Here is a 56,020-nt window from a genome sequence, read left to right on the forward strand (position 1 = left end):
CGCCCCCGCCGCGCCCCCGCCCCCCCCCGGCCCCCCCCCCGCGCCCCCGCCCCCCCCCCCCCCCCCCCCCCCCCCCCCCCCCCCCCCCCCCCCCCCCCCCCCCCCCCCCCACCACTTCGCCGCCTCCTCCTGTGCTGCTCCAAGACCAGTGATGAAGCGGAACGGGTTCGCCTGCGTCGCGTCCCGTGAGCAGAGCCGGGCACCGTTGTCGTCGGACCTGTTGTCAGTGGCCTGCGGCATGAGGTGAGCGGAGCCGGAGCGGTACGGGCCCTGTCGGACGCCCGGTTCCTCGAACCAGGGACGGCGGGCATCGCGCATGGGAGACTCGGCGGTCGACTCACCGAGCCAGAAGGGTCATGCGCCGTGTCGGACGCCGTACCGCCGCCGGTCCACCTAGACAAGGTGCTGGAAGGACTCGCGGAGAACCCCGCGTTGCCGCCCGAGTTCGTCCGCCGCCTCTTCGTCCACCACAAGAGCCATCGCAGCGTCGCCGGGCGCCCGGATCTGACCGACGGCATGATCGCCGAGATCATCGCCCTGGACGAGCACTGGCTCACGCACTCGCTCGCGCTCAACCGCAGCCTGCCGGACGCCTTCCGGATGACGCTCGCCGAGCACCCGGATCCGGAGGTACGGGAGGCCGTGGTGGTCGGCGCGGACGGCGGCGCACCGCGCGAGTTGTTCGAGCGGCTGCTCGGCGACAGCGAGCCGCGGGTGCGGGAGTGGCTGGCGCAGAGCGATCGGATGCCGGAGGACCTGCGCGCCCGGCTGGCGGCCGACCCGGATCCGGAGGTACGGGCGACGCTCGCCCGGTGGTGGACGCAGGCGCCGGAGGCGGTGCGCCGGATTCTGCTGACGGATCCCGAGGACGTGGTGCGGGCACGAGCCTGCGCGACCTACTACGCACGGCTTCCTCATCCCGTACCGCCCGCCGACCTGCTCCCGGCGCTGCTGGCCGACCCGGTCACGCGCGCCGGGGCGGTGCGCCACTGCACCCTCGACACCGACACGGCCCGCCGGCTGGCCGACGACCCGATTCCTGAGGTGCGGGAGGAACTCGCCGGGCACCCCGACCTCCCACCGCTGCTGCGTGACGTCCTTGCCGAAGACCTCAACCCGCAGGTCGGACTCCGCGTCTTCGCACGCCGGGACACCCCCGAACCGACCCGCGCCGCGATCCACGCACGGCTCCTGTCCGACGTGCCCCCACAGGACTGGCTCACCGATCTCCACGCCGACCTGGACGACGACGCGCTCGAACGGCAGATCATGAGCGAGATGGCGCACCTGCAGCTACGGACACTGCGCCTGCCGTGGGTGACCGCCGATCCCCTGCCGCACGTGGACTCCCCCTACGCCTGCTTCCGCGCTTCGGCAGCGATGTCCGACGACCTCCCCGCGCCGGTCGTGGCCCGGCTGCTCGACGACGAGGACAGCGGCGTCCGTACGGCCATGGCCCTGCACGCCCGGGACCGGATCGACGCGGCCACCGCCGAACGCATCGACCGCGCCTACCGCCCGGTGAAGAAGACCCGGTGGCGTCCGGCGGACGACTTCCCCCTCCCGACGGACGTCCTCCGGCGTCTGGCCACCGACCCCGATCCGAGGATGCGGCAACTGGCCCCACGCGACCCCGACCTGCCGGTGGAACTCGTCCGCCGCCTGGTCGCCGATCCCGACCCCACCGTGCGCCACACGATCGCGACCCACCCCCGGCTTCCGGTCCGCGAGCTGACGCGGTTGCTGGCCGACCCGTCGGAACGGGTCGCGACCGCCGCAGCCGGCAACCCCGACCTGCCGCCCGAACACATGCAACAGCTCCTCGCCCTGGCGGGCCTGTGAGACCGACGTGTGCGCTGCGAGCAGTCGGCCGAAGATCTTTTCTTTCGGATCCGGGTCCGGCCTTTCACCGTTGACTCCTTCCGTGAGGCGGGCCAGTGCGAGGTCGAGGAGGCGGCCGGCGCGGTCGTCTTCGGCGAGACGGTCTCGGAAGCCGGCCAGCACGCTGTGGTGGAAGCCGGGGCCGTCCAGTTCCATGGCCGTGGCGTACTTGAAGTCAATGCGGCAGCGGACCGACTCGGCGGCCTGCCGGTCGGACAGGCCGAGCAGGAACTGCTGCACACAGACGGTGGCCGGTTGAGCAGGTGAGAGACCCGGACGCCCGTCTCGCGGGTACCGGTCGGCGGAACCACCCGAGCATGCCCGTCGATCTTGCTGCCGCACCGGGACACTCCAAGATCCCCGACAGAGTCAAGCCAGGGCCTGTTGCGAAAGCGGAGTTGTCGGATTCGACGTGCCCTGCGGCAGGTACCGTTTCACGTCAGGCTCTGGGGGGCCGCTGCCTCTGGGGACTGTCAGCCGCGATCGGGAGGCTGTGCAGTGTCAGCGCGGTCGGCGGGGGCAGCGGTTCGTTGGCCGTGTCGGCACGGAACGACTGGAGCAGGTAGGCCACCAGGCGCCGGGACGCCGCACCGTCATCCGGTAGGGCGGTCACCAGAGCGCAGTGTGCCAACAGGACCACGACGAGGTCGGAAGGGTGGAAGTCGGCGCGCAGCGCGCCGGACGCCTGGGCCCTGCGTACCAGGGTGGTGAGGTCCCGCTCGGCTCGTTGCCGGTACTGCGCGTGTGGCGACGTGCTTTCCGGGAAGGCCGCGAGGAACGCGGCCGGGAACCCGCGTTCCTCCCGTTGCAGAGCGCAGACCGTCTCGACCAACCGCTGGAAGCCCTGCCATGGGTCGGGGACGGCCAGAGCCTCGGTGAGCGCTCTCGCGCAGGTCTCCATCTGCTGCGCGAACGCGCCCCTCACCAGGGCGTCCCGGGTCGGGAAATGCCGGTACAACGTCGCCACGCCGACCCCGGCCCGACGGGCCACGGTCGCCATCGGGGCGTCGATCCCGTGCTCCGCGAAGACCGCGCGGGCGGCGACGAGGACACGCTCCCGGTTGCGCCGGGCGTCCGCCCGCACCCCGTCCCGGGCTGTGATCCGAGAGGATTCCGCCATCACTGTCTCTCGCTTCCGGTCCAAGCGGACGATTGCGTCCGCTTAAGAGCTTACGGTCGACGCCAGACCCCTGTACGGCCCTCGGCGGCAAAGGCGGAACGATGGACGACCGCATGATGAAAGCAGTGCTCTACGACCGCTACGGCGGCCCCGATGTGCTCTACGCGGGCCGCGTGCCACGTCCCGAGCCGGCCGCCGGCGAGATCCTTGTGCGGGTGCGCGCGTTCAGCGTCAACGGCGGCGAACTGGCAGCCCGTGCCGGCCGTCTCCGGCTCCTGAGCGGCCGGAAATTCCCCAAGCGCGTCGGCTTGGACTTCACCGGTGAGGTCGCCGCACCGGGTGCCGGAGTCACACGGTTCGCGGCCGGCGATCGTGTATGGGGTGTCCTGGGCCGCACCTCCGGGTTCGGCAGCGCCGCCGAGTACGTGACCGTGCCCGCCGAGCGGGTCGGCCGGCTCCCTGACGGCCTTGACCTGGTGGACGCCGCCGCGCTGCCGGTGGCCACCACGGCCGTCACCGCCCTGCGGGACAAAGCCGGGCTGCGCCCCGGCGAACGACTCCTCGTGCGGGGTGCGGCGGGCGGTGTCGGCAATGCGGCCGTCCAGCTCGGACGGGCGTACGGCGCCGAGGTCACGGCCCTCGCCCGCGCCGCCAACCTCGACTTCGTGCGTGGGATCGGCGCCCACGAGGCCGTCGACCACCGGACCGTGCGGCTGGCGGAACTGGGCCGCTTCGACGTGGTCCTGGACACCGTGGGCACCGACCTGCGGGCTTTCAGGCGCCTATTGAATCCCGGCGGGCGCATGGTCACCATCGCCTTCGACCTGAAACGGCCCGTGGCGTCGCTCGGCTACCTCGCGGCCAGCGCGGTCCACGGGCACAGGCGGGTGCGCTTCTTCAGCGGCAACCCCACGCGGGCGGACTTCGACGACCTCGCCCGCCATGTGGTCGAGGGCAAGCTGAGCCCCGTGGTGGACACGGTCTTCCCCCTGGAGGAGACAGCGGCGGCACACCGGGCGCTGGAGGCGGGCGGCGTCCAGGGCAAGTACGTGGTCAGGGTCGCGTAGGACGTCTGTGGAGGTGCTGATCACAGCCACTCGTTGAGGGCGGCGATGAGGACGGCCGCCTCGAAGCGGACCGCCGGCTACCGCCATGCCATCGACGACAGACCGCGCGGCATCCCCCGAGGCGCCGCGGACACCGCGGACACCGCGTTCGCCGGCGGCTCGCCGGGGCCGGTGAGCCGTCGAAGCCGGGCCGCCCCCGTCCGGGACCGGAAGCGTCGGTCGGCTCCCGGGTGAAGCGGGTCGCTTTCGGGCAGCGTGTTCGACGAGTGTTGAATAAACGACATGTGTTGAATAACTTGGGGGCATGAGGCACATCGAAGTGTGGGCGGACGTGGTCTGCGCCTGGGCGTACATCGGCAAGCGGCGGCTGGCGCGGGCGCTCGAGGGATGGGGCGGCGAGCCCGTCGAGGTGGTGTGGCGGCCGTTCCGGATCGACCCGATGGCGCCGGCGCGGGCGCAGCCGCTGGAGGAGGTGCTGCGGGACCCCGTGGTGGACGCGGCGTTGCAGGGGTGCGCGCCCGGGATGAGCGCGGCCGAGAACCGGGTCAGGGTCTCGGAGATCGCGGCCGCCGAGGGGCTGGGCCCGCGTTGGGGAGCGGCGTGGCGGGCCTCGAGCCATGACGCGCACCGGCTTGTCGCCCTCGCGTACGAGCAGGGTGGGGCCGCCCTCCAGGACACCGTGCTGGAGGGGGTGTTGCGGGCCCACTTCGTGGAGCGGCGGGACATCAGCCGGACGGAGACGCTCCAGGAGGTCGCCGCCGCCGCCGGGTTCTCCGAGGGTGCCCGGCTGCTGGGCGGGGGCGGGGCCGAGGAGTACGTACGGGAGGCCCTGCTGCGGGGCAAGGCGATCGGGGTGACGACCTCGCCGACCCTGGTGATCGGCGGGGAGGCGCTGGCCGGGGCGCACGCGCCCGAGGTGATCGCGCGGTTCGTGGCGCGGGCCGTGGCCGAGCCGCGGCGCGAGCTGCCGGCCGAGGTCGAGCGGCTGCGGCTGGCCGAGGCGCTGCTCGACAAGGGCGATCCGCTGGGCTGTCTGACGCTGCTGGGCCCGCTGCTGGCGGAGCACCCCGAGGAGCGGAGCGTACGGATGCTCGCCGCGCGTGCCCACTACCACTCGGCGCAGCTGTCGCGGGCGCGGAGCGGACTGGAGAGGCTGGTGGCGGAGAACCCGGACGACGCGTACGCCCGGTTGCTGCTGGGCCGGACCCTGGAGCGGCGGGGGGAGGGGGAGGAGGCGGCGTCGCATCTGCGGATCGCCGCCGCGATGAACCCCGAGTACGGGAGGGCCGGGTGAGCGGCGCACGTCCTCGGCGGCGTGGAACCGGCTGACAGTTGTGCAACACATGTCGCTTAATGGACATGTGTTGCACTCATGTCGTGTGTTGTGGAACCGTGATCCCATGCCGAACACCTCCCACACCCGGGGAGCCTCACGCGACCCCCGCGCCCGCCGGACCAGGGCGCTGCTGCGCTCCGCGGTCCTGGACCTCTCGATGGAGAAGGACCTGGACGGCATCACCATGAGCGACATCGCCGAGCGCGCGGAGGTGAACCGGGCCACGGTCTACCTGCACTACAAGGACCGTGAGGACCTGCTCCTCGACGCCACCGAGTCGACGATGGACGGTGTGGTCGAGGCGGTCCGCGCCTGCCGGCTGAGCGTGGACGCGCATGCGCTGCCCGACACCACTCCGGTGCACCTGGTCAGCCTGTTCACCCAGGTCGACAAGCACCGCGCCGTCTACCGCCGGATGCTCGGCGAGGACGGCAGCCCGCGTTTCGCCGCCCGCCTCGAACGGCTCCTGGCGCAGGCCTGGTTCGAGCAGCTGCTGACCGGGACCCCGCCGGACGCGGTCGACGAGAGGGCACTGCTGGTGCGCGCGCACTTCCTCGGTGGGGCACTGCTGGCGGTCATCGGCCGCTGGGTCCGCGACGAGTTCGACGGCGAGGGTGAGAGAGGCATGAGCGTGACCGAGGTCGCCGATCTGACCTGGGCGCTGGTACGAGGCGGGGGATGACCGTGACACGGACGCGGGTGGCGGCCACGGCGACCGGCCCGGCGCGGACGCCGGTGCTCGCGGTGCTCGGGAACGAGCTGGTGCGCTGAGGTGTCACCACCCTGCGCGCTGTCCCCCCGGCCGCGGCCCGCCCCAGGCGCTCGGCCGCCCGGGGCAGGAGGGGGAGCGGCACAGGCGTCGGCTCACTCGTCGATCGACGCACCGAAGCGCGCGTCGGTTCCGGGAGCGTCGAGCGAGCCTCCGCCGTACGACCATGATCCGGTGCTCACCGTCCCGGTGGTGGAGGCGGCGAGCCACCAGACCACTCCGTCGCCGGTGTTCTCGCCGGGTGCCGCGGCCAGCAGCTCGGAGCGGCCGTCGGCGTCCGTGTCGGCGAGCCGGACCTGTCCGCCCCAGCGGTCCCCCTTCTCCGCCGTCCCGGGCACGCCCGCCGAACTCTGGTCGAAGGACTTCGCGCCCACCGCCGTCAGCCCGGCGGCCGAACCGCGCAGGATCCGCACCCCGCCCGCGTCCGCCACGGTGCCGATGTCCTCGCCGGGCACGCCCACGGTCAGGTCGGCGTGACCGTCGCCGTCGATGTCGGCGAGGGAGACGTCGGCGCCGAAGCCGTCGCCCAGTTCGGCGGTGCCCGGCACACCGGCGGTGTACTGGGCCCACACCTGCGCGGGAGTGCCGAGTTCGTCCACGTTCTCCATGCCGTCCTCGGAGCCCAGGTAGACGCCGACGGTTCCACCCGTGAGGGGTTCGTGCTCGTCCTCGGGCTTGTCGGGCCTGCCGTAGACCAGGTCGTCGTATCCGTCGTCGTTGATGTCGCCGGACGCCGTGGCGGAACCGCCGGCCAGGTCGCGGGTGTAGGCCGGCCCGTCCGCGGCGCCCATGTACAGGGAGGAACGTGGCCTGGGGTCCTCCTCCAGGCTGTCGCCGGACACCAGCAGGTCCGCGTATCCGTCGCCGTCGTAGTTCCCGGTGGTCAGGGAGACGGGCCGGATCGATTCGCGGCCGGGGACACCGGCGGTGTCGAGCCGGCCCGCTCCTTCCAGGGAGCCGGCGCCGTGGACGAACAGGGAGGCGCCCGTGCGGTCGGCCACGGCGAGCACGTCGCCCGGTGTGGTCCCGGAGAGCCGGGCGGCGGCGAGGGCCAGGCCGAACCGGGCGTTCGCCGCGGGCGCCTGCGACCTCAGGCTGACGCTGCGGGCGGGGGTCAGCCCGGTCCGGGATCCGTAGAGGACCGTCACCCGGCCCGCGTCGCTCACGGAACCCTCGTCCTCACCCGGCGCGGCGACGATCGCGTCGTCGTAGCCGTCGGCGTCGAGGTCCCCCGTGGCCACGGCGGCGCCGAAGCCGTCACCGGACTCGGCGGAGCCCGGGACCCCCGCGGTCGCCTGACCGAAGACGGCGGTGCGGACCCGGGGGACGCTGGTGGCGGTGCCGATGCCGCTCGCGGCGCCGTACTGGACGGTGACGTAGCCCGCCCCCTTCCTGCCGCCGTCGGTGCCGCCCGGAGCGCCGGTCAGGACGTCGTCGTAGCCGTCGCCGTCGAAGTCGCTGTTGCGGTCGTCGGCGTAGGTGCCTCCGGGCGTGCCCGCGAAGGCCGCGGGCGCGGCGGTGAGGGCCGCACCGCTCAGCAGCAGGAACGATGCGGCGGCGACGGCCGTGGAACGTCTGTGGGTCATGATCTGCTCCGATGTGCGGGGCGACGGTGGGTCGCGGTCACAGGTTGGATCCATGACGCGGAGGGAAAGTTGTGGCCCGCCGGTCTTCCGCGACAGAGGGGTGAACCGTTCCGGGTTCGGTGGGGACTCCGGAGTGCTCCGAGTTCGGTGGAGCCGCGTCACCTGTCCGTTCGCGGCCCCGGACAGAGGCAAGGGGACGCCGACACACCGCCCTCGTCGGCCCCGTGACTCCCGGCACGCCGCCGGGTAACCTCTCCGCGCACCTCCGGGACGCCTAACTCGTTTGAACAGAGGTGCAGTTCACGATCCGGAGACGTCATGCCGCTGTCGGAAGGTCAAACCGTGTACATGGTCGACGTGCCGCTGGGGAGCGGCGGCGAGGTCGTACGAGTGCGGGTGAACGACGTCGGGGAGGAGGTCGTGCGCGTCGGACGCGGCAGCCGTGCCGTCGCCCGGGCCGAGCAGTCCCTGGAACAGATGCTGGACGTCGTACGGCCGGTCGCGGACGCCTTCGTCGGCCGCTGCCGCGGCATGCTCCGGCCGCCGGACGAGGCGACCCTCGCATTCGGCATGTCGCTCTCCGCCGACGCGAAGGTCCTCATCGCGGGCTCCTCCGCGGAGGCCAACTTCTCGGTCAGCCTCACCTGGCACAACGGCCCCGCCGGCACGGACGCGGTACCGGAAACCGCACCCGGACCGGAGTCCGCGGACCGGGGCCCGGCGGACGGCCCCGCCTCCGGGGGCTGAATCCCGTAGGGCAGGCCGGCATCCGCCGTCGCACTGCCGGCACCCTCCCGCTCCCCCACCGCACCGAGGAGGTCCCCGTGCACGACCAGGACGATCCGGGCCGTACCGCGGCCGGATCCGGATACGCCGGGCACGGCGGGCACGGCGGGCACGGCGGGCACGGCGGGCACGGTGGGCACGGCGAGCACGGCGAGCACGGCGGGCACGAGGACGCCGACACCGTCCTCGCCGCCGGGACGGTCCGTCTCCGGAACGGGCACGGCGATTCCGCCGGTACCGGATTCCTCGTCGGCGACGGGCTCGTCCTCACCTGCGCCCACGTGGTGTGCGACGCGCTAGGGAAACCCCGCGACACCGAGGTGCCCCCCGGGGCCCGGGTCACCGTCGACCTGCCGCTCCTCACCGGGCCCGGGGCCCCGGGACACGACGTCGAAGCGGAGGTGACGCACTGGGTGCCGATCCGGGAGGACCGCAGCGGCGACGTGGCCGTGCTGCGACTGCTCGGTCCGGTGCCGGGGGCGCGGCCACTGCCGACCAGCCTGTCCCGGCGGCTGTGGGAACACGGGTCCCGCATCGTCGGTTTCACCGACAGCTCCGACCGGCCCGTGTGGCAGCGGGGCAGTCTCCTCGGCCCCGCGGGGAAGGGCTGGGTACAGCTGTCCCGGGCCGACGGACAGACGGTCCGGGTCACCGGCGGGTTCAGCGGCGGCCCGGTCTGGGACAACGCCCTCGGCGCCGTCGTCGGCATGATCGTGGCCGCGGGGCCGGCCCGGGACGACCAGCAGGCGTACATGCTGCACCTCGGGGCGCTCGCCGACGAGATCCCCGTCCTCGCCGGGGCGTTCCTGGCCCCGACGCCCTTCCGTGGCCTGGAGCCCTTCCGCGAGGAGGACGCCGACGTCTTCTTCGGCCGCGAGGAGGACACGGAGGCCGTGGTCACCGCACTGCGCGGTGACCGCGCGGCGGTGACGCTGTGCGGACCCTCGGGGTGCGGCAAGTCCTCCCTCGCCCTCGCGGGGGTGGCGCCCGTCATGCGCCGCGCCGGCCACGAGGTGGTGGTCGTCCACTGCGGCCGCACCTCCCACCCGGTGGATGCCCTGGCGGTCGCACTCCTCGAACTGGCACGCCAGGAACGGTTCGGGCCACCACGCGCCCCCGGCGTCGAGCGGGTCGCCACCTGGCTGACCGGGGCGGGCCTCGCGGACACCGTCCACCGGCTCACCGGCAGCGCCACCACCGACCTCCTCGTCGTACTGGACCAGGCCGAGGCACTGCTCGACCTGCCCGAAGGGGAGCTCACAGCCCTCCTGTCGGTGCTGTTCCCCGCCCGGCGCACCGCCGGGATGCGGGTGCTGCTCACGCTGCGCGCCGACTTCGTCGACGCCGCCCTCAGCCACGAACACCTCGGCCCGGCGTTGAAGCGGGGGGTTGTCCTGCCGCTGACCCCGATGACCCGGGAGCAGCTCCACACCGTCATCACCCGCCCCGTGGACCGTGTCCCCGGTGTCTCCTACGAACCCGGGCTGGCCCACCGCATCCTCGAGGACGCCGGCGGTGAACCCGGCGCCCTCCCCCTCCTCTCCTTCGTCCTGCGGCACCTGTGGCAGGAACAGTCGGGCGGTCGCCTGAGGGTCGAAACGTACGAGAGGGCCGGCGGCGTCTCCGGCGCGCTGCGCAGGCACGCGGAGGAGGCATGGCGGAAGTACGTCCCGTCCGTGACCGGGATCGGCTCCTCTGACCCCGCGGACGCCCCGGAGACCCCGGACCCCGCGGACGCCCCGGACCCTGCGGACGCCCCGGAGACCCCTGACCCCATGGAAGCCGTCACGGACGCGCGGCGGCTCCTCGCCGGACTGGTACGCGTGGTGCCGGGCAGCGGCGCCCCCGCACTGCGGCGGGTGCTGACCCGGGCGGAGGCCGGCGAGCGGCGCTGGCGCCTGGCCGTGCTGTTCGCCGGGAAGGACGAGCGTCTGCTGGTGCTCCACGGCGGGGCCGGTGTGCCGGAGAGCGTGGAACTCGCCCACGAAGCCCTCATCACGGTCTGGCCGGCGCTGTCCGAAGTGGTGCGCGAGGACCGGGACTTCCTCGCCGCACGCGCGGAGTTGCAGCACGACCGGGAACGCTGGGAGAGCGCGGGACGTGCCGACGAGCTCCTGCCGCGGGGCGCGCAACTCGTCTCTCTCGAAAGCCGACTCGCCGGACGCACCGACGAACTGACGGCGGCCGAGACCGAACTCCTCGACCTCGCGGACAGCCAACGACGCGCGATACAACACGCGACACAACAGCAGCACCGTGCCCGGCAGCGGCGCATCCGGCAGGCTTGGACGGCCGGCGGCCTCGCTTTCGCGCTCATCGCCGCCCTGATCGTGTTCTTCGTCCAGGAGTCCCGGGTGAGCGAGAAGCGGGCGGCGGACGGCCGGTCCAGGTCGCTGGCCGTGCAGGCGGACGAGCTGGCCGACACCAATCCCGCCCAGGCCGCCCTGGCCGCGATCGCGGGTTACGACATCTCCCCGACTCAGGAAGCCCGCAACGCGTTGCTGCGCCGGTACGCCTCGGTCAAGGAAAAGGCCTGGGTCCTGTCGGGCGTCGAGGGGAAGATCGACAGCGTCGCCATGAGCGCGGACGGCGCGGTGACTCTGGCGATCTCCGACACCCGGCGCGCGACCCTGTTCCTGCGTACGAAGCAGGGCAAGGTGCGCCAGGTCAACCTCCGCCTCCGTCCCAACGTCCAGCAGCCCACGGTCAGTCTGGACGGGCGGCGCATCGCCTATGTGCGCGACGAGGACCGAGCCGTTGTCTGGCGCGATGTCACCCCCACGGCGAAGTACCCGGTGGGGCCTGCACATCTGCTCAAAGGTCCGCCGGTGAAGGCCAAGCCGGATGACTGGGGCAACCAGCGTAAGCTGATCGACTTCTCGCGCACCTCCCGATACCTCGTCGAAACAGCGGCCGATTCCACGACGTTCCCGGTACGTGTCTGGGATCTGAAGACGGGACGCCAACGCGACCTGCCCAAGATCATTCCCGGGATCAAGTCCATTTGGTTCGGCCCTGACGACGCCACGCTGATGGCAATGGGGACCACCTCGTCCTACACCGAGATGATGGACGCGGTCGACATCCGGACCGGTACGAGGCGACGCCTGGTCACGGATGGCAAACAGAGCGGTGTGTCGAGTGACGGAACCGTGGTCATCACCTGCCATGAAGGGGACAGCGAGTCCTCGACCAACGCCCTGTACCAGACGATACGAGTGACGGACCGGCGAGTTCTGCGCAGTTACCGAGCCGATTACACCGGGTGCGGACCTACGATCCTTGACGCCAAGGGCGACCGGTTTGCCCTGACCGGCCTCAGGGACACCTGGGAAATCGTCAACGCCAACGGCGACGATCGACCACGAAAAGTCATACCTCCTTCTGGCGTATCCGAATTCGACATCACTCCGGAACTACCCTTGCTCGGCTCCGAACGGGAGCCTGTCCTGGCCTTCAAGGACGACAGTTCGATCTCCGGCCAAACCCTGGTGAGCGCCGATGGAGAAACCGCCTACGGCGTACCGAGACTGCTCGGGGACGGACGCACGGTACTCGTCCGCCTCGGAGAGAAAGGCGACTCCCTGCGCGTCACGGAGACCGAGGGCGACAACGACCTCGCCGAAGTGTCCGTCAAGGCCAAGACACCGCCGGCCAAGGAACAGGTCATCGCGATCAACAAGGCCGAGACGCTGATGGCGGACGTGTCGGACAAGAATCGGGTGACGGTCCGCCGACTGCCGTCCCTGCGCCGCGTATCGGAGTTCAGGACAGCCGTCGTACCACCCGTCGTCGACTGGGACCCCCACGACCTCTTCACCGAGCCCGGTGACGAAGGCGAACTGGAACCCGTCGACCTCGCCTTCCTGCCCGGTGACCGGCTCGTGACGGTCGTCGGGTCCCGCGTCGAACAGTGGGACGCACGCGAGGGACGTCGTCTTTCCTCGATCGATCTGAAGGACCTCCGGCTCACATCAGGGAGCCGGCCGGACTACTACGTGACTGCCCACCGCGACCCGGACCTCTTGGCGGTCAGCGTGGACGGCGAACCGGACCTGCACGCCGTCGACCTGCGAACAGGCCGGGAGAGGAAAGACCTCCGCATCCGATTCGCCGACGACTTCCTCACCGCGTACTTCCTCAAGGACACGCGCTACATGGCCGTACTGACCTCGGGACGCATCCTGGAGCTGTGGTCCGTCGAGCTGGGACAACGACCACGTCGGGTGGCAGCCTTCCCCAAGCCGCTGCGGCCCGGCGAGTGGGCGACGGGCAACCCCAGTGGCGCCCACTACTTCCTGGCCGCCGACAGTTCTGTGACCTTCCTGAAGGCAGACGATCCGTCGTACCGGGAGACCTACGAGTTCGCCGAGAGCCAGCGCGTCGTCTCCGCCACCAGGGACGGCAAGGCACTGTTCGGCTCTCCCGCCCCGGAGTCCTCACTCGACGCGCTCGGGAAGTCTCCCCTCTCGCTGACCCGGCTGGACCCCACCCTGTGGAAACGGCATCTGTGCAAGGTGATCGGCCGTGGCCTCACCGACGACGAACGCCGCGGCCTGCCCGGCCGGCTGCCAGACAAGGTCTGCCCCGACCCCGCGCAGGACTGAGGCCGGAACCCGCCCCTGTGCCGGAGCTCGGGGCAAGCTCCGCGACTCCGGCCGTCACCGGTCCTCTGCTCGGCCGGGGACGTCCGGCACGCGGGATGCCCCGGTACCGGCACTCGCCTCTCCGGCTTCCCGTTCGGTGGTGGCCATGCGGTCGAGGGCGGCTCGGAAGACGGGTACGTCCTCGGCGCTCATCCGGTAGGCGACGGCTTTCTGCCACGAGGGGTTCTCCGGGTCGTACAGCACGGTGATGGGCGCCCGGGTGCCCTCCGGCCACCAGCCTTCGCGCACCCCGCGCGGGATGGCGCGGGACAGGGCGACGGTGGGCCCGTTGAGCTTGCCGAGCTGTTCGCGCAGCAGGACGGCGCTGGCGATGCCGTGGCGGTCGATGACGAGTCGGGCGAACCGGCGGGCGCCGGCGGGCAGCGAGCGGAGGTAGCGTTCGGCCCGGTCGACGGTCCACTCGGTGTCCGCGGTGACCGTCAGTTCGTGGCGGTGCTCGGCGAGGAGTTCGAGCAGTTTCCGCTCGAACTCCTCCGATGCGCCTTCGATGGTGATTCTCATGGAGCCTTCCGGCGGATACTTGCCCGCTTCTCCGGGGTCTGCATGGGAGTATGACCCGCCGAACCCCTCGCCGTACAGGTCCCGGAGAAACCGGCCGGAATTCTGCATGTGTTCGGGTGGCGCGGCGGCACGGCGCGAACAGCCTCGTATAATTTCCCTTATACGAGGCTGTCCTGAGGGAGGGGCACATGGCCGACTCCGTCGCCGTGGAAGTGGTCGACGCCGAGCTGGTCGACGAGGACGAGGACCGGGCGCTCCCCGCCCTCGCGGACACGCCGGCACACCGCCCCCTCGTCGGCCGGCACACGCTGCTCCGGCCGGACGCCCCGATCCCGACGACGGCCGGTCAGCCGACGTACACCGAAGCCGACTTCCGGATCTCGCAGGAGACGGCCGACCTGATCGACGGGGCGCCGCCCGCCAACACCTCCCGCACCTACGGCTCGGCCCTCGGGCAGTTCCACGCCTGGTGCGCCGAGAACGGCCGGGTGCCGATGCCGTGCACCACGGCGACGTTCGTGGAGTACGTCGGACACCTGGTGCAACGGGACCTGGCGCCCTCGTCCGTCCAGGTCCACATGTCGGCGATCCGCTCCGCCCACCCCGACGGACAGCAGCCCGGAATGAAGGAGGCCCGGCAGGTCCTCCGCAGGCACGCCCGGGAGCGGGCCCGGCGCCGCGCGCCCAGGAAGGCACCGCCGATCCGTACCGCGGCCCTGTCCGCCATGGTGGCCACCTGCGCCGCGGCCGACGGGCGCGAGCAGCCGAAGGCCCTGAGGGACGCCGCGCTGCTCACCCTCGGATGGGGGATGCTGTCCCGCCGCAGCGAGCTCGCCAACCTCCTGGTCGAGCACCTGGTCGTGGAGGACGACGGCGTGACCGTGCGCGTGGCGTTCTCCAAGACCGACCAGGCCGCCCACGGCGAGGACACGTTCGTACCGGCCGACCCGGAGGTCCCGTCCCTCTGCCCCGTCGTCCGAGTACGCGCGTGGCTGGAGGAGTTGCGCCGTCACGGCATCACGTCCGGCCCGCTGTTCCGGCACATCACCCGCGGCGGCACCATCCGCCCGCGCTCCGGGCCGCGCGGCGACTTCCTCAGCCCCGACGCGATCGGGAACATCGTCAAGACCCGTGCCCGGCTCGCCGGCGTCAAGGCCCCCGGCGGCCGCGCGGTGACCGCGCACGGCCTGCGCCGGGGCCCGGCACAGGAGATCTCCGAAGCAGGCGGAGACCCGACCGCCCAGGGCCGGTGGAAGCCGGGTTCCCCCACGGTCCTCAAGCACTACATCGAGCCCGCCCGGGGCAAGACGAACAACCCACTGCACGCGGCCCGCGCCAAAGCCCGTGCACAGTAAGGAACTTGACTGAAGCTCAGTTCAATCGTCGCGTGACGGGCGACCGAGAGGGGGTATATCAGGTGGCCGAGGTGCTCAGAAATCGCAAGCGCCCGTAGGGGAGCCGATGTCAGGCTGCCTGGGATGTCCGACTAGTACTCCAGTGCGGTTTCGTGATCTATCCAGCGGGTTCATTGCCGGCCCGTCGTCGGTAGTGGCTGCGTCGGGCTGTCGCCTGGTGGCGTCGGCGCCAGTTGGACCAGTGCAGCAGCCTGGTCGCGGTCACGGCTGGTGGGTTGAGGGCAGCGGTAAGCAGGTGGCGGATCTCCGGGACGGTCAGTTTGATCGGATCGCGGCTGCGGGCGAGGTGGTGCGGATCGGCGGACGGGTTGAGGGCCGAGGCGGCGGCGAGGGCGGTCAGGAAGGCCAGGGCGAGCATGACGAGGGTGATGTGCCGGTGCCATGAGGTCCAGTGCCTGACTTGGTAGTGGTCGAGTCCGACCTGGCCCTTGGCGGCCTGGAAGCACTCTTCGACGCTCCAGCGGACGCTGGCGACGCGGACCAGCTCCGCGAGGGTGACCATGGCGGGTGACCAGCACAGGTTGACAACGGGGTGCTGGCCACCGGGTCGGTGACATACCGAGATGTCCCCGCAGTCGATAAGGTCGACTTCACGACCACCAAGTACCACCTGTACATCACACACACCGGATCCACACCCACGAAGCCCAACGTGAACTGGGACCATCCGAAGCAGGTCCGCTGCAACACCCATCTCACGAAACTCGGAAATGAGAGCACCGGGTGCGTGGACAACACCGCCCCGGAACAGCCGGCCCTCGAACTTCCGATCAGCGAGTGGGGCGCCGCGGCCGCCACATACGGGTGGGCACAGCACAACCTCCCGGACCAAAAGGGCCTCGTTGGCGGCAACCCGCTGCACCAGACCAAGGACGGCGATGACAGGCGCGAGATAACGTGCGCGAAATTCGAGAAAAAGCCGGAGATTCTTGACGACTCCTGTGACGAGTACCCGTTCGCCTCGACCAAGGAAGGCGGACAAGAGGCAGCCTTGTGCGCCGAGATCCAGCCTGTGCGCCAGGAGGACGGCAAGTACAAATTTTTCGAGGCGTGGAATGACAGGCCGGTAACTTATACCGAACCCTGCGTGCGCAGCCACGTCAATCTTATCGAGAACACGAATGCTGGTGGCGAGTGCGGCCGGTATGTGGCAAAATGGCGCCTGATCGAGGGAGACGCATTCCACCTCGACATACCGGACTACTTCGACATGGTGGTAGACGCCACATAACACCGCGTCCACACCAGACCGCTTCAACAGGGTTGAGAACCATGCCGGTCTCGCCTTTCATGAAAGGCGAGACCGGCAATCGCGATGGCAGGAAGAATAATGCCCAGTTCTTGGCGCCTTTCAGATTCTGAAAACTTCTGCCTGAGCCTGACCTTACACAAGAGCCCCGAAGAAGTGATGGAAATCTATGGGGCCGACTTGAACAGCGCTCGCTTGATGCACGCAAAAGACATTCCTGATGCCCCGCCGCTGGGTACCGTAATTTGCGCCGGACAGTTGGGTGAATGGTCCTTCTGTATCGAGTTCGAGGACTTCATTGGCTCCACAAGCAAAGTCATGCGCGACCTGTCACATAAGACCGAATCGATAATCTTGTTTCGGACCGCGAAGGCCCTGAAATCCTTCCAGTATGTGACGGACGGAAGAATCGTCGAGCAGTTCGAGCCGGGATTCCCGTCCAGCGTTCACGGCGAGAGTTCTCATGCATTCGCGGAACAAGTGCACGTACTTACCGCCGCAAGTACGCGCCCGATAGCGGCCTCTCTAGAGGTCATTGCCCGGTATACTGGACACGAACTCACTACGGAGCAGCTTCACGGACCGCTGCTCACCACGGTCATTGACGAGCCTGACCGAGTCGCCCTCCGCTACCCGGATCCGCCCTTGCAATATCCGGAGGTTCCCCAAAGGAGTTCCCGACGGACCGGCCGACCGTTGGGCCGCCTGCCGTAGCCGTGGCGGTCCCGGCCCGCCGCTCGCCTACGCCCTCAGCCTCGGACCGTATGACTATCTGTGCGCCTTGGGGAAGATCGAGCGGGTTACCGAGCGAGACATCGTGGGCGGCATCAGGCAGGGCCGCACTCCACGCAGCCAATCTATCTGTGGTACCGGATCCCCACCGGAAATCCGGCCGTCTCGGTCCACTGCTATCCCTTTCCTGCGCTACACCGTGGTCAGCGGTGGCGTCCACTCCACCACCAGGCAACAGCCCGACACAACCACTACCGACGACGATCCGACCACGAACCTGCTGGATAGATCACGAAGTGACACTGGAGTACTAGGCCTTGATCGGTGCGGCCCACCTGGCGGCCTGCTCGATCTTCGCCCAGTGGGCCGCACGGGCTTCCTCGTCGATCTGCTTCTCGTGTTCGGCGCGCACCCCGGTCCGGCCGTCGAGGCCCTCGCGCAGGATGTCGGCGTGCCCGGCATGCCGGATGGACTCACCGAGGACATGGACCATGACGGCGAACAGGTTCGTGTTGGGACGAGGCTCCGGCCACCACGGCACGTGGCCGGGGTCGTCGAGGGGAAGCTCGTTGATCGTCGCGTCCGAGTGTTCCCACGTGCGCCGGTAGAACCCGGTGATCTGATCGCGGGTCTCGTCCTCGGTCGCCCACAGATCGCTGCCGTCGGAGTGGTCCTGCCACCGGGGCAGCGGTTCCGGGGAAGGGCGGTCGAAGACCTCGCCGAAGTACCTGGCCTCGACGGTGGCCACATGTTTGACCAGGCCGAGGAGGTTGGTCCCGGTCGCTGTCAAAGGCCTGCGGGCGTCGTATTCGGACAGGCCGTCGAGTTTCCAGAGCAGCGCCTTGCGGTCCCGCCGCAGTCTCCCGTGCAGGTTGTCTTTCGCGAATTCATCGATCACGCGGCATGAGCCTGCCACGGGCTGCTCGTGGCCTCAAGATCCCGTACGTGGTCCGCGACGACCGGCGGAGCCGAGGCCTGGCCATGGCCGGGGTTGCTGACAGCCAGAGGTCATCTCCCCGGAAGAGGGGAAACAGAGCCCTGCTACCACCCGGCGACGGCCCTTCGGGATCAAGAACACTCGCTGGGAACGCAGCAGCCGGTCGTCGGAATCGAGCATCGTCGGCCTGGCTCGGCGCGCCGCAGCCGCCATCGTTGCTCTCCGCGATGGCGGCTGCGGCGTGGTTCAGCTCAGCCGGGTGGTGGCGTAGGCCACCATGGCGTCGCGCTGGTACTCGGCGAGCCCCGGGGCGATGGCCTCGTAGGCGGCGCGCCAGGTCTCGTTGTCGACGACGGAGCGGGCGATGGCCCGGTAGTCCTCGGCGGAAACGGCGCGCAGTTGGCTCAGTGCCTGGTATTGGGCGTGGATCTCGGCCTGGACGGGGGCGGCGTCGGCCGGGTGACCGGCGGCCATGAGCTCGGCCAGCCGGATCATCTGCGCCGTGCGCTCACGGTGCGCGGCGTCGGCGTCGGCCTGGCTCATCGTGGCGGCGCGCTGTCCGACCTCTTCGGCGAGTTCGGGGTAGTCGCGCATGTTGTTCTCGTAGTGGGCGGGCGTCACACCCTCGAAGAGGTTCTCCGGACGGTTGATGGTCATGGGACGGTCCTCCTTCCTGGACTGCTCCAGTTCGGCGATCGTGCGGGAGACGGTGCCGGCCAGGACGTCGATCCGGTCCCGCTCCGCCAGGAGGCGCCGGTGGTGGCTGCGCAGGGCGTCCACCTCGTCGACCTGCTCGGACAGAATCCGGCCGATCTCCGGCAGCCCGACACCCAGCGCCCGCAGCACGAGGATCTGCTGCAACCGCAGGAGCTGGCGTTCCCCGTAGTAGCGGTGGCCGTTGGTGCCGATTCTGGCCGGCGGCAGCAGGCCGGTCTCGTCGTAGTGGCGCAGTGTCCGGGCGGTCACGCCCGACATCCGTGCCACCTCCGCGATCGGCCAGTCCATCTCCACTCCCGCACGTATGTGTCGCCGGGCCGGTCGTTCCGGCCCTGGTCACGACGGTAGAAGCTGCCGCAACGGCAACTGCAACCCCGAAACCCGAGATCCGCGATCGAACGGACGCGGTGCACACCAGGACGACACGGCCTCCGTCCGCTGCCGGAACCCGTGAACATTCCGGGCCCAGAACCTGGGCGCCCGCCGAGCCCCTGTGGAATCGCTGTCGTCACTCATCGCGTCGTCGAGGCGTCCGCGGAGGTTCTTGTCGCCCCGCGCGGAGCGAGGGCTGCCTTCGGGGCGCCCTCGCTCCGCGCGGGGCAGGGGGCGGTTCGCCCGGCGATTGGGCCGCCTGCCCGTGCCTGATCACTCGACGGGTGCCTGCCGGCTGTGGTCCCTGACCGACTTCTCGATGGTGCGCGCACACGTGGTGAACATCTCGACCTGGTCAGGGGTCAGGTCGCGTACGGAGATCTGCTCCAGGGCGCGCCACTTGTCGGCGATGGGCTCCCGCAGGGCGCGGCCGGCGTCGGTGAGGCTGACCACCATGACCCGCCGGTCGTGGGGAGCGGGCTCCCGGGTGAGCAGTCCGGCCTCCTGCATACGGCGCAGTGACTTGGAGACGGTGGAGTGGTCGAGGCCGACACGCTCCAGAAGTTCCGCCTGTGTCCGGCCGTCGCGGTCGAAGAGCTGCGTCAGCAGCAGCTCCTGTCCCGGGTGCAGGTTCAAGGCGCAGCATGGCGGTGGCGTGGCCGCGGTGTGCGCGGGCGAGCTGGAAGATGGCGTAGCTCAATCGCCCGTCGCGCGCCGCGTCCGGCAGCTCAGGTGAGGTGGTGTCGGACATTGCTGCTCCCTGGTGACACGGGTGGGGTGATCGGTCAGTCGACGGTGAGGACGATCTTGCCGCGGTTGTGGCCGCCGTCGCTGGCCTGCTGCGCCTCGATGGCCTCTGCCAGCGGGTGGGTGGCGCTGATCGTGGTCACCAGTGTGCTGTCGGCGGCCTGCCGGGCCAGTTCGGCCAGCCGTGCGGCGGAGCGGCGCTGCGGGCCCTCGGCGAAGACGACACCGAGTTCACGGGCGCGGAAGTCGGCGGTGGTGACGATCCGGTCGGTGCCGCCGCGCAGGACGATGGAGTCCTCCAGTGCGCCCTTGCCCGCGGCGTCGAAGACGGCGTCCACCCCGCCGGGGGCGAGCTCGCGGACCCGCTGGACCAGGTTGTCCCCGTAGACCAGCGCGGTCGCGCCGAGCGAGGTGACGTACTCCTGGTTGGCCGGTCCGGCGGTGCCGATGACGCGGGCGCCGCGTGCGACGGCGAGCTGGACGGCGATGGTGCCGAGCGCGCCGGACGCTCCGTGGATCAGCAGCGTCTCACCCGAGGTGACGCCGAGCAGGTCCAGCACGCGTTCGGCACCGTCGCTCGCCACGGGCAGGGCGGCGGCGTGTGTCCAGTCCAGGCCGGCCGGCCTGGGCGCGAGGACGGCCGCGGACGCCAGGGCGTACTGGGCGTAGGAGCCGGTGTCGGACCAGCCCAGGACCTCGTCCCCCACCTTCAGGTGGTCGACGTCCTCGCCGACGGCGTCGACCACACCGGCGATCTCCCCGCCGGGCACGGCGGGCAGCGTGGTGGGGAAGACGGCCTCCTTGAACGGGGGACCCGTCGGTCCTCTCGCCCGGCCGTGTGGGGCCGAGGCGCACGGACAGTGGGCCGTGCGGCCCCCTCTTCCTTCTTCAGCACAGGGGGCCGCACGTGGTGCGGCGTCGAGTGGCGCCTTGCGAACATCCATGATGAGGGATCGCGTGCAATTGCAGAGCAGAAGTGCTGTTTTTCTCCTCAAAGGGATGAACCCCCGCGCTATGAGGCCCGCGAGGCGGGTGGCGGGGCGTAGCGGGAGGTGGCGGATCTTCTTATTGTTCCGTAATCCCATGATCACATAGCGTCGGACGGCTGTGTGCGGCCATTCTGGCGGTCCCTCCTGATGGCGCTTCAGCACCGCCCGACGGAGGGCTCATTGGTGCCGTTCGATCACAGGAACAGAGTGCGATGTCGAGTAAGAAGGTGGTGGCCGCTGTCGTCCTGGCGGCGGCCCTCACATGGAGCACGGTGATGACCGTGCTCGGGCACGCGGCCGCCGCGGCGGTCCTGCTGCCCTCCCTGGGCCTGCTCGTGCAGCAGGTCGTCCAGGCGTTCACGGCGTCAGACGGACGTTCCCGTCCCGCGGACGCCGTACCGTCCTCCGTGGACGCCGTACCGTCCTCCGTGGACGCCGTACCGTCCTCCGCCGGCGACCCGGCCGGGCTGCGGCGGGGCGGTCAGGAGGCGCCGCGGTGATGCCGTCGTCCGATGCCGCCCAGCCCCCACCACACAGCGTCAGACGGGGCCGCCCGCCGGCCCCCATCTCCCCGGAGGCGGGCCCGCTGCACCGCGCCTGGCTCGAACCCGTCCGCAACGTGCACCGCACCAGCGGCCTGACCCTGGACGATCTCGTCGACCGGTCCGGCTACTCCAAGACCCGGATCAGCGAACTCCTGCGCGGAAACGGCTACTACCCCGCCTGGGAGATCACCTTCAGCGTGATCCGCGCCCTGGACATCCCCACGGAACCCATGCGCCGGCTGTGGACGGCCGCCGCCCGCGAAGCCCACAAGGGGCCCGAGTGGATCCGCCAGTGCATCGAACAGGTCGCCCACGAGGCCGAAGGACCCCCGCTGCCCTACCAGGCGTTCACCGACACCATGTACCACCCCTACCTGGAGTACGCCCGCGCCTTCCTCCTGACCGACCGGCGGGCCCGGGGTGTCGTCGCGGAGACCAACGACATCCTGTGGCTCTCCTGGAGCGAAGCCACCGCCAGCGCCAACCTCAACCGCTACGCCTGGCTCCTGCTGCGCTCCCGGGTCATGCTCCGCACCCCCCGCCACGAAGGCCACCCCGATCTGCGCGCCGCCGTCTTCTCCACCCGCGAGATCCGCACCCGCCAGGACCCCGGACACATGATCGCCCTGTCCGAACTGGTCGATCTCTTCGACGCCATCAGCCGCCTGCCCGACGACCAGATGGACGTCGCCGTCCTGCACTACCTGTGCGGCATCCCCGACCAGCGCATCCCCCACGTCCTCGGCCTGAGCCCCGCCATCGCCCACGCCGTCGACCACCACGCCCGCGCCACCGTCGAGGCACTCCTCGACGCCCCCGACACCCGGGAGTGACCCCGCCCGCCATGTCTGCCATCGACCAGCTCCTCGCCCGAGCCCGCCTGCACCACCACCCCGACGTCCCCGACGACACCGTCCCCCACGACGACGGCACCTGCCCCGCCCCCCTGCCGGCCGCAGCCCCGCCCGCCGGCCCCGACCGCCCCGACCCGGCCGCGGCCCGGCAACTGCACACGCTGTGCGAAACCGCCGTCACCGCCCTCACCCCCGACGTCCTGGCCTTCCTCACCGACCAGGTCCCCGACCACCACAGCGCCTGGCTCCTGGGCTGCGCCCTCCACCTCGCGGGCATCGAGGACGGCGCCCGCTTCTGGTGGCAGTACGCCGCCGGCGACGGCCACCCCCCGGCCTGCTACACCCTCTCCCTGCACCACCGCGTCCGCGGCGAGCAGCACGCCGCCGCCTTCTACGCCCAGCAGACCGGCCTCGACCTCACCCCCGAGGACGGGGCGTCGGAACCCCTCACCGTCGCCGGCACATGCCCGCCCACGGACATCCGCTTCGACGCCGGACTCCCCACCGTGCTCCGCATCCTCAGCGAACTCGCGGCCCCGGGCCGCCGCCGCCGGCCCCACCGCATCGACGCCCTGACCAACTACGTCGCCGACGCCGTCACCCTCCACTACGACCGCCACCCGAACATCGAACTGCCCGTCCCCGAACCCCGGTTCGCCGACAGGATCGACTTCCTCCTCACCACCGCCCCACCGTGGAAGGCCCGCACCCGCGCCCCCCGCGCCACCGCGCCCGCCCTGCCCGTCCGCACGGACCACGACCGGAACGAGAACTCCCGGGCACGGCCGTCCTGCGCACATCGGGGCGCAGCCACGTCCTGACCCGGACACCGGCTCCACGTGCGGACGCACACCGGTCCTCTACCGTCAGTAGAGGACTGCGGTACGGTAGGGGGCATGGCAGCAGACGAGACGAGCATCAAGGTGAGCGTGGCGGCGCGTGACCGGCTGGCCGTGCTGGCGGCCGAGCACGGTACGACCATCCGCTCCCTGGTCGAGGACCTCGCGCAGGGCACCCCGACCCAGGCCGAGTACGCCGAGCGCGCCGAGCTGGCCCGTGCCGAGCTCGCCTCCGCCCTCGGTACCGCACCGGGCCCCGAGGCCGAGGCGAAGGCACGGGCGCTGCTGGAGCGCCTGGGCGGGACGCGGCACGCCCCTCGGGCAGCCGCGTAGTGGGGGCGATCCCGGTCGTCCTGGACCACACGACCGCCGCGGCACTGTACGACCCGAAGGACCCGTTCAACGAGGCGGTCGCGGCGTTCTACGTCCAGGCCTCCGGCGGGCTGGGAACCCTGTACGCACCGGTGCTGTCGTTGACGGCCGGCGACGCCGAGCGGCCCGGACTCCTCGGCTACATCAAGGGACTGCGGTTCATCCGCATCGAGGCCTTCGACACCGACGCCGCGGTCACGGCCACCGAGCTGCTGCGCTTCGGACACTCCTGGGCCGCCGTCCACGCCATCCACGCCGCCCGCCCCTCCCCCGCCCACCCCACCGGCCGCTTCCTGCTCACCCTGACGCCCAAGGCGTACGCGGGGACCGGCGTCCAGGCCGTCCACCCCGATCGGTAGACGCCCGGTCCGCACCCCCCGGGAGGGTCTCTTCGACCGGCCTCGGGACCGGTGTGGAGGTGACCGGGACACCCGTCAACCGGGACGCCCGTCAAAGGGGCAAAGGGATGATCTCGAAGCCCCGAGGGGCCCGCCCGTCATTCGTTCGGCTCGGTAGCGTCGGTGGTGCCCTTTCCACGTATCGAGGGCGGAAGGCGTCGGCGTGTGCGGCGGCCCACGGGATGAAAGGTCCGCGGCGGACGTCCGACAGCTCCCTCGACCGCTGGAGTCACCCCGGCCGCCGGGTGGAAGCAGCCCGCGGACCGGCTCGCGGAGGCGGGACCGGCCGCGAAGGCCGGCGTCGAGACGCAGGACAACGACCGGGCGCGCCGAACACCGCGGGGCTCGGCACGCCCGGAGAGCCGAAGCCCCTTGCCCAGGACGCCGGGGCGACGTCGGCGGGGAAACCGGGCTGTAGGTTGATCGTCCGCGCCGCTCCGGTGTGCGGACCGGTCGACGGTGGCGCGGAAAAAGATTTCGGAGAAAGTCGTCGTCGGATGTCGAGGAACCGTTTCCCGCTCCGACCGAGGGGTGACAGCGCGCCGACGGGGCGCGCGGGAGCGAGGGGACACCCGGGATGAAGTACATCGCGATGATCTACGGCAACCAGGCCAAGTGGGACTCCTTCCCGGCCGAGGCGTGGCCGGAGGCGATCGCCAGGCAGGAGGCGTTCAACAAGAAGTACCGCGAGAGCGGTGAACTCCTCGGCGCCTACGGCCTGGCGGACGCGGCCAACGCCCAGCTCGTGCGCCGTGAGGACGGCGTCCCGGCGGTCACCGACGGCCCGTACCTGGAGACCAAGGAGTACATCGCCAGCTTCTACCTGCTGGACTGCGACAGCCTGGAACGGGCGCAGGAGATCGCCGCGGACATGCCGTTCGCCGACGTGGAGCCGGTGGAGCTGTGGCCGGTGCTGCACGAGTCCGCGGCGGACGTGTGACGACCGCCGCGGACCACGCCGCCGAGGACCTGCTGCGCGAGCTGGCGCCGCAGGTCCTCGGCGCGCTCGTACGCCGCTACGGCGTCTTCGACGCGTGCGAGGACGCGGTCCAGGAAGCCCTGCTGGCCGCCGCCCTGCAGTGGCCCGAGGCCGGCGTCCCGGACAACCCCCGGGGCTGGCTGGTCACCGTCGCCTCCCGCAAGCTGGTCGACCGGATCCGCAGCGACAGCGCCCGCCGGCGCCGCGAGGACGCCCTCGCCCTGGCCACCCCGCAGGCCGAACTGCTTGGCCACGCCGCCGACACCGTGCCCGACGCGGACCGGGACGACTCGCTGGCCCTGCTGTTCCTGTGCTGCCACCCCGCGCTGTCACCGGCCGGCCGGATCGCGCTGACCCTGCGCGCGGTCGGCGGCCTGACCACCGCACAGATCGCCGCGGCCTTCCTGGTCCCCGAAGCGACCATGGCCCAGCGCGTCAGCCGCGCCAAGCAGACCGTCAAGGCGTCCGGCACCTCCCTGGCCATGCCGGAGGGGGCCGGCTTCGCCGAGCGGCTGGCCGAGGTGCGGCACGTGCTCTACCTCGTCTTCAACGAGGGATACACCACCACCGGCAGCGCCGACCTGACCGCGCCGGAACTGTCCACCGAGGCGATCCGGCTCACCCGGATGCTGCACCGCCTGGTGCCCGACGACACCGAAACCGCCGGTCTCCTCGCGCTGATGCTCCTCACCGACGCGCGCCGCCCCGCCCGTACCGGCCCGTCCGGGGAACCGGTGCCGCTGGCGGAACAGGACCGCGGCCGGTGGGACCGACGGCTCATCACCGAGGGAGCCGGCCTCCTCAGCCGGACCCTGCCACGCGGCCGGGTCGGCCCGTACCAGCTACAGGCGGCCATCGCCGCCGTGCACGACGAGGCCGAGGACACCGACGCCACCGACTGGCCCCAGATCCTCGCCCTGTACGAGCTCCTGGAGCGGTTCGGGCCGAACCCGATGGTCACCCTCAACCGCGCGGTCGCCGTCGCCATGGTCCACGGCCCGGCCACCGGACTCGGCCTGCTCACAGCGCTGGAGACCGACAGCCGCCTGGCCCGCCACCACCGCCTGCTCGCCACCCGTGCCCACCTCCTCGAACTCCTCGGCGAACACGAGGCCGCGGCGGCCTCCTACCGCGAAGCCGCCCGCCGCACCACCAGCACCCCCGAGCGCCGCCACCTCAGCACCCGCGCCCACCGGCTGGAGGCCCGCGCGTGACCGGGCGGGAAATCGCCCGTGCGGCGTCCGCCGTCGCGTGAACATCGGCGACCCGCACCGCCGTCTCCTGTCCGACGTCCTCGCCGTCGGTACGACCTACCCGCTGGTCGTCACCGGCGGACACGCCGTCCGGACACGCCGTCCGGGCGCACGGGCCGGCCGACCGGCACGGCCGTGACGAGTTCTGCCGCCAGGACCTGTGTGACCGCCCGCCCGCCCGGACGGTGTGTCAGAGCACGGCGAGCCGGTCCACCAGCAGTTCCACCCTCCGCTCGGCGTCCTCCGGCGGCAGCCGTCCCGCCCGGGTCAGGGTCGCGAGGCCGTGCAGGGCCGCCCAGAACACCTCGGTGAACAGCGCCGGGTGGACGCCGTCGCCCGCGACCTCGGTGAGGCTTTCCAGCAGGGCGGCGAAGCCGTCCTTCAGGGGCTCCGGGGTGTCCTCCCGCGCGAACGCCAGGCCGCCGTCGAGCCGGAACATGGCGTCGTAGACCGCCGGGTTGCGTACGGCGAAGTCGAGGTAGGCGCGGGCGAGGGCGGTGACCCGGGCGCGCGGGCCGTCGACGGCGGAGGTCGCGGCCCGCAGTGCCGCGGCCATCTCGGCGGCGCCCTCGAGGGCGACGGCGCCGATGATCTCGCGCTTGCCGCGGAAGTGACTGTAGAGGACGGGCTGGCTGTACTCGATGCGCTCGGCGAGCCGACGGGTGGTGACCGCGTCCCAGCCCTGCTGCTCGGCGAGTTCGCGGGCCGTCGCCACGATGAGGCGCTCGCGGACCGCCCGTTCGCGCTCCTTGCGTTCCTGTACCGACATGACGTGAGCCTAGCATCGCTAGACAATCGAGCGACAGTAGGTCTAGCGTTGCCTCATCTACTAGCAATGCTAGATTCCAGGAGGGGCAGTCATGCTCACCGCACTCGAGGTCTTCACCACCGTGGTCGTCGGCCTGATGGTGGGGGTGGAGTTCTCCGTCGCCTTCGTCATCAACCCGATCCTCAACGCACTCCCCGAGGACAGCGGCCAACTCGGCCGCGCCCACGGGGGCCGGATGCTCGGCGCCGTGATGCCGTTCTGGTACGTCGGCTCGCTCGTCCTCGTCGCGGTCTGGGCCGTCGCCGGACGGCGCCACCACGGCACCGGCCTCGTCGTCACCGCCGCCGCGCTGCTGATCGTCAGCGTGATCATGTCGGTCCTGCTGCTCGTCCCGATCAACAACCGGGGCAGGACGTGGACCCCCGAGAACCGGCCCGAGGACTGGAAGGAGCAGATGAACCGCTGGGACCGCTACCACTACGCCCGCGTCGCCGTCATCATCGCCGCCTTCGCCCTGCTGGCCACCGCCCTCACCTGAGCCCGCGGGCCGGGACCGTTCTCGCACGACCGGAACCGCACCTCTGAATACGTCATGTGACGCATTGACCTCAGATCACCCTCACGGTTGCATGATCGTGGTCCTCCGGTGGGGAGCCGGAGAAGGGGCCGTGTCCTTACTGGGGGGAAAATGAGGGAGAACGCGAACCGGAGCACCACCAGACGGGTGCGGGCCGCCCTGAGGGGGTCCCAGTAGTTCTCGCCGAAAAAACAACGCCAAGCCGTTGATCATGGTCCGGCCGTAGCCCCGAGGGTGCTGACGCGGTTCGCGTACTCCCGGCGGGCCTTGCGCTGTGCCGGGATCGCCGTGGTGTTGTCGAGCGGCTGGCAGCGGTCGAGAAGCTGGCGGTGGACCTCCGGTGTGGTGCTGACCCGCAGGGTGTAGCCCTGGCCCCGTCGTACGGTCACGCCCTGGTCGAGCGCGGCGCGCTCGGCGGGCTCCAGTTCGGCCGCGCGGAGGAAGTCGGCGACCTTGCCCGGCATGTCGAGGAGGACCGGCAGTTCCGGAGCCGGGGCGTCCTGGTCGGCGGCCGCGTATTCGGGCAGGAGGTCGGCGACGGCCGTGCGGATGGCGCCGCGGCTGACGTCGTACTCGCGGGCGAGGGCGGCGATGGAGCGGCCTTCCAGGTACGCGGTGCGCACGTCGGCGGTCTTGTCGGCCGGGACGGCCGGGCGGCGTCCGCCCTTGTTGCCCTTCGCCTCGGCGGCCCGCAGCCCGTCGTACGTCAGCTCCCGCTGGAGGTCGCGCTGGAGTTCGCCGGCGGCGGCGAGGGTCTGCACCATGAACTTCACGGTGGACAGCAGCTCTCTGGTGCGCGGGTGGCGGGCGGTGAGGTCCATCGCGGAGAACGCGCCGTCGTGGATGCGCAGGGCGAGGCGGCCCGCGTGCAGGACGTCGAGCACGTCGAGCACGTGCTGAGTCCCGCGCACGAGGCGGAACATCTCGGAGATGTGCACGGTGTCGCCCGGCCGCGCGTAGGTGAGCAGCTCGCCGAACTTCGGGCGCTGAAGCGGGTGCAGGCGGCTGGAGGTGTCGGCGTCCTCCTCGAAGACGACCGGGTCCTCGATCCCGGCCTCCTCCAGGACGAGGTTCTGGCGGTCGGTCGACTGCTGGTCGGTCGACACCCGCTTGTAGACGAGATTGGCCACGCTCTTCCCCGCTCCTGTCGGCGCATCGGAACCCGGGTGTCATCTAACCCTGTCTCCAACCGGCATCGGATCTCATTGGATCTGAGCCGTCGCCAGGCCCCGGAAAGTCCGGGTTCATTGGACGCCCGCCGCGCCTGTCGTCATTCGATCATTTGCCGACACATGAGAGCGCCCTCGAAGTGCGGGCGAGGACATCCGTGCCGCCTTGATAGTCTGCGTGATCAACCGGCCCACCCGGCACCTGCCCGTCCTGGACGTCGTCTGGCTCGGATAGAGGCGACATCACTCTGCCGCCCAAGCCGGTTGGGCCGGAGTCGCGGAACCCATTGAGGCGCAACGAGCAGACGACTTGTCTCCCACAGCGCTGGCAGTCGGCGCTCTCCACCACACGCCAGTCTGAAAAGCTGCCCCGATCACCCCACGACTGGGACTTTGTTGTTCCCCACTCAAGTCTCTTCGCCTCGATACGCTGCATTCTTCCCGCAACACCCGTGCACATCACGCCGAGGAGGTCCCATGCACGCTCGCTCTGCTGTGGCTATCGCCGCTGTGTTATGCCTGCCGCTCACTGCCTGCAGTGACGACGCCGACGCCAAGGAGAGCGGCAAGCCCGCCCGGTCCGCTTCAGTTGGCAACAGTGGGGACACCGGCAACCCCACCCCTGCTACAAGCGTGGGGCAGTTCGCACCCGATGATGTCGCTGTGCTGAAGACGGCCGTCCTTGACTTCGCCCGAGCCCGTATCGAGAACGACATCAGTGGCTACGACCTGCTCTCCAAGCGGTGCCAGGTCGATCTCTCCAGGGCCGACTTCAAGGCACTGTCTGAGAACACCCATCCGGACTACCGGCATCTGACCATGCAGAACATCTGGATCTACTGGTACGACGACGACCGCACCCAGATCAGCATCAGAGGGAATGACCCCGAGGACATAGGCAAATACCCCGGAGTGCTCGACATCTGGATTCGCGAGGACGGCACCTGGCACTGGGATGACTGCTGACCAACGCACCGGGACACCACCGAGAGTCGCCACGGTTGTTGGCGCTCGCCTCTGGACGTCTTCGTTCTCGTCCAGCTCGCGCGCGTTCGGGTCGCGCACAGGGCATCTGGAGCCGGGGTGGAGACAGTAAAGCTGTAGCGGCACGTTGAGATTGCGGTGCTTGAGCGGGGACAGCCGGCGACGTCCTCGCCCCGGACCTCATGCCCCTCGGCTGGACCCGGCCGAAACTCCGCACCCCTGAAGCCGGTGACCGCTGGATGTGGCTGATCATCGCCGTCCACACCCAGCTCCAGCTCGTCCACGCGGTCACCGCCGACCTGCGGCGGCCCTGGGAGAAGCCAGCCGATCCTGGCCGTCTCACCCCCGTCCGGTCCGCCGTGGGTTCCGGTATCTCCGCCGGCATCTCGCCTGCCCGGCCCGTGCACCCAAGCCCTCACGGCCGGGCCCGGAGCCGAGATCGACCAGCCTGGGAGCGACTGTTCAAGCGCTTCGGGAGTTACACCGCTCACCGTACAGACCCGACCCTCGGCGCCGAACTGCGCGAGCGCGGGATCGGGCTGCACGTCATCGAGCAGGGCATCGACACCTCCACCATGGAAGGCCGAGCCATGTTCGGGATGCTCAGCGTGCTCGCGGAGCTCCAGAGAGAGCTGATCGTGGCGAACACGAACGACGGGCTCGCCTCCGCGCGGGCCCGCGGCCGGGCAGGCGGGCGCCGACCGAAGCTCACGGCCGACCAGGCCGAGCTCGCCCAGCAGCTCTACGACGCCCGGGAGAAGACCGTCCAGCAGATCGCCGACATGTTCAACGTGCCCCGTTCCACGGACACCTCGACAAGACCAAGACCGTGCCCCGCCAGCCGAAGAAGACCGCTGCAGCGAAGCCCTGAAAGCTACCGGCGGGTTACTTGTCACCTGGTTCGCCGCTCGTTAACGGCACCCCAACGCGGCCGAGCTGATGACGCTGTCCGCCGAGCTCCAGGCCGGCGGCATCCAGCTCGAACTCCTCACAGGGCCGCTCACCGGCATCTACGACCCCAACGGCATGGGCGCCATGTTCTTCGCCGTCCTCGCAGTAGCCGGGCAGATCGAGCGCAACTACATCCGGGAGAAGACCCTCGAAGGCCAGGTCATCGCCGCGTCCAAGGGCAACCACGGCGGACGCCCGAAGGTCATCGACGACGACATGCTCACCTTCGCCGTCGCGCTCAAGGACAAGGGCGTCCCCGTCCCCGAGATCGCGAAGAAGCTGACCATCAAGACCGGGAAGAACGCGGGCAAGTCCCCGTCGGTCGCCTCGCTGTACCGGGCGCTCGCGGAAGCCGAGGAAGCCGCGGCCGACGACGGTCTGCCGCTGCGGCCCAAACCCGTACGCATCCGCCGGCCCGAGGACCCGCTCACCCCCGAGGAAATCGACCTCCGCGAACGGCTCCAGGCCCAGCCCAACCCGAACGCCGAGCAGCGGTAGGCCCGCCCACGACCTGCCCTGATCCCAAGATCACCGGCTTAGCGTTAGCCGCTGTACCGCTGTGCCCCAAGGCCGTTGTCCCGCAGCGGACGCAGGCCGCCGTCGATCGGGCGGGCTTCCGCCTCGGGCTCGGCGCCTCCCGGCTGCCTTCCGGGCCTCGGGCGCGCAGCGCACTGTCCGATGCCCTCGACGTGCGCCCCGAAGCTCGTGGATCGGCATAACAGTAAGTAGCCGAACACCCTGTGACTGGAGTCGGCCGAGGCGGGAATGTACGTGGCCGGGAGGCCGGAGGGCCGTATTGTACGTATTGGACCGGCACGTACGATCCGGTTCGACACGAGCCGAAACGATGGGCTCGTTGGAAGACCAAGTGGAATGATCGATAGCTACTTGCTGTTATTTAATAACACTGCAGTCGGATACGGCCGAGGAGAGACGTTGTCGAAGCTGACCCCCGTCGTCGGGCCGGGCACCCCATGAGCGTCCCCGCCCGCGCCGTCGCCGCCGTGAACCGGTTCCTGGACACCCTGCGCTCCGAGGCCACCCGGCGCCAGCGCCGCGCCTACCTCGAGGAATACACCTCCTGGCTCGCCGCACAACGCCAGTGCGACACCGGCCACCTCACCACCGAAGACCTCCTGGACGAGGACAACGCCCTCGCCTGGCTCACCGCCGCCCAGCGCGGCACCACCCGGCGCCGCCCCGGCCTGCACGGCCCCACCGCACCCGCCGCCGCCAACTCCATGGCCGCACGCACCAGCTCCCTGAACACCTTCTCCCGCTACTGCGGACACCCCCTCGAACTCCAGCCGCCCGCCCCTCAATTCGCCCAACGCCTCACCCCCACCGAAGCCCACCGCACCCTGCGGCTCCTCGCCGGCCACCACCCCGCCGGAACCCTCGAAGCCACCTGGCAGCGCTCGGTCGCCCTCATCGCCCTCGCCGTCTGCACCGGACAGGGCATCAGCACCCTCCACCCCATGCGGCTCACCGACCTGGACCTGGAACGCCCCCTGCCCCGCGCCCGGGCCGCCGGCGAGTGGTACCCCCTGGACACCGTCTCCCGCGACGCCCTCACCCGCTGGAAGACCACCCACCAGGCCCTGACCACCGGACACCTCAAAGCCCTCCAGGGCGGACGGGTCGAACACCTGTGGATCACCACCTCCCCCGGCCGCCCCCGCGACGGCCGACCCGCACCCCCCGCAGGCCTGCCCGCAGCCGTACGAACCCTGGAAGCCGCACACCGCAAACTGACCGCCACCGCACTGGGCACACCACTGCTGCTCGAACAGTTCTGCGGAACCGAGACCGCCGACGAACCCCGGGCCCCCCGACCGCGTACACCTCCCGGTGGGACACCGGCCGCAGCGCGGCACCGGTGACGACGCGTCCACGCTCGTCGGCGGCCGGCCCGGCCGCCGTGGGTGCGTCGAGCCGGCGGTTGAGCTTCTGACCGCCGGTGGACCGCGACCCCTTCGTACGGTCCGGGAGCGCGAAGAAGCCCCCGGCCGTCGGCTCAAGCGGTGGAAGCGACCGCACAACACCACCCACACCAAGATCCGCCACGTCGGCTAGCAGGCCACGGCCGCCTTGGAAAGCCGGCGCCTGCCGCGGAAGCCGCGCTGCGGCACCAACCGCATCACCGACATCGTGAAGGCCGTTCTCGTCCTTCACCACGCATCAGCATGAGGTTGAAGACGGCTCGATCACCGAACAGAGAAAGACGCCCACATTTTCTTCCCCCGATTCCGGTGCATCAGAACTTCGTGCTGCACTTCATCGGGTACTCATTACCGACGAAGGAGATGCAAACGCGGTAGTAGTAGCTGGCGCCGCCCAGCATGTTCGACCAGTCCGAGCCGCCCGTGGTGTCCGGGATCCTGACGCTGAGCGAGCGGATCAGGTTGCCGGCCGAGTCGTACTTCTCGATGTAGCCGTAGGAGTTGTAGAGCGAGTTCGAGGAGTTGTTCGTCACACGGACCCAGGCCGCGCTGCACCCCGACGCCCAACGCAGTTCGGCCTTGCGGCTGTTGTTGTCGATGGTCCGCTGCGTGGAGACGCTCGCCGTCTCGCAGCCCGTGGCCCTCGGCCCCTGGTTGTCGCAGCCCGCCCCGCTGCAGCTCGCGGCGAAGGAGGTGCCGGCCAGTGGAACCATGCCCATCGCGACGACGGCTGCAGAAATGGTCGCGGTACGGGACAATGTCTTCTTCACAAGAACTCCGGTTTTAATCAGGCGGCGCCGGCACTTATGTGCAGCACCGGATGATCATAGATGTGAGGCGCCGGGCTGACAATCTTCACCGATGTCGAGAGCGGACTTTTCGGTCGATGCGCGAGTAGAGGTCACCCGAGTAAATGGCAAATTAAATCACTCTTTATGCAGTTTCCTCGATTCCGGGTGTGGGACTGGTGGGCCCGCATGTTCAGGAAACGAGGCTCAGCGGAGCCGGTTTAAGTACCGCGCTTCATCGCCGGTGGTCGCCGGGGGCGCGTCGGCTCCATGTTCCTCCGGCTTCGGTGACCAGGCGGGTGGTGGTCTTGTCGTGGTGGCCGAGCGCCCGGCTCTCCCCGCTCAAGCACCGCCACCTGAACCTACTCGGCCGCTACAGCTTCACCGCCGGCGTTCCGGCCGCCGGTGCCCCGCGTCCGCTGCGCGACCCGGCTGCGCCCGAGCTGGATGAGGACGAAGAGGGCGGGGAGTGAGTGCGAGGGTGCTGCTCGACGGTCATGCAGTGCCCCGGTCTCGGCCCACAGCCGGGCGGCGAAGACCCGGGCCGTCACGCTGCGCCGAGGCGAACGAACCGCTCGGGCGGGCTACGCCCGTCGGCTTGGGGCGGCGGGCGTCACTTCTCGTGTGTGCCGGGTTCCGCGCTGATGGATTCCTGGTAGACGTCCGCGTACGTAGGGGAGTCCTTGGCCAGGTCGTCGCAGAATGCGGCGACGTCGGTGCCGATGAGTTCCAAGACTCCCTTGCCTGCGGCTGCGCCCTCCTCGAAGAAGTCGAGGATCCCGGGAAGCAGGACAGGCAGGCTGACCGGTCCGACCTTGAACAGGTACCTCTGCATCTCCTTGTAGACGATCTGGTAGTCCGGCGGGAGAGCCTTGACCCGAGCCACGTGCGCCCGCCACTGTTTCTTGCCTTCGATGATGTCCTGGATGCTCACGTCAGCCTCCCAGCCGGCTCAATTCCCTCTCGACGTTCCTGTTCAGCTGCTCGCGCCACCGGTCGCGATGGGTTCGAGCGCCTTCTCCACCGGCAAGCGCGGTGCAGAAGTCCCGGATGTCCTCGCCGAGCACCTCGTGGACGCTCTGTCCGTCCGCCGCTGCTACTTCGAGCAGCCCCAGGGCGGCGTCGAGGATCGGCATCAGGTTGCGGCCGGTGAAGTCTCCGTAGGGGAAGAGACGGGTGATGATCTGTCCCCACGCCGCCCGGTAGTCGTCCGGCAGAGTCTCGGCTCGGGCTTCGAACGCCTTCCATTCCCTGGTGAGATCGCTGCCGGTGACCTTCTCCCAGAAGTTCATCTCCCGCCCTCCTTGAGCCTGTCGATGCGTGATGAGACGTACTGCCACTTCGCCCAGAACTTCGCGAGTTCCTCGCGTCCGGCGTCGTTGAGCGTGTAGAACTTGCGCGGCGGACCGACCTCGGATGGTCGTTTCGTCACCTGGACGAGCCCGTTCCTCTCCAGCCGCAGCAAGATGGTGTACACCGTCCCCTCGATGACGTCGGCGAAGCCGAGCTCGTTCAGCTGCCGGGTGATGGCGTACCCGTAGGTTTCCTCGCTGCCGATGATTTCGAGCACGCACCCTTCGAGCGTGCCCTTCAACATCTCCGTCAGATCGTCCATCGCGGGTACTCCTCAGCCCTACCGGTACTGCGTAGTACCGAGTACCGCTATACGGTACCACTGAGTAGTGGAGGGCGGCAGTGTCTCCGGCAGGCGTAAACCCTGGACCCACTGGCGAGGACCCGCGTTCCATCGCGGGAGCAACTCATCGGCCCGGCTCCGAAGTCAGCGGGGGCCGTAGGCCATCAGGCCCTCGGTACTGGTGGGCTCGCGTATTCGACTGTTGCCGGTTCCCGGAGGAACCCAGCCCGCTGTCGTGGTTGCCGACCGGATCACTGCGTCATGGGCAGGCACTCGGCGAGCAGGTCGACGACGTCGCGCCAGGCGCGCTGCGCGTGCCGTGGGTGGTAGCCGACGCCGGGGACTGCGGGGTGGTCGACCGGCGGGTGGTGGAAGGCGTGCAAGGCGCCGCCGTAGACCGCGAGGCGCCAGTCGACGCCCGCGGCCTGCATCTCGGCGGTGAACGCGTCCCGTTGCGCGGGCGGCATGATCGGGTCTTCCGACCCGACCCCGGCCCACACCGGGCAGCGGATGCGCGCCGTCTCGCCCGGTCGGCCCGTGGTAGTCGCGTTGACCGTCCCGATCGCGCGCAGGTCGACGCCGGCTCGCCCGAGTTCCAGCGCGATCGCGCCCCCGGTGCCGTAACCGACGGCGGCGATCCGGTCGGGGTCGGTCCGCGGCTCGGCGCGGAGCACGTCGAGCGCCGCATGGCCGATCCCCCGCATCCGGTCGGGGTCGGCGAGCAGTGGCATGCAACGGGCCAGCATCTCCTCGGGGTCGCCCAAGTAGCGCCCGCCGTGGAGGTCGAAGGCCAGCGCCACGTATCCCAGCTCGGCGAGCGCATCGGCCCGGCGGCGCTCGACGTCGCTGAGCCCCATGCCCTCCGGTCCGAGCAGCACCGCGGGCCGGCGGTCGACACCGGCCGGGAGCGCGAGGTGCCCGATCATCGTCAGACCGTCGGCCGGGTACTCGACCGTACGCGTTGCAACCGTCGTCATGAGACTGGACTGTAGTGATCGTCAAGCCCGGTCCGGCCGCTGTTCTGCCGCTGGCAGAACAGCGCGGGCGTCCCCCTGAAATACGGGACGGGCCCGGCGCTCAGGCAGCGGGTCCTCCACAGCACCGCGGCGTTGAGGACCGGTCCGAGCGCGCCGAGCCGGTCCTCTTCTGCAATCGGCCCTGGTCCACGTGAACACCCTCCTGCTCCAGGACATCCTCGGCGAACCCGAGTGGGCCGATCTCCTCCTTTCCCGCCGGGAGCCTTCCCGGACGACCCGGGTCAGCCCTCGTCGTTCCCGATGCTGGAGACCTGCTCCACGTCACACCATCCCTGCGGGTAGGACGGAGGGTAGGAGCAGAGCTTGATGGTGATAGTGCCGGTCTCTCGCATGTCGTAGTAACACCACTTCTCGCCGCCGGAGCTGGAGCACGACCCCGTCCGGCCGTAATCCGTCGACCACCACACGATGCTGTTGCCGCCCGACGCGCGGTGGTCCACCCAGATGTCGTCTCCGTAGCTCATGAACCCGGCGTCCGCGTAGGGGGTGCTGGTCCATGCCGACGCGGACGCCGACCCTGTCAGCCCCAGTACGAGGACGGCGGATGCACCCGCCGCCATGGTGAGTTGTGCGAGCTTCCTCATCCTGCTCCTCCTGTAATGGCATGTACATGACTACCGGCTGGGCATGGCTGCGACACAGGGCCTGACCGCGCCGACGCAGTGGACTGTGCCGTGGCGGCCGTTTGGCCGGCCAGGCGTCCCGCAGTCTGCTGACCATCGACAGGCAGAAGCAATGAGAACCGTCTGTCCCGGACAGTCGCCGACTGTCCGGGCTGGTCCGGGCCTTGTCCGGGTTGCGTCCCGGACAGATCTGCCGCAGTGGATGCCGGATTCACTGCGGCCGTGTGGCCTGACCGATGATTTTTCCGCGCCGTGCTGGTCTGTACGCCGAATACCGACTCACGGGAGGCTGACGGCATGCGGAAACTGGCCTTTGCCATGAACCTGAGCCTGGACGGCTACATCGCCGCGCCCGGCGACGACCTCGGCTGGAGCGTGCCGAGCGACGAGCTGTTCCAGTGGTGGTCCGACCGGGTGGACGCGACGGGCCTGGCGCTGTACGGGCGCAAGCTGTGGGAGACGATGAGCTCCCACTGGCCGACCGCCGACAGGCAGCCGGGTGCCACACCGGCGGCGATCGAGTACGCCGGCCGCTGGCGGCACATGCCGAAGGTGGTGTTCTCCTCTACGACCGGCACGGTCGACTGGAACACCCGTCTGGTCACCGGCGACGCGGTCACCGAGATCACCAGGCTCAAGGCCGACGACGGCGGCCCCATGGACATCGGCGGTGCCACACTCGCCGCGGCGGCCATGCGGGCCGGGCTGATCGACGAGTACGCGGTCGTCACCCATCCGGTCCTGGTGGGCGGCGGCACGCCGTTCTTCACAGCCCTGGACAACTGGGTGAACCTGACTCTGGTGGAGACCCGGATGTTTCCCGACGGCGTGGTCCTGACCAGGTATGAGACCAAGCGCTGAGCGCTCGGCATCGGATCGGCGCGGGCTTCGGGCGCCTGAGGATCTCGCGGCGCTGTGTTCCGAGGCGATCGTGATACCCCTGCCGGATCACAGGCCGTGCGTGTAAGGGATCCCAACCGGACACCGGTCAGCCCTTGCACGCGACGCGCTCGGCGAGCCAGGCGGTCAGCTTGTCCGCGTCCGCGATGCCGCACTCACCCACACGGGTGACACCCTCGCAAGATCTCCGCCGTTTGCGGCTGGTGGCGATCCTGCTGGCCTATTCCGTGCCCGGCGCTGCTGGTGACTCGTTGGTCAGCGCTTCAGCGGCCGTCTCGGCGTTCCCGGTCGTGCTTCGGTCAGCTTGGCCGCCTCGACCTCCTTCTTGCCGCATGACCGAATAAGCCAGCAGGATCGGTGGCAGCTTTCTTACCGGCACCCCTGGTTCCTGCTCGACCGCGCATCACTGCTGTCCGGGCACTACCGCGTCCACTCGTACGCGTGATCGGAGACGAATTCGGCGAAGGTGCGCGGCGGACGGCCGGTCAGTTCGAGCACCGCGGTGCTGACCTGGTCCTCGCGTCCCTCCTTGATTCCGCGCTCGACGGCGGCAAGGGCGGCGGCGAACTCCGTCGGCGTTCCGGAGGCGCGGTAGGCGGCAGCCTGTTCCTCCTCCGTAATACGCTCCACCCGAACCTGTCTGCCGGTCCGCGCGGTGATGATCCGCGCGGCCTGCGGATAGCTCATCCCGTGCGGCCCGGTGATCAGGTAGTCGCTTCGAGCGTCCGCCCCCACGTCGGCCAACAGCGCGGCAGCACTGGCCGCGATGTCCCGCGCGTCGACCCACCCCAGCCTGCCGTCACCGGCCGCGGTACGGATCTCACCGTGTCGGTGGATGTGCTCGGCCAGCGGGTGCGGACGCAGGAAGTTCTGCATGAAGCCGGACGCGCGGAGTACGACACCTCCGGGCTGGTCCCGGACCTGGGCGGCCATCTCCACGGCGCTGGGCGCGTTCGGCAGCACGATGGCGGAGCCGAGCATCACCAGGCGCCGGACGCCGGCCCGCCGCGCCTGGCGCAGGAAGGGCTCGACCAGCGGCAGCGGGTCCACACTCTCCACCGGAGGAATCAGGAAGACCCGGTCCGTCCCGTCGAGCGCGGGTCCGTATGTGGTCGGGTCGTTCCAGTCGAAGCGGATCGCGTCAGGATCGGCTGCGGCCGGGTTCCGGCTGGCGGCCCGAGCCCGCACGCCGGCGTCGCGGAGCACGTGCACCAGCGTCCTGCCGGTCTTGCCGGTCCCTCCGGTCACGAGCACTCCGGACATCAGGCGTCCTTCCTTCCGAGCGAGTCGATCAGCCCGGCGAGAGCCCCGGCGGCGGCGGCCGCCGACAGCGGGCTCCAGTAATCCCGGTACAGGGCGATCAGCCCGTCGCGGACCGTGAGGACCACGATGTAGTCCAGGCGGTAGGGCTGGGAGGTGGCCACGGTACGGCCGGTGGCCGTCCACTCCACCACGACGGTGTCCGTTCGATCCGTGGGCCGCACGGTGAGCGCGGCCACCTCCTTCATGTCCATCAGCTCCGGATAGTGAGCGAGGTAGGCGCGTACCTCCTCACGTCCGCGGAGAACGCGAGGGGAGCTCCCGGCCGCGAAAGGGAATTCCGCGATCCCGTCGGGCGCCCACAGATCCGCCACGGCGTTCACGTCTTTGGCCAGCATCAGGTCGATCATGCGGCGAAAAGTTTCCTCAGGTGTGCTGGACACCATTTCTCCTCGTAGTCGGCAAACCGGCCGGACCACCATGCACAGCGGATTCGTGGGCGCGGAACGGACAGCTGAGCCCCGGACCGACAGTGCGAGGCTCGGCTGTCCCTCCTGTGCCAGCATGGAAGAGTGAGCAGCCAGGAACTCGCAGACTTTCTCCGCCGTCGCCGCGAGGGCCTGCGGCCGGAAGACGTGCCGGCCGAAGCGACGCTTCCGCCGGGCCGGCGTGCCCGTCGCACACCCGGACTGCGCCGCGAAGAGGTGGCCGCCCTGGCACAGGTGTCGGTGAGCTACTACGAACGGCTGGAACGGGCACGGGCGCCTCGGCCCTCACCGCAGGTGCTGTCCGCGCTGGCGACGGCTCTCCAGCTCACCGAAGCAGAGCGTGACCATCTGGCCCGCGTGGCCGGACAAGTGCTGCCGGCGGAGAACGACGGCGCGCCGGAGCACGTACCCGAGGACGCCCGACGACTGCTCGGCAGACTTGACGGCATCCCCGCCTACGTCGTCAACGACCGGCAGGACATCGTCGCCTGGAACGCGGCGGCCGCGGCTCTGATCACGGACTTCTCCCGTCTCACGCCCGACGAGCGCAACCTCACGCGCATCTCGACGAGACTCCGTGGCACCCTCTGCACCGGCGCGCCCGGTTCGGAGTCCGATTTCTCCCAGCAGGTGGCCGCTCAACTGCGCGCGGCCAGCGTCCGGTATCCCACGGACAGCGTGCTCGCGGAGCTGATCAACGAGTTCGCGACCCACGATCCGGATTTCGCGAGCAGCTGGCGCGATCACGCTGTGCGCCCCGTGCCCAGCGTGCGAAAGAACCTGCGTCACCCCGCACTGGGCGAGTTGGAGGTCGACCGGCACACCCTCGGCCTGCCCGGCTCGGGTTTCTCCTTGGTGATGTACACGGCAGAAGCCCGCAGCCCCAGCGCCGCTGCGCTGAAGAGCCTCTGACCGCTGCCACCACGGAGGCCACCGCGTCCGCCGGGGTCGGGCCGCGCGGGTGGAACCGTGGCTTCGGGACGGAGAACTGCCCGGTCCGGAGCTTTGCGCGCCTGTTTCGAGCAGGGCCGGAGCAGCCGTGTGCCGGTGCCGCGCCACGCCGGCGCGGCCCGATCGGCGTGCTGTACCCGCGCAGGTTCATGCTTTCTCCGCGGTGGGAACGTACGGCCTTGCCGTCCGCGGCCCGAGGGTCGGGAGCGGTCGCCGCGGTGGGGCCTGGCAGCGTGCCGCCAGGCCCCTGAACTGTACGGATCAGGTGCGCTCAGTTGACCTGCAGAGTCAGGTCCTTCGGCCAGCCGGCCCGGTCGAGCCGGCGGAACAGGTCCTTGACGTGGTCCGGGTGGAGCTTGATGCAACCGGAGGACTTGTAGTCACCGTCACCCTCCCAACGCCGAAGGCTGTCCTCCTCGAAGACGCTGAAGCCCTGTGTGCCGTCGGCCTCCATCTCGCTGTGGATGAACAGGTCGGTGCGGTTGACCGCCTTCTGGCCGGACACGGGCTTGCAGACCTTGTCGGCGAGCCCGATGACGTAGCCCTGCACCGCGGGCTCGTTCCACGGCATGGCATCGGCGCCGCGACTGGTCGTGTGTCCCTCGATCCGGTAGGTCCCGCTGGGGAGCCATCCCGTGCTGCTGGTGCACTCGTTCCTGCTGAAGTCCTTGCCGGAGCCCGCGCGGTAACTGACGACTACCTTGCCGTCCCGGAGGAGAGCCAACCTGGAGTTCTGCGGGTCGTTCCAGTTCTTGGTGAACTTCAGGGTGTACGTCGCGGGACGCGGGGCGGTGCGCTTCACAGACGGGGGACCGGCGAGGAGGGCTTTCCAGGTCCGGGGGCCGACGATGCCGTCGGCGGGCAGGCCGTGGTGTGTCTGGAACACGGTGACGGCGGCTTGCGTGCGCGGGCCGAAGGTGCCGTCGGGGGTCAGGGCGTGGCCGTGTGCGGTGAGGCGCTGCTGGAGTTCGACGACGGCCTGGCCGCGGCTGCCGCTGTGCGGGGTGGGCCGCTCCTGGGTGTTCGTGGCGGGGTGGGCCGGGGTTTCCTGGCGGACTGCGGCACCGGCCGGGTCGTCGTCGGCGCTGGCGGTGTGGAGGGCCTGCGTCGTGCCGATCGCGGCGAGCGCGGCGACGGTGAGGGCGGTGGTGACGGCGGCCCAGAGGGAACGGGGGGCGCGGTTGCGGTTCATGATGTGCGGTCCTTCCGTGTCGTGTTGGCGGGCGGGGCGGCGTGCCGGGCACGGTTCGCCCCGGAGTGCGGGCGTGTGAAGTGGCGGATGTCGGTCGCGTGGCCGGCGGCGTGGGCGAGGCCTGCCACTCACGGCTGCTCGGGGGTCACCAGCGCGGACCAGGTGTCCGGGCCGACAACGCCGTCGGGTGCGAGGGCGCGGACGGTCTGGAAGGCGGTGACCGCCTGGACGGTCGCCTCGTCGAAGGCTCCGTTCACCGGCACAGGGTGGCCGTGGGCGGTGAGCAGGCGCTGGGCGGCTGTCACGGCCGGCCCGCGGTCGCCGGCTCGGACGGTGACGATCAAGGCGTGCCAGGTGTCCGGGCCGGTGATGCCGTCGTCGGCGAGGGAACGGTCGCGCTGGTAGACGGTGACCTGGCTGGTGGTCGCCGGGCCGTAGACCGCGTCGGGTGCGGTGCGGTAGCCGTGGGCGGTCAGGAGGAACTGGATCGCGGCGACGGTCTCACCGCGCTCGCCGGACTTGACGAGCGGCCAGGTGCGGGGGCCGGTGCTCGGGGTCTGTGCGTTCCCCGCCTCGAACGGGGTCGGTTCACCGGACGTGCCGGGAGCCCGGGGTACGTCCGGCGAGAGGGCGGGCGGCGTGTGTGCCGGGGCGTCCTTGACGGGCTCCGGGTCCCCGAGGCCGTCCGCCGCCTCCTCTACGCACGTGTCGGGTGTCGGGCATTCGTCGGCGGGCGGTGCGGCCGCCGGGGGCGGAGGGCTGTCGGCGCGGCCTTGGGCGTTCTGGTAGGCGGAGGCGGCCATGGTCAGAGCGGCGACGACGAAGATGGCCAGCACCATGGGGCGGCTGCGGAGCCAGTCGGCCAGCCGCCGTTTCGGGCCGGACCGTCGTGCGGTCGAGGGAGGGTTGCCGGTCATCAGGTTTCTCCGTGAGGTGAGGTGCCGTGAGGGGCGGGGTGGGGCGCTGTTTCCCGTGGCGCCCCACCCGCTCCTGCGGGATTCGCCGGTCAGTACCGGGGACCGGTCACTTCCAGGCGCAGTGGACGTGGGTGCTGTGGCCCTTGTGGCCAGGGCCGAGGACCTCCGTCGCGCCGAGCCGGCGGCAGGCCGTCATGAAGGCGCGGTGCGGCGCGCCGCTGCCGACGTGGATGCCGTTGATCTCGTTGACGTCGAAACTGAGGCCGCGGTAGTGGCGGGAGGTGCTGCTGTGGACGCCGCCCACGAACTCGGTGACGTTCATGCGGAACCCGTGGGAGTTGCGCAGGCTCAGAAGGCCGCGGAGCATGCGGGCGTCGAGCTGGACCCGCTTGGCACCGACGTGGCTCTGCGGGCTGGTGAGCGCGCCCTTGCCGGCGGCCATGTCGACGATGTTGGCGTAGGCGGTGGAACCGCTGTGCCGGGTCTCGGAGTGCACCCGGGCGAACGTGATGCCCGAGGTCTTCAGGAGCTGCTTGGCCAGGGTGACGGCGTCACCCGCGGCGGGCGGGGCGTCGGAACCACCGCCGCTGCGGTCGGTGAGCAGAGCGCTCCACGTCCGAGGACCGGCGACGCCGTCGGGCTGCAGGCCCTTCGCCTTCTGGAAGGACCTGACGGCGGCTGCGGTGCCCGGTCCGAAGACGCCGTCGGTACGCAGGCGGGCACCGGAGGCGTCGAGCTGGTACTGGAGGGCCGTCACCGCCGAACCCTTGGCGCCTTCCTCGAGGGTGACGATCAGAGCTCCCCAGGTCTTCGGGCCGGTCACCCCGTCGGCCTCGAGGCCCCGGGCGGTCTGGAAGGACTTCGCCGCCGCCGCCGTATCGGGGCCGTAGACGCCGTCGGCATCCAGGCGCGCCCCCGCAGCGTTCAGGAGCTGCTGTGCGGTGACGACGTCGGTGCCGCGGCTCCGCGCGCTCAGCACCGGCGCTCCGGTGACCGGTGCCTGAGCGGCCGGCGGTCGAGGGGCCGGCGAGGTGGTGTCCCTGCCTCCGCCTCCGCCCAGGTGCGCGAGTCGGCGCAGTTCGGCGAGCGATCCGCGGAAGACGTTCAGGTCGACGTGACCGGCGGACGGGATGCCCGGCACGCTCCCGGTCTCCGTGTACTGCCAGATCTTCCAGTCCTGCCCCGCGCCCGGCACCGGCGCGGGCTCGTTGGAGCCGCTCTTGTACCGGGGTTGCCACATCACGTGTCCGGCGAACACCGAGCCGTCGCCTCCCATGCAGGCGTCGACGAACGACTTCGTGGTGTAGACGATCGGCTTCACGCCCAGCTGGGAGCTGACGGTGTTGAGGAAGGCACGGACGCCGGCGGCGCTGAAGTTCGCGGGGCACCTGCGCTTGTGCTGCTCGAGGTCGAGGACGGGGGGCAGTTCGCCGGCCGCCTTGCCCGTGTAGCCGGCCGCCTTCACGGTGGCGACGAAGTTACGGGCCTGGTCGGCTCCGGGCGTGCGGCCATAGAAGTGGTACGGGCCGTGGGGCAGCCCCGCCTGCCGTGCGCCGCGCAGGTCACGGGTGAACCACGGGTCCTGCCAGTCGGCGCCCTCGGTCGCCTTGACGAAGGCGAAGCCCTGGCCGGACGAGCGGACCCGGTTCCAGTCGATGGGGCTGCCGCCGCTGTGGTTGTGGTGGCTGGTGTCGACGCCCTTGACCACGTATGAGGAGGGCGAGGCGGCGTCGGCGGGGAGCACGGTCAAACCCGCGAAGACCATCCCTCCGCTCGCGAGCACCGCGCCCGTCCAGCCGGCGGTCTTCCTCTTCCTGGTCGTCCAGTTCACGTCTCTTCCTCTCTTCGGCCCGCCCGCACGCCGGCCCGAAGGGCGGTGTACGCGGTGGCGGGCGAGGCGGAGTCGCAGCGGTTCGTGCGGCTCGAGTGAGAAAGATGACCATCCCGTCGTCCCAGCGCTAGAGTTCTTCCAACGGTGGGTCATATTGGGACATACAAGTCCCTGACCAGCGGATTTATGATGCGATGGGGGCATCGTGGGACGGTTCGGGACACCTGCGGGACATGACGGGCCGGCTCAGGACGGAGTCGGCGACGAGACGGCGAACGAGACCCGGGACAGCGACCCCGCTGAGCCGTCGGCGGAGCTCGTCGAGCTGATCGCGGCGGTCCGCCGGTGCATGGACGAACTCAGCTGGTCCTACAACGTGATGGGCCGCAGGACAAACGCCTCCTCCAGCACCTGGAACCGCTGGTGCACCCAGACCCGGCTGCCGCGTCGGGACGCTCTGGTCAGCTTCGCCGGGGCCGCCCCCGAAGTCGTGGGGCGTCACCGGCTCCTTGCCCTGTGGGAGGCAGCCCGGGCGGCGCAGGAGTCCGCACGGGAGACGGAGGCGCGGGCGGAATCACCGCCTGTCGTCCTGCCGCCTTCGGCCAGCCGCCGTTTCACCCCCCTTGGATCACTTCTGCTGAGCGCCGCCGGAGTACTCGCCGTAGGGGCGGGCATTACGGTGTGGATGCTCAACGCGAACGCCGACGACGCGTCCGGTGGACACGCCGCGCCCCCCGCCGCGACGTCCGCACCGGGGCCTGCCCGGCCTTCGCCTACCATCAGCTGCCACGGCGAATCCTGCGCCTCGCTGGACGCCGCCCACACCCGCTGTGCCGACGATGCCCTCACCGCCTACAGCGGCCAGAGGTACGGGGTGACGATCGAGCTCCGCCACAGCCCGGCCTGTGGGGCCGTATGGGCCAAGATGAGCAAGACATCTGCCGGTGACCGGGTCACCGTCACCCACCAGGACGGTCACTCCGAGGAATACCGCCAGCAATACGGACGTGACGCCCACACCCTCATGCTCGCCGTCGACGCTCCTGAGGACGCCAAAGCCTGCGCCATCGTCCAGGACCGCGGCACCGTCTGCGCCACCCAGCGGGGCGCCGTGGCCCCTGCCCCCGCCGCAACGGGCCACTGAGGGCCGTCAGCCCGCGCCGCGCCGGTCATGGGCGCTTGTGCCCCTGTGGCCCTTGCTGTGTCCTCGCCCGAGTCTTGGTTCGTGCACTCGTGAATCCGCAGCTCATAGCCTGGTTTCCGGCGAACGGGCGAATGCTCCGCACGTGAGGGGCCGCCGCTCTGAGTGTCAACGGCCGTAATGGTGAGAGCAGCCTGCCGACGCGGGGGGGGGGGGGGGGGGGGGGGGGGGGCGCCCCGCGCGGGGGGGGGGGGGGGGGGGGGGGCGGGGGGGGGGGGGGGGGGGGGGGGGGGGGGGGGGGCGCCCCCCCCCCCCGCCGCCGGGCCGGGCCCCCCCCCCCCCCCCCCCCCCCCCCCCCCCGGTGCTCCCGTAGTGGTACTGGTGTCCGTCAGGTGACGCGGCGGCGGATCCACCAGGCGCAGAACCCGGTCAGGGCCAGGGCGAGGCCGAGGTAGAGCCCGGTCTCGGCCCGTTGGAGGGCCCAGAAGTTCCCGGCGGGCTGGTACGTCACCTGCTGCTTGTAGCCCAGGGCGCCGAGGTCGGCGACGCAGCCTTCGACCTGCTGCGGGGGCGGCGGGCCCGACTCGGTGCGCAGGCAGTCGGCGAAGGAGGACGGCACGGGGGCCGGATGTCCGGCGGCGTTCAGCGTCTGCTGGGAGGTGACCCAGGACCCGGGCACTTCTTCGAGGTGCGCGATGATCTGCCCGGCGCCGTCCTGGATGCTGATGGGGGCGCCGTCGGGCTCGATCGGCGCGGTGGTCCGGTCCGCGGCGGCCAGGTGGCCGCGGATCCACATCGGCACGGCGATCTGGACGGCGGTGTAGAGGGCGAACGTGGTGGCCATCGCGGGCAGGGTGCGGCGGATGACCAGGCCGAGGGCGACGCCCAGGACGAAGGCGAAGGCGGCGTGGGCCATGGGGACGACACCCCGTGCGGCGAAGGCCACGGGGTCGAGCCGCGGGAAGTACGTGTCCGTCGCGCCACCGCCGTCGACGGCCCGGTCGATGGGGCTGCTCCACCAGCTCACCGCGAGGCTGGTCAGTCCGGCGGCGGTCATGGAGGCCGTCGCACCGAGGCCCAGCTTGGTCGCCAGCCAGCGGGTGCGGGTGACGCCCTGGTTCCACGCGAGGTGGTGGGTGCCGGTCTCCAGCTCCCGGGCGATCAGCGGCGCGCCCCAGAACATCCCGATGACCGCCGGCACGGCGAGCACGGCCAGCAGTCCGGTGTAGTAGAGGGTCTGGTCCGCACCGGAGACCTGGTCCACCAGGCTGCTGCCGGCCGTCCGGTGGAGGTCGGCCAGGTGCGGGCCGGAGACCACGAGGGCGGCGGCGAAGGCGGCCACCGCGGCGAACACGACGGCGGCCTGGACACGGAACTGACGCCAGGTCAGCCAGATCATCGGAGTACCTCCAGTGCGGGCCGGGTGTCGCGTACCGCATCGGCGGGCCGGGTCATGTAGGCCAGTGGGGTCCAGGCCGAGGCGGCGGATCCGGTCGCGCGCCACGGCGTCGTCCCAGTCCGGGTTGAGGCGCCGGCCCAGGCCGAGGTGGTCGGCGACGCTCAGCGCCGCGTAGGTCGGGGTGTCCTGGGCGACGAAGCCGACCTTGGCCAGCTGTTCCGCACCCGCGGCAGGACGGCCGCCGCACACCTCGATGGTGCCGACCGTCGGGGTCAGCATCCCGGAGGCCAGGTTCAACAGGGGCGACTTGCCGGCGCCGTTGGGGCCGACCAGGCCGACCACCCGGCCGGCCGGGACCTCCAGATCGCAGTTCCGCAGCGCCCAGCGGCGCTTGTACCTCTTGCCCAGGCCCTGGGCTCGCAAGACGGTGCTCACGCCACGTCCTCTCCGGCGGCGTTGCGGAACGTGTTCAGGAACAGCGCCTCGATGCTCTCCTCGTCGAGCCCGGCCAGCCGGGCCTTGGTCAGCCAGCGCTGCAGGTCCTTGCGGAGCGGTCCGTGCGCGGCGAGCGTGCCGTCGGCCAGCGTCCGGGTCACGAACGTCCCGACGCCGGGACGGGCGGCCACCAGGCCGTCGTGCTCCAGCTCCCGGTACGCCTTGAGCACCGTGTTCGGGTTGACCGCCATCTGCTTCGCCACGTCCTTGACGGTCGGCAGCCGGTCCCCCTCGTGCAGCAGGCCCAGGCGCAGTGCGTGCCGAACCTGCTGGACCAATTGCTGGTACGGGGGCAGGCCGGACCGGCTGTTCAGGTGGAACTCAATCACCGGTTCCTCCATTTACCTAGTCGCCTAGCACTATAGGCCCCTACGTCGACCGTTCGGCAAGGCGCGCACCGCGGGCGCCGGCCGCCCCGCGGCCGGGCGGACGCCTGGCGCCGCACGCGTCCCCGCGGTGCCAGGAGGGACGGAGGCCGGTACGGGTGCGTGGCTGCCGGGCTTCCGCCGCCGCGCGAGAACCGCGGACCTCGGGGCTTCTTCGGGTCCGGGACGGGCGGCACCCTTCCGGCCGGGTGACGGGCGGGGTACCGGGACGGGCGGTGCCGTGGGAAGCCATCGGCCGAGAGCCGGGAGGCTTCCCCGCCGTCAGAGGCGGAAGATCTCCGTGAAGCGGGTCAGGAGGGTCTCCGGGCCCTTGAGGGCGATGCTCCGGGTCGCGAGTGCCTCGGTGGGGGTCAGGGTGGCGCGCATGAGGTCGAGGACGGAGTGGCCGGAGCGGGTCTCGATGACCAGGTCGGGGGCGGGGTGGGGGCCGTGGGCGACGGTGAGGCGGTCTCCGTCGACGGTCAGGGCGAAGGTCGCGTCGGCCGTGCGCACCTCGTAGCCGAGGGTCTCTCCGGCGGCGGCTTCGGGGCGGAAGGCCGTGTGGAAGGACAGGGCGCGGCTTTCGGCGGTGGTGATCTCGCCGGGGCGGGGCCCGGTCATGGTGCGGGCGCCCCAGCGGCCGAGGGCGGTCACGGCCGGCTGGAGTGCGTGGCCGTGCTCGGTGAGTTCGTAGACGACACCGCGGTCGGGGTGGGGCAGGGCGCGGCGGACGGCGACGCCGTGGGCCTCGAGCTGCTTGAGGCGGGTCGCGAGGATGTTGGTGGGGATGTTCGGCAGGCCGTTGCGCAGGTCGGTGTAGCGCTTGGGGCCGAGCAGGAGGTCCCGGACGATCAGCAGGGTCCAGCGCTCGCCGACGACCTCCATCGCGCGGGCGAGGCCGCAGAACTGGCCGTACTCCTTCACCGTCATGGTTCACATTCTAGTTCCCGCACCATATTGCGAACAGAGCTTGCATTTTACAAGCAGACTTCAGTCTGCTTGATTGACTGCACCGGAACGGTCGGCATCGGCAGAGGGAGTGGGAGAGGGCATGTCCTTCCAGGCGTATCTGGACAAGATCGAGGACAAGACGGGCCTGACGCCCCGGCAGTTCATCGTGCTCGCGCAGGAGCGCGGCTACGACAGCGCGGACACCAAGGCCGGCGTCATCCTGGAGTGGCTCAAGCAGGACTACGACCTGGGCCGCGGGCACGGGATGGCGCTCGTGCACGTCATCAAGAACGGCGCGAAGATCTCCGACAAGCACGTCGGCTCGGGCGGGACCCACCAGGACGAGTCGGACACGCTCTGGCTCGACGGCAAGGCGAACCGTCCCTGAGACGGGCGCGGGGCCCTTCCGGCAGGTCGGTGTCCGTGCTCCGGAGGTCCGTGGGAAGACCGCCGCTCCACCGGGAGCGGCGGTCTTCCCACGTCCGGGGCTCCCTTCAGCCGGCCACCGGCCCGCGCCGGGCGGCGGCCACCAGCAGGGCCGCGCAGACGACGCCGAGGACCGCCAGGGCGGTCCCGGCCCACATGGCGTCGGCGTAGCGCAGCGTCGTGCCCGTCGCCGGGTAGAGGAAGGCGCCCACCACGGCGATCCCGGCGGCGGCACCCAGCTGCTGGGCGGTGCTGAGCACGCCCGAGCCGGCGCCGGCGTCCTGGGGCGGCACCTGGGCGAGCACGATGCCGGTGAGCAGGGGGACGATCATTCCGTTGCCGAGCCCGTAGACCGCGAAGCCTGCCATCAGCGGCAGGATCGCGGCGTCCGGTGTGCCCAGGCCGACGGTCGCGAGCGCTCCGGCGAGGCCGGCCGCGGTCAGGGCGGCGGCGACGACGAGCACCCGGATGCCGTAGCGCTTGTGCAGGGCGGGGCTGACGCGTGATCCCACGGCGATGGCGACGGCCGCCGGGGTGAAGACGAGGCCGGCTGCGGCCGGACCGAGGTGCGATTCGTCCTGGAGGTAGAGGCCGAGCATGACGGCGAACGGCACGCTCGACATGTACAGCAGGAAATTCAGCAGGACGCCCAGGCCGAATGTCCGGCTGTGGAAGAACCGGACGGGGAGCAGCACGGCGCGGTTCTCCCTGCCGCGCCGCGTCTGGTGTCCGACGAAGAAGGCGAGGAGCAGAGCGGCGGCGAGGAGGAGGAGCGGCCCGGTGGGCAGGAAATCCCATTCCCGCAGGGCCGCGAGCGGCAGGAGGAGCAGGGCGGAACCGGTGGCGCTCAGGGCGATGCCGATACCGTCGATTCCCTGTCCGGTGCGCGGGGCGCGGTCGTCCGGCGCGGTCCGGGCAATGGCGATGTGGGCGAATACGCACAGGGGTACCGCGACGAGGAAGACGGGACGCCAGCCCAGGCCCAGGAGATCCCAGGAGGGAATCGCGCCGCCGAGTATCTGCCCGCCGACCATGCCCAGGCTCATGGAGACGCCGTACCAGGACAGGGCCCTGGCCCGTTCGGCGGGCGGGAACTGGACCCGGACGAGGGCCAGCACCTGGGGCTGGAGCACGGCCGCGGAGGCGCCCTGGGCGAGGCGTGCGGCGATCAGGACCGCCGGTGACCAGGCCAGCGCGCACGCCAGCGAGGTCACGGTGAACAGGACGAGTCCGAGGCGGTACATGCGGCGGCGGCCGAAGAGGTCGCCCAGCCGTCCGCCGGTGATCAGGCCCAGCCCGTAGACCAGGCCGTATCCGCCGACGACGGCCTGGAACTCGAAGGGCGACAGCGTGAACGACCGGTTGATCGAGGGCGCCGCGAGGTTGACGCAGAACTGGTCGAACAGGGAGAGGAAGGGGCCGATGGCCAGGACGGCGAGCGCCTGCCACCGACGGGGGTTCAGCGGTGCCTCGTCCGCCTCCGCGGGCGGGGCGGGGGCGCCGGCCGGGGACGGTGCGCGGCCGTCCGTGCGGGGGGCGATAACCGTACGGCCCGGTTTCACGAGAATCTTCTCCCAACGCGGCCGGTCATGACCGCCGATTCGAGGAGCGGTACGGATCGGCGGTTCATCTCATCCACCGGTTGCCGCGCCCACAAGCGGACTTGGCGAAGTCTCCGCGGCGGCCGTTGTTCGCGGCGGCTTGCACAACTCCGCATGGACAGCGTCGTACGGGCACGAACATCCTTCCGGTGGCAGCGTCCCCTTTCAGGAAGGCTGTGCCGTGGAAAGCCATCGCTCGGCGTCCCTGCTTTTCGGGGAGAAGGACCAAGGCGAGAAGGACCGGGGCGAGAAGGACCGGCGGGAAGAAGCCCGCGCGCTGTTGCTGCGCGTTCTGGACGGCTCCGTGCGTTCCGATCCGTATCCGGTGTTCGACCGGATACGTGAGGCCGGGCCCTTGTGGTGGGACGGGTCGACCGTCGTCCTTTCCTCGTACGAGCACTGCTCGGCCGTGCTGCGGACGCCGGAGGCCGTCGCCCGGCGGGCCGACGCGTGTCCCGCCGGGCGGGACGGTCGGCCGGAGGGGCTGGCCGTCGCCGTGGCGGGCTCGGCGGAGCACGTGTGGCTGCGCCGGCTGGTGGCGCGGGTGCTCACGCCGGAGCGGCTGCGCGCCCTCGTCCCCTTCGTGCGCGCCCTCGTCGACGACCTCCTCGACGGGGTGGCGGCGCGGGGGCGGCTCGAAGTGGTCACGGACCTGGCGTATCCGCTGCCCGCGGCCGTGCTCTGCCGTCTGCTGGACCTGCCGCAGGAGGACGCGTCCTGGCTGCACCGGCAGGCCCTGCTGCTCTCCCCCGCGCTGGACCCGCATCCGCTGCTGACCGGCACGGCCCCGCCGGGGGGCGAGGCCCGCCGGCGGGCGGAGGAGGAACTGGACGCCTACCTCGGCGAACTGGTGCGCTCGCGCGGCGCGCGGGGCGGCGAGGATCCGCTGTCGGTGCCGGAGGACGCGGACGGGCCGTCCTCGGCGGCGCGGCTCGCCGCCGCGTGCCGGGCCCTGCTCGTCGCGGGGCACGAGACGAGCGTCGACCTGGTCTCGGGCGGCGTCCTGGCGCTGCTGCGGGCCCCGCACGTGCGGGAGGCGGTGCGGCGGGACGCCCGGTACGCGGGCCAGGTGGTCCAGGAGGTCCTGCGCCTGGATCCGCCGGTCCAGCTGCTCCACCGTCATGCCGTCGCCGATCTCGACGTCTGCGGCACGCGGGTGCCCGCCGGGACCACCCTGCTGCTCCTGCTGGCCGCGGCCCACCGGGATCCGCGGGTGTGGGACAGCCCCGAGGTGTTCTCCCCGGACGAGGCCGGGGCGCCGCACGCCGCCTTCGGGCTGGGGCCGCACGCGTGTCCGGGTGAACCGGTGGCCCGGCTGATCGCCGAGACGGTCCTCACCCGGTTCGCCCAGCGGGTCACCGGTGCCCGCTTCGCCACCGGGACCCCGTCCTACCGACCGAACGTCACCCTGCGCGGCCTGCGGGCGCTGTGGGTCGATTCCGACGGCTTCGGCGACCGCGGTCTGCCGTGGCCGCCCGCGTGACGCACCCGCCGCTTCGCTTCGCAGCGCTCACCCATGGGAGCAAACTCGTGACAGTCCTTCACACCGCTTCGCGCACCCTGACGCTGGACTGCGTGTTCGACACACCCGCCGGCGAGGACCGGGACGTCCTGGCCGGCCGGCACGTCCTGGCCCGCATCGTGTACGGGCACCACGGCGGGCGGCCGACGCTGTACCGGGGGTCCCCCCGGCTCGACGTGCACATGATGGCCGCGCCCGCCGTCCCGTTCACGGAGGCCTGGGTCACCGACCGTCCCGTGCGCTCCGGGCTGCAGGACAACCTGGTCTACGCGGAGGACGGCGAGCACTTCTTCTGCGCGGTGCGCGTCGAGGAGAGCGGTGTGTACCGCGACGCGGTGCACACCGCCTACGGCGCCGCGTTCCGGATGGCCTGGCAGCAGGGGTACACCGATCTGTTCCGCATGTGGAACCTGGTCGGCGACATCACCGGCGACAACGCCGAGGGCACCGAGATCTACCAGGACTTCTGCGCCGGCCGGGCGCTGGCCTTCGAGGAGTGGTCCGGGCGCTTCGAGGGCGTCCCCGCGGCGACCGGCATCGGCTCCCTGGGGACGGGCATCGACCTGTACTTCCTGGCCTGCCGCCCCGGGCGCACGACCCATCTGGAGAACCCGCGGCAGACCCCGGCCCACCGGTACCCCGACCGGTACGGGGCCCTGTCGCCGAGTTTCGCGCGCGGCACCCACCTGGCGTCCGAGGGGTACGGGACGGGGGCCCTCTACGTGTCGGGCACGGCCAGCATCCTCGGGGACGACACCGTGCACCCCGGCGACATCGAGCGGCAGCTGGACGTCACGCTGGCCAACATCGAGGCGCTGGTGAGCGGGGAGAACCTGCGCCAGCACGCCGTCGACGCCGGGTACGGGCTGACGGAGCTGGACAGCGTCAAGGTCTACGTCCGTGACGCGGAGCACCTGCCGGCGGTGCGGGCCCGGTGCGCCGAGGTGTTCTCCGGCGCGGCGGACGTGGTCTTCCTCAACGTCGGTATCTGCCGGCCGGACCTGCTCGTCGAGATGGAGGGGATCTGCCGATGACCACCGCCCCGTCCCGCCCCGCCGGTGACACCGTCGCGCCGGTCTCCGTCACCGGGACCCGCAGCGGCAACCTGGTCGAGCTGCTGGAGGAGTCCGCACGCGCGCACGGCCGGCTGGACCGCACCGCCTACATCGACGAGGACGGCGAGCACTCCTTCCGCTCGGTGTACGAGGGGGCGGGCCGGGCCGCCGCGGTGTTCGCGGCGCGCGGTCTCGGCCCCGGTTCCCGGATCCTCGTCGCGCTGCCCGACGGCATCGACTTCGTACGGGCGTTCCTGGGCGCCGTGCGCATCGGCGCGGTGGCGATCCCCGTCAACTCGATGTTCCACCCGGACGAGATGGCGCGGGCCGCGCGCATCGCCGAGCCGGCGGCCGTGGTGGCCCCGCCGGAGTTCGAGGGGCTGTTCACCGCGCCGGTGCTGACCGCCCGGTCGTTGTCGCGGGACGACGGCGGTGCGGTGCCGCCGTACGCCGACCGCGCGCCGCACACGCCGGCGTTCGCCGCGTTCACGTCGGGCACGACCGGCGGCCCCAGGCTCTGCTTCCACACGCACGCGGACGCGGAGGTCCTCGACCGTGCGGCCGGCGAGGCGATCGGGGTGACCGAGGACGACGTCTGCTACTCGGTGCCGCGGATGAACTTCGCGTACGGGCTGGGCAATTCGCTGTTCTTCCCGCTGCTGCGGGGTGCCGCCACCGTGCTCACCGGCCGGCGGCTGGGCCCGGCCGACTGCCTCGCCCTCATCGCCCGGCACGGCGTGAGCGTCTACTACAGCCAGCCCACCTTCTTCGCGCACATGCTCGCCCACCCCGACGCGGAAGACGTCCTCGGCCGGCTGCGCGTGGCGGTCGTCGCCGGGGAGGTGCTGCCCCAGGCCCTGGAGCGGCGGCTGCGCCGCATCATGGGCGAGCGCCTGCTCAACGTGTACGGCACGACCGAGATCGGGCACGCCCTGCTGGTCAACGGGGCGGGCTCCTACCGGGAGTTCACCCTCGGCAGGGTGCTGGCGCCGTACCGGCTGCGCGTCGTCGACGAGGAGGGACAGCCGGTGGCCGCCGGCGGCGAGGGCCGGCTGGAGCTGGCCGGGCCCACCATCGGTCCGGGCGTCGCCCGGGGCAGCGACACCCCGCTGCGGACGGCGCCACAGGAGTGGTACGCCACCAGCGACGCGGCGACGGTCGACGCCGACGGGTTCGTCCGGGTGCACGGGCGTCTCGACGACGTGGAGATCGTCGGCGGCATCAACGTGCACCCCACCGAGATCGAGGACCGTCTCATGGAGCACCCGGCCGTGAAGGAGGCGGCGGTGTGCGCGGTGCGGCGCGACGACGGGGTCTCGGTGCTGCGGGCCTTCACGGTCCTGCGGGCGGGTGTCGACGCCGCTGCCGCGCAGGAGGTGCGGCAGGAGCTGCTCGCCACCTGCCGCACGTCGCTGACCTGGTACAAGGTCCCCGAGGACGTCTTCTTCGTGACGTCGCTGCCCCGTAATCACACCGGCAAGCTGCTGCGCCGCACGGTCCGCGCGCAGGCCGCCGGCGGTTCGTTCCGGCCCTGACATCCGCTGCCCCGACCTGTCCGCCGGTTCCTCGTCGGGTCCGGCCTCGTCCCCCTGGAGTGAGAGCGTTGACAACAGCTGACACCGGCACCACCACGGTCACCTTCGACGGTGAGAGCCTCACCACCGACGCGGTCGGCCGTGTCGCGGAACTGGGAGCGCCGGTGGGGGTGTGCCCCGGTGCCGTCGCCAAGGCGCTCAAGAGCCGCGCGATGCTCGAGGAGCTGGCGGAGCAGAACATCCCCATCTACGGCGTGACCACGGGCTACGGCGAGATGATCTACATGCAGATCGACAAGTCGAAAGAGGTCGAACTGCAGACGAACCTGGTGCGCAGCCACAGCGCCGGGGTGGGCCCGCTGTTCGCCGAGGACGAGGCCCGGGCCATCATGGCGGCACGTCTGAACACGCTCGCCAAGGGGCACTCCGCGGTCCGCCCGGAGATCCTGGACCGCCTGGCGCTGTATCTGAACGAGGCGATCACACCGGCGATACCGGAGATCGGTTCGCTCGGCGCCAGCGGTGACCTCGTGCCGCTCTCGCACCTCGCCGGCACGCTCATCGGCGAGGGCCAGGTGCTGCGCGACGGCAAGCGGCGGGAGACCGGCAAGGTCCTGCGCGAACTGGGCATCGCCCCGCTGCGACTGCGCTTCAAGGAGGGCCTGGCGCTGATCAACGGGACCTCCGCCATGACGGGTCTCGGCTCCCTCGTCGTGGAGCGGGCGTTCACCCAGGTCCGCCAGGCGGAGATGGTCTCGGGTCTGCTCAACGACGTACTGCGCGGGTCCAGGAGCCCGTTCCTGGCCGAGGGCCACGACGTCGCCCGGCCGCACGCGGGGCAGATCGACTCGGCGGCCAACATGCGGACCCTGCTCGCGGGCAGCCGTCTGGCCCTGGACCACGCGGACCTGCGCCGCGAGCTGGAGAAGGCCAGGGAAGGCGGCGGTGACGTCCAGCGCACCGACGTGTACCTGCAGAAGGCGTACACGCTGCGCGCCGTGCCGCAGATCCTCGGGGCGGTGCGGGACACCCTCGAACACGCGCGGGGGCGGCTGGAGACCGAACTCAACTCCGCCAACGACAACCCCCTGTTCTTCGAGGGCGAGGAGATCTTCCACGGGGCGAACTTCCACGGCCAGCCCATCGCGTTCGTCATGGACTTCACCACGATCGCGCTCACCCAGCTCGGGGTGCTCGCCGAGCGGCAGGTCAACCGGCTGCTCAACCGGCACCTCAGCTACGGTCTGCCGGAGTTCCTCGTCGCCGCCGACCCGGGCCTGCACTGCGGTTTCGCCGGCGCGAACTACCCGGCGACGGCCCTGGTGGCGGAGAACCGGACCATCGGGCCCGCCAGCACCCAGAGCGTGCCGTCCAACGGCGACAACCAGGACGTCGTCAGCATG

Annotated in this window: 51 protein-coding genes and 6 pseudogenes (1 of these 57 cut by a window edge); 31 read left to right on the forward strand and 26 right to left on the reverse strand. The window is 70.9% G+C overall.

Translation table 11 applies throughout. The annotated features are described in order from the left end of the window. The first annotated feature begins 363 nt into the window (after positions 1–363). Positions 364–1,842: a hypothetical protein gene (locus tag ACIA6T_RS28175; RefSeq protein WP_399449285.1), complete on the forward strand. Its 1,479-nt coding sequence runs from the start codon at positions 364–366 to the stop codon at positions 1,840–1,842. A 177-nt stretch (positions 1,843–2,019) separates the two neighbouring features. Here ACIA6T_RS28175 and ACIA6T_RS28180 read toward each other — a convergent pair. Both ACIA6T_RS28180 and ACIA6T_RS28185 read right to left on the reverse strand, forming a co-directional pair. Continuing rightward, positions 2,020–2,223, reverse strand: a pseudogene (locus ACIA6T_RS28180) (transposase); the annotation flags it as partial. A 97-nt stretch (positions 2,224–2,320) separates the two neighbouring features. After that, a complete protein-coding gene (locus tag ACIA6T_RS28185; RefSeq protein WP_399449286.1) occupies positions 2,321–3,001 on the reverse strand; it encodes a TetR/AcrR family transcriptional regulator in 681 nt (226 codons plus the stop codon). Positions 3,002–3,102: 101 nt separating this feature from the next. Here ACIA6T_RS28185 and ACIA6T_RS28190 point away from each other — a divergent pair, with 101 nt between their 5' ends. The 3 genes from ACIA6T_RS28190 to ACIA6T_RS28200 all read left to right on the forward strand — a co-directional run bounded on the left by ACIA6T_RS28190 (position 3,103) and on the right by ACIA6T_RS28200 (position 6,086). Continuing rightward, positions 3,103–4,068: an NAD(P)-dependent alcohol dehydrogenase gene (locus tag ACIA6T_RS28190; protein ID WP_399449287.1), complete on the forward strand. Its 966-nt coding sequence runs from the start codon at positions 3,103–3,105 to the stop codon at positions 4,066–4,068. A gap of 304 nt (positions 4,069–4,372) precedes the next feature. Next, the gene (locus ACIA6T_RS28195) at positions 4,373–5,362 is read left to right on the forward strand and encodes a DsbA family protein (protein ID WP_399449288.1); all 990 of its coding nucleotides are present in this window, start codon (positions 4,373–4,375) and stop codon (positions 5,360–5,362) included. 106 nt (positions 5,363–5,468) lie between these two features. Further along, positions 5,469–6,086, forward strand: coding sequence for a TetR/AcrR family transcriptional regulator (locus tag ACIA6T_RS28200; RefSeq protein ID WP_399449290.1), 618 nt, complete (start codon positions 5,469–5,471; stop codon positions 6,084–6,086). A 182-nt stretch (positions 6,087–6,268) separates the two neighbouring features. Here the strand turns inward: ACIA6T_RS28200 and ACIA6T_RS28205 are convergent, their stop codons facing one another. Next, positions 6,269–7,759 (reverse strand): FG-GAP repeat protein, encoded by a 1,491-nt coding sequence (locus ACIA6T_RS28205; RefSeq protein WP_399449291.1) that lies wholly within the window; start codon positions 7,757–7,759, stop codon positions 6,269–6,271. Positions 7,760–8,077: 318 nt separating this feature from the next. Here ACIA6T_RS28205 and ACIA6T_RS28210 point away from each other — a divergent pair, with 318 nt between their 5' ends. Together ACIA6T_RS28210 and ACIA6T_RS28215 are read left to right on the forward strand one after the other, a co-directional pair. After that, positions 8,078–8,506: a CU044_2847 family protein gene (locus tag ACIA6T_RS28210; protein ID WP_399449292.1), complete on the forward strand. Its 429-nt coding sequence runs from the start codon at positions 8,078–8,080 to the stop codon at positions 8,504–8,506. Positions 8,507–8,583: 77 nt separating this feature from the next. Continuing rightward, positions 8,584–13,152 (forward strand): trypsin-like peptidase domain-containing protein, encoded by a 4,569-nt coding sequence (locus ACIA6T_RS28215; protein ID WP_399449293.1) that lies wholly within the window; start codon positions 8,584–8,586, stop codon positions 13,150–13,152. A gap of 54 nt (positions 13,153–13,206) precedes the next feature. On the opposite strand, the gene ACIA6T_RS28220 is transcribed toward ACIA6T_RS28215, so the two are convergent. Continuing rightward, positions 13,207–13,713, reverse strand: a complete 507-nt coding sequence (locus ACIA6T_RS28220) for a hypothetical protein (protein WP_399449294.1) — start codon at positions 13,711–13,713, stop codon at positions 13,207–13,209. Positions 13,714–13,901: 188 nt separating this feature from the next. Here ACIA6T_RS28220 and ACIA6T_RS28225 point away from each other — a divergent pair, with 188 nt between their 5' ends. Next, a complete protein-coding gene (locus ACIA6T_RS28225) occupies positions 13,902–15,068 on the forward strand; it encodes a site-specific integrase (RefSeq protein WP_399449295.1) in 1,167 nt (388 codons plus the stop codon). A 382-nt stretch (positions 15,069–15,450) separates the two neighbouring features. Here ACIA6T_RS28225 and ACIA6T_RS28230 read toward each other — a convergent pair. Next, positions 15,451–15,630, reverse strand: a pseudogene (locus ACIA6T_RS28230) (IS701 family transposase); the annotation flags it as partial. 30 nt (positions 15,631–15,660) lie between these two features. Here ACIA6T_RS28230 and ACIA6T_RS28235 point away from each other — a divergent pair. Together ACIA6T_RS28235 and ACIA6T_RS28240 are read left to right on the forward strand one after the other, a co-directional pair. Next, positions 15,661–16,359 carry a NucA/NucB deoxyribonuclease domain-containing protein gene (locus ACIA6T_RS28235; RefSeq protein WP_399449296.1) on the forward strand — a complete coding sequence of 233 codons (699 nt, stop codon included), beginning with the start codon at positions 15,661–15,663 and terminating at the stop codon, positions 16,357–16,359. A 99-nt stretch (positions 16,360–16,458) separates the two neighbouring features. Beyond that, positions 16,459–17,091 (forward strand): DUF6461 domain-containing protein, encoded by a 633-nt coding sequence (locus ACIA6T_RS28240; protein ID WP_399449297.1) that lies wholly within the window; start codon positions 16,459–16,461, stop codon positions 17,089–17,091. A gap of 328 nt (positions 17,092–17,419) precedes the next feature. Here ACIA6T_RS28240 and ACIA6T_RS28245 read toward each other — a convergent pair whose 3' ends face one another. From ACIA6T_RS28245 to ACIA6T_RS28260, 4 genes and pseudogenes are all read right to left on the reverse strand, one after another. After that, the gene (locus ACIA6T_RS28245) at positions 17,420–18,007 is read right to left on the reverse strand and encodes a DinB family protein (RefSeq protein ID WP_399449299.1); all 588 of its coding nucleotides are present in this window, start codon (positions 18,005–18,007) and stop codon (positions 17,420–17,422) included. Positions 18,008–18,292: 285 nt separating this feature from the next. Then, positions 18,293–19,051: a MerR family transcriptional regulator gene (locus tag ACIA6T_RS28250; protein ID WP_399449300.1), complete on the reverse strand. Its 759-nt coding sequence runs from the start codon at positions 19,049–19,051 to the stop codon at positions 18,293–18,295. Positions 19,052–19,408: 357 nt separating this feature from the next. After that, positions 19,409–19,886 (reverse strand): annotated as a pseudogene (locus tag ACIA6T_RS28255) (MarR family winged helix-turn-helix transcriptional regulator). Positions 19,887–19,920: 34 nt separating this feature from the next. Next, positions 19,921–20,682: pseudogene (locus ACIA6T_RS28260) on the reverse strand (NADP-dependent oxidoreductase); the annotation flags it as partial. 401 nt (positions 20,683–21,083) lie between these two features. Here ACIA6T_RS28260 and ACIA6T_RS28265 point away from each other — a divergent pair. From ACIA6T_RS28265 to ACIA6T_RS28295, 7 genes are all read left to right on the forward strand, one after another. Continuing rightward, complete coding sequence (locus ACIA6T_RS28265) at positions 21,084–21,371, forward strand: hypothetical protein (protein ID WP_399449302.1); 288 nt, start codon at positions 21,084–21,086, stop codon at positions 21,369–21,371. Beyond that, complete coding sequence (locus ACIA6T_RS28270; RefSeq protein ID WP_399449303.1) at positions 21,371–22,249, forward strand: XRE family transcriptional regulator; 879 nt, start codon at positions 21,371–21,373, stop codon at positions 22,247–22,249. Before ACIA6T_RS28265 ends, ACIA6T_RS28270 begins: the two co-directional genes overlap by 1 nt. An 11-nt stretch (positions 22,250–22,260) precedes the next feature. After that, positions 22,261–23,091, forward strand: a complete 831-nt coding sequence (locus ACIA6T_RS28275) for a hypothetical protein (protein ID WP_399449304.1) — start codon at positions 22,261–22,263, stop codon at positions 23,089–23,091. A 75-nt stretch (positions 23,092–23,166) separates the two neighbouring features. Further along, on the forward strand, positions 23,167–23,442 hold the full coding sequence (locus ACIA6T_RS28280) for a hypothetical protein (protein WP_399449305.1): 276 nt from the start codon (positions 23,167–23,169) through the stop codon (positions 23,440–23,442). Continuing rightward, on the forward strand, positions 23,442–23,840 hold the full coding sequence (locus ACIA6T_RS28285; protein ID WP_399449307.1) for a hypothetical protein: 399 nt from the start codon (positions 23,442–23,444) through the stop codon (positions 23,838–23,840). Before ACIA6T_RS28280 ends, ACIA6T_RS28285 begins: the two co-directional genes overlap by 1 nt. A gap of 616 nt (positions 23,841–24,456) precedes the next feature. After that, on the forward strand, positions 24,457–24,819 hold the full coding sequence (locus ACIA6T_RS28290) for a YciI family protein (RefSeq protein ID WP_385051447.1): 363 nt from the start codon (positions 24,457–24,459) through the stop codon (positions 24,817–24,819). Next, entirely contained in the window at positions 24,816–26,072 is a 1,257-nt protein-coding gene (locus ACIA6T_RS28295) for an RNA polymerase sigma factor (RefSeq protein WP_399449308.1), read from the forward strand. The genes ACIA6T_RS28290 and ACIA6T_RS28295 overlap by 4 nt, the downstream gene beginning before the upstream one ends. A 229-nt stretch (positions 26,073–26,301) precedes the next feature. Here the strand turns inward: ACIA6T_RS28295 and ACIA6T_RS28300 are convergent, their stop codons facing one another. After that, the gene (locus ACIA6T_RS28300; protein ID WP_399449310.1) at positions 26,302–26,880 is read right to left on the reverse strand and encodes a TetR/AcrR family transcriptional regulator; all 579 of its coding nucleotides are present in this window, start codon (positions 26,878–26,880) and stop codon (positions 26,302–26,304) included. A 91-nt stretch (positions 26,881–26,971) separates the two neighbouring features. On the opposite strand from ACIA6T_RS28300, the gene ACIA6T_RS28305 reads away from it, so the two are divergent. Further along, positions 26,972–27,418, forward strand: a complete 447-nt coding sequence (locus tag ACIA6T_RS28305; protein WP_399449311.1) for an anthrone oxygenase family protein — start codon at positions 26,972–26,974, stop codon at positions 27,416–27,418. Between the two features lie 248 nt (positions 27,419–27,666). Here the strand turns inward: ACIA6T_RS28305 and ACIA6T_RS28310 are convergent, their stop codons facing one another. Further along, positions 27,667–28,587: a recombinase family protein gene (locus ACIA6T_RS28310; protein WP_399449313.1), complete on the reverse strand. Its 921-nt coding sequence runs from the start codon at positions 28,585–28,587 to the stop codon at positions 27,667–27,669. 516 nt (positions 28,588–29,103) lie between these two features. On the opposite strand from ACIA6T_RS28310, the gene ACIA6T_RS28315 reads away from it, so the two are divergent. The 5 genes and pseudogenes from ACIA6T_RS28315 to ACIA6T_RS28335 all read left to right on the forward strand — a co-directional run bounded on the left by ACIA6T_RS28315 (position 29,104) and on the right by ACIA6T_RS28335 (position 32,444). After that, complete coding sequence (locus ACIA6T_RS28315) at positions 29,104–29,592, forward strand: hypothetical protein (protein ID WP_399449314.1); 489 nt, start codon at positions 29,104–29,106, stop codon at positions 29,590–29,592. A gap of 206 nt (positions 29,593–29,798) precedes the next feature. Continuing rightward, positions 29,799–30,040: pseudogene (locus tag ACIA6T_RS28320) on the forward strand (transposase); the annotation flags it as partial. Continuing rightward, positions 30,012–30,236: pseudogene (locus ACIA6T_RS28325) on the forward strand (recombinase family protein); the annotation flags it as partial. The pseudogenes ACIA6T_RS28320 and ACIA6T_RS28325, both read left to right, overlap by 29 nt. A 310-nt stretch (positions 30,237–30,546) precedes the next feature. Continuing rightward, on the forward strand, positions 30,547–31,059 hold the full coding sequence (locus tag ACIA6T_RS28330) for a hypothetical protein (RefSeq protein WP_399449408.1): 513 nt from the start codon (positions 30,547–30,549) through the stop codon (positions 31,057–31,059). Between the two features lie 476 nt (positions 31,060–31,535). Then, positions 31,536–32,444: a hypothetical protein gene (locus ACIA6T_RS28335; RefSeq protein WP_399449316.1), complete on the forward strand. Its 909-nt coding sequence runs from the start codon at positions 31,536–31,538 to the stop codon at positions 32,442–32,444. 374 nt (positions 32,445–32,818) lie between these two features. On the opposite strand, the gene ACIA6T_RS28340 is transcribed toward ACIA6T_RS28335, so the two are convergent. Beyond that, positions 32,819–33,274 (reverse strand): DUF2690 domain-containing protein, encoded by a 456-nt coding sequence (locus tag ACIA6T_RS28340; protein ID WP_399449317.1) that lies wholly within the window; start codon positions 33,272–33,274, stop codon positions 32,819–32,821. 326 nt (positions 33,275–33,600) lie between these two features. On the opposite strand from ACIA6T_RS28340, the gene ACIA6T_RS28345 reads away from it, so the two are divergent. Further along, a complete protein-coding gene (locus tag ACIA6T_RS28345) occupies positions 33,601–33,765 on the forward strand; it encodes a hypothetical protein (protein WP_399449411.1) in 165 nt (54 codons plus the stop codon). A gap of 140 nt (positions 33,766–33,905) precedes the next feature. Here the strand turns inward: ACIA6T_RS28345 and ACIA6T_RS28350 are convergent, their stop codons facing one another. The 5 genes from ACIA6T_RS28350 to ACIA6T_RS28370 all read right to left on the reverse strand — a co-directional run bounded on the left by ACIA6T_RS28350 (position 33,906) and on the right by ACIA6T_RS28370 (position 36,549). After that, entirely contained in the window at positions 33,906–34,226 is a 321-nt protein-coding gene (locus tag ACIA6T_RS28350) for a DUF1048 domain-containing protein (protein ID WP_399449318.1), read from the reverse strand. Position 34,227: 1 nt separating this feature from the next. Continuing rightward, the gene (locus ACIA6T_RS28355) at positions 34,228–34,584 is read right to left on the reverse strand and encodes a DUF1048 domain-containing protein (RefSeq protein ID WP_399449319.1); all 357 of its coding nucleotides are present in this window, start codon (positions 34,582–34,584) and stop codon (positions 34,228–34,230) included. Continuing rightward, the gene (locus ACIA6T_RS28360; RefSeq protein WP_399449320.1) at positions 34,581–34,907 is read right to left on the reverse strand and encodes a PadR family transcriptional regulator; all 327 of its coding nucleotides are present in this window, start codon (positions 34,905–34,907) and stop codon (positions 34,581–34,583) included. The genes ACIA6T_RS28355 and ACIA6T_RS28360 overlap by 4 nt, the downstream gene beginning before the upstream one ends. A 272-nt stretch (positions 34,908–35,179) precedes the next feature. Continuing rightward, complete coding sequence (locus ACIA6T_RS28365; RefSeq protein ID WP_399449321.1) at positions 35,180–35,905, reverse strand: dienelactone hydrolase family protein; 726 nt, start codon at positions 35,903–35,905, stop codon at positions 35,180–35,182. A 281-nt stretch (positions 35,906–36,186) separates the two neighbouring features. Further along, entirely contained in the window at positions 36,187–36,549 is a 363-nt protein-coding gene (locus ACIA6T_RS28370) for a hypothetical protein (RefSeq protein WP_399449322.1), read from the reverse strand. Positions 36,550–36,885: 336 nt separating this feature from the next. Between ACIA6T_RS28370 and ACIA6T_RS28375 the strand changes: the two genes are divergently transcribed. Then, positions 36,886–37,449: a dihydrofolate reductase family protein gene (locus ACIA6T_RS28375; protein WP_399449323.1), complete on the forward strand. Its 564-nt coding sequence runs from the start codon at positions 36,886–36,888 to the stop codon at positions 37,447–37,449. Positions 37,450–37,908: 459 nt separating this feature from the next. On the opposite strand, the gene ACIA6T_RS28380 is transcribed toward ACIA6T_RS28375, so the two are convergent. Both ACIA6T_RS28380 and ACIA6T_RS28385 read right to left on the reverse strand, forming a co-directional pair. Further along, positions 37,909–38,751, reverse strand: coding sequence for an NAD(P)H-binding protein (locus ACIA6T_RS28380; protein WP_399449324.1), 843 nt, complete (start codon positions 38,749–38,751; stop codon positions 37,909–37,911). Beyond that, positions 38,751–39,158, reverse strand: coding sequence for a nuclear transport factor 2 family protein (locus ACIA6T_RS28385; RefSeq protein ID WP_399449325.1), 408 nt, complete (start codon positions 39,156–39,158; stop codon positions 38,751–38,753). The genes ACIA6T_RS28380 and ACIA6T_RS28385 overlap by 1 nt, the downstream gene beginning before the upstream one ends. Before the next feature lie 162 nt (positions 39,159–39,320). On the opposite strand from ACIA6T_RS28385, the gene ACIA6T_RS28390 reads away from it, so the two are divergent. Then, positions 39,321–40,148, forward strand: a complete 828-nt coding sequence (locus tag ACIA6T_RS28390; RefSeq protein ID WP_399449326.1) for a helix-turn-helix transcriptional regulator — start codon at positions 39,321–39,323, stop codon at positions 40,146–40,148. Between the two features lie 310 nt (positions 40,149–40,458). On the opposite strand, the gene ACIA6T_RS28395 is transcribed toward ACIA6T_RS28390, so the two are convergent. From ACIA6T_RS28395 to ACIA6T_RS28405, 3 genes are all read right to left on the reverse strand, one after another. Next, positions 40,459–41,379, reverse strand: coding sequence for a peptidoglycan-binding protein (locus ACIA6T_RS28395; protein ID WP_399449327.1), 921 nt, complete (start codon positions 41,377–41,379; stop codon positions 40,459–40,461). Between the two features lie 128 nt (positions 41,380–41,507). Beyond that, complete coding sequence (locus ACIA6T_RS28400; protein WP_399449328.1) at positions 41,508–42,296, reverse strand: peptidoglycan-binding protein; 789 nt, start codon at positions 42,294–42,296, stop codon at positions 41,508–41,510. Positions 42,297–42,402: 106 nt separating this feature from the next. Beyond that, positions 42,403–44,127, reverse strand: coding sequence for a GH25 family lysozyme (locus ACIA6T_RS28405; protein WP_399449329.1), 1,725 nt, complete (start codon positions 44,125–44,127; stop codon positions 42,403–42,405). A 205-nt stretch (positions 44,128–44,332) separates the two neighbouring features. Here ACIA6T_RS28405 and ACIA6T_RS28410 point away from each other — a divergent pair, with 205 nt between their 5' ends. Next, the gene (locus ACIA6T_RS28410) at positions 44,333–45,271 is read left to right on the forward strand and encodes a DUF2690 domain-containing protein (RefSeq protein WP_399449330.1); all 939 of its coding nucleotides are present in this window, start codon (positions 44,333–44,335) and stop codon (positions 45,269–45,271) included. 385 nt (positions 45,272–45,656) lie between these two features. On the opposite strand, the gene ACIA6T_RS28415 is transcribed toward ACIA6T_RS28410, so the two are convergent. The 3 genes from ACIA6T_RS28415 to ACIA6T_RS28425 all read right to left on the reverse strand — a co-directional run bounded on the left by ACIA6T_RS28415 (position 45,657) and on the right by ACIA6T_RS28425 (position 48,457). Then, the gene (locus tag ACIA6T_RS28415; protein WP_399449331.1) at positions 45,657–47,102 is read right to left on the reverse strand and encodes an ATP-binding cassette domain-containing protein; all 1,446 of its coding nucleotides are present in this window, start codon (positions 47,100–47,102) and stop codon (positions 45,657–45,659) included. After that, a complete protein-coding gene (locus ACIA6T_RS28420) occupies positions 47,099–47,503 on the reverse strand; it encodes a GntR family transcriptional regulator (protein ID WP_399449332.1) in 405 nt (134 codons plus the stop codon). Before ACIA6T_RS28420 ends, ACIA6T_RS28415 begins: the two co-directional genes overlap by 4 nt. Before the next feature lie 306 nt (positions 47,504–47,809). Continuing rightward, positions 47,810–48,457 (reverse strand): winged helix-turn-helix transcriptional regulator, encoded by a 648-nt coding sequence (locus ACIA6T_RS28425; protein WP_399449333.1) that lies wholly within the window; start codon positions 48,455–48,457, stop codon positions 47,810–47,812. A 121-nt stretch (positions 48,458–48,578) separates the two neighbouring features. On the opposite strand from ACIA6T_RS28425, the gene ACIA6T_RS28430 reads away from it, so the two are divergent. After that, entirely contained in the window at positions 48,579–48,866 is a 288-nt protein-coding gene (locus tag ACIA6T_RS28430; protein ID WP_399449334.1) for a DUF4287 domain-containing protein, read from the forward strand. Positions 48,867–48,972: 106 nt separating this feature from the next. Here the strand turns inward: ACIA6T_RS28430 and ACIA6T_RS28435 are convergent, their stop codons facing one another. Further along, the gene (locus tag ACIA6T_RS28435) at positions 48,973–50,466 is read right to left on the reverse strand and encodes an MFS transporter (protein WP_399449335.1); all 1,494 of its coding nucleotides are present in this window, start codon (positions 50,464–50,466) and stop codon (positions 48,973–48,975) included. 220 nt (positions 50,467–50,686) lie between these two features. On the opposite strand from ACIA6T_RS28435, the gene ACIA6T_RS28440 reads away from it, so the two are divergent. The 4 genes from ACIA6T_RS28440 to cmdF form a co-directional block, all read left to right on the forward strand. Beyond that, on the forward strand, positions 50,687–51,988 hold the full coding sequence (locus tag ACIA6T_RS28440) for a cytochrome P450 (RefSeq protein ID WP_399449336.1): 1,302 nt from the start codon (positions 50,687–50,689) through the stop codon (positions 51,986–51,988). A gap of 47 nt (positions 51,989–52,035) precedes the next feature. Next, positions 52,036–53,061 carry an FkbO/Hyg5 family chorismatase gene (locus tag ACIA6T_RS28445; protein WP_399449337.1) on the forward strand — a complete coding sequence of 342 codons (1,026 nt, stop codon included), beginning with the start codon at positions 52,036–52,038 and terminating at the stop codon, positions 53,059–53,061. Further along, a complete protein-coding gene (locus ACIA6T_RS28450; RefSeq protein WP_399449338.1) occupies positions 53,058–54,617 on the forward strand; it encodes a class I adenylate-forming enzyme family protein in 1,560 nt (519 codons plus the stop codon). Before ACIA6T_RS28445 ends, ACIA6T_RS28450 begins: the two co-directional genes overlap by 4 nt. 68 nt (positions 54,618–54,685) lie before the next feature. Further along, positions 54,686–56,020 carry the 5' portion of a tyrosine 2,3-aminomutase gene (cmdF, locus tag ACIA6T_RS28455; RefSeq protein WP_399449339.1) on the forward strand. The gene runs 276 nt beyond the window's last position, so only the first 1,335 of its 1,611 coding nucleotides appear in the window; the start codon lies at positions 54,686–54,688; the stop codon falls past the right edge of the window.

Origin of the sequence: Streptomyces sp. NPDC051740 (assembly GCF_044453165.1) — a bacterium.
In the GTDB taxonomy this organism is placed as follows: domain Bacteria; phylum Actinomycetota; class Actinomycetes; order Streptomycetales; family Streptomycetaceae; genus Streptomyces; species Streptomyces atrovirens.

Bases quoted from the DNA above. Each gene is read 5' to 3' on its own strand.
- ACIA6T_RS28425 (WP_399449333.1), bottom strand. From the start codon at position 48,457: ATGACGGTGAAGGAGTACGGCCAGTTCTGCGGCCTCGCCCGCGCGATG.
- ACIA6T_RS28195 (WP_399449288.1), top strand. From the start codon at position 4,373: ATGAGGCACATCGAAGTGTGGGCGGACGTGGTCTGCGCCTGGGCGTAC.
- ACIA6T_RS28370 (WP_399449322.1), bottom strand. From the start codon at position 36,549: ATGAGGAAGCTCGCACAACTCACCATGGCGGCGGGTGCATCCGCCGTC.
- ACIA6T_RS28305 (WP_399449311.1), top strand. From the start codon at position 26,972: ATGCTCACCGCACTCGAGGTCTTCACCACCGTGGTCGTCGGCCTGATG.
- ACIA6T_RS28270 (WP_399449303.1), top strand. From the start codon at position 21,371: ATGCCGTCGTCCGATGCCGCCCAGCCCCCACCACACAGCGTCAGACGG.
- ACIA6T_RS28200 (WP_399449290.1), top strand. From the start codon at position 5,469: ATGCCGAACACCTCCCACACCCGGGGAGCCTCACGCGACCCCCGCGCC.
- ACIA6T_RS28185 (WP_399449286.1), bottom strand. From the start codon at position 3,001: ATGGCGGAATCCTCTCGGATCACAGCCCGGGACGGGGTGCGGGCGGAC.
- ACIA6T_RS28450 (WP_399449338.1), top strand. From the start codon at position 53,058: ATGACCACCGCCCCGTCCCGCCCCGCCGGTGACACCGTCGCGCCGGTC.
- ACIA6T_RS28395 (WP_399449327.1), bottom strand. From the start codon at position 41,379: ATGAACCGCAACCGCGCCCCCCGTTCCCTCTGGGCCGCCGTCACCACC.
- ACIA6T_RS28400 (WP_399449328.1), bottom strand. From the start codon at position 42,296: ATGACCGGCAACCCTCCCTCGACCGCACGACGGTCCGGCCCGAAACGG.
- ACIA6T_RS28300 (WP_399449310.1), bottom strand. From the start codon at position 26,880: ATGTCGGTACAGGAACGCAAGGAGCGCGAACGGGCGGTCCGCGAGCGC.
- ACIA6T_RS28335 (WP_399449316.1), top strand. From the start codon at position 31,536: ATGAGCGTCCCCGCCCGCGCCGTCGCCGCCGTGAACCGGTTCCTGGAC.
- ACIA6T_RS28190 (WP_399449287.1), top strand. From the start codon at position 3,103: ATGGACGACCGCATGATGAAAGCAGTGCTCTACGACCGCTACGGCGGC.
- ACIA6T_RS28380 (WP_399449324.1), bottom strand. From the start codon at position 38,751: ATGTCCGGAGTGCTCGTGACCGGAGGGACCGGCAAGACCGGCAGGACG.
- ACIA6T_RS28280 (WP_399449305.1), top strand. From the start codon at position 23,167: ATGGCAGCAGACGAGACGAGCATCAAGGTGAGCGTGGCGGCGCGTGAC.
- ACIA6T_RS28210 (WP_399449292.1), top strand. From the start codon at position 8,078: ATGCCGCTGTCGGAAGGTCAAACCGTGTACATGGTCGACGTGCCGCTG.
- ACIA6T_RS28290 (WP_385051447.1), top strand. From the start codon at position 24,457: ATGAAGTACATCGCGATGATCTACGGCAACCAGGCCAAGTGGGACTCC.
- ACIA6T_RS28225 (WP_399449295.1), top strand. From the start codon at position 13,902: ATGGCCGACTCCGTCGCCGTGGAAGTGGTCGACGCCGAGCTGGTCGAC.
- ACIA6T_RS28315 (WP_399449314.1), top strand. From the start codon at position 29,104: ATGCACGCTCGCTCTGCTGTGGCTATCGCCGCTGTGTTATGCCTGCCG.
- ACIA6T_RS28355 (WP_399449319.1), bottom strand. From the start codon at position 34,584: ATGAACTTCTGGGAGAAGGTCACCGGCAGCGATCTCACCAGGGAATGG.
- ACIA6T_RS28240 (WP_399449297.1), top strand. From the start codon at position 16,459: ATGCCCAGTTCTTGGCGCCTTTCAGATTCTGAAAACTTCTGCCTGAGC.
- ACIA6T_RS28420 (WP_399449332.1), bottom strand. From the start codon at position 47,503: ATGGAGGAACCGGTGATTGAGTTCCACCTGAACAGCCGGTCCGGCCTG.
- ACIA6T_RS28360 (WP_399449320.1), bottom strand. From the start codon at position 34,907: ATGGACGATCTGACGGAGATGTTGAAGGGCACGCTCGAAGGGTGCGTG.
- ACIA6T_RS28365 (WP_399449321.1), bottom strand. From the start codon at position 35,905: ATGACGACGGTTGCAACGCGTACGGTCGAGTACCCGGCCGACGGTCTG.
- ACIA6T_RS28430 (WP_399449334.1), top strand. From the start codon at position 48,579: ATGTCCTTCCAGGCGTATCTGGACAAGATCGAGGACAAGACGGGCCTG.
- ACIA6T_RS28375 (WP_399449323.1), top strand. From the start codon at position 36,886: ATGCGGAAACTGGCCTTTGCCATGAACCTGAGCCTGGACGGCTACATC.
- ACIA6T_RS28220 (WP_399449294.1), bottom strand. From the start codon at position 13,713: ATGAGAATCACCATCGAAGGCGCATCGGAGGAGTTCGAGCGGAAACTG.
- ACIA6T_RS28250 (WP_399449300.1), bottom strand. From the start codon at position 19,051: ATGGACTGGCCGATCGCGGAGGTGGCACGGATGTCGGGCGTGACCGCC.
- ACIA6T_RS28275 (WP_399449304.1), top strand. From the start codon at position 22,261: ATGTCTGCCATCGACCAGCTCCTCGCCCGAGCCCGCCTGCACCACCAC.
- ACIA6T_RS28265 (WP_399449302.1), top strand. From the start codon at position 21,084: ATGTCGAGTAAGAAGGTGGTGGCCGCTGTCGTCCTGGCGGCGGCCCTC.
- ACIA6T_RS28205 (WP_399449291.1), bottom strand. From the start codon at position 7,759: ATGACCCACAGACGTTCCACGGCCGTCGCCGCCGCATCGTTCCTGCTG.
- ACIA6T_RS28385 (WP_399449325.1), bottom strand. From the start codon at position 39,158: ATGATCGACCTGATGCTGGCCAAAGACGTGAACGCCGTGGCGGATCTG.